At 59.1% G+C, this 45,150-nt stretch carries 38 protein-coding genes and 4 pseudogenes (1 of these 42 only partly in view); 33 read left to right on the top strand and 9 right to left on the bottom strand.

Going from position 1 to position 45,150, the window contains the following annotated elements; translation table 11 throughout:
- Nucleotides 1-150 precede the first annotated feature (150 nt).
- On the bottom strand, nt 151-1,113 hold the full coding sequence (locus ACFSQT_RS09750) for an NUDIX hydrolase (RefSeq protein WP_379018106.1): 963 nt from the start codon (nt 1,111-1,113) through the stop codon (nt 151-153).
- A 181-nt stretch (nt 1,114-1,294) separates the two neighbouring features.
- On the opposite strand from ACFSQT_RS09750, the pseudogene panB reads away from it, so the two are divergent.
- The 4 genes and pseudogenes from panB (at nt 1,295) to ACFSQT_RS09730 (ending at nt 4,388) form a co-directional block, all read left to right on the top strand.
- Nucleotides 1,295-2,139, top strand: a pseudogene (panB, locus tag ACFSQT_RS09745) (3-methyl-2-oxobutanoate hydroxymethyltransferase).
- Nucleotides 2,136-2,975, top strand: coding sequence for a pantoate--beta-alanine ligase (panC, locus tag ACFSQT_RS09740; protein WP_379018105.1), 840 nt, complete (start codon nt 2,136-2,138; stop codon nt 2,973-2,975). Before panB ends, panC begins: the two are co-directional and overlap by 4 nt.
- Before the next feature lie 535 nt (nt 2,976-3,510).
- Entirely contained in the window at nt 3,511-3,861 is a 351-nt protein-coding gene (locus ACFSQT_RS39805) for a helix-turn-helix domain-containing protein (protein ID WP_379018104.1), read from the top strand.
- A 93-nt stretch (nt 3,862-3,954) separates the two neighbouring features.
- Nucleotides 3,955-4,388: pseudogene (locus ACFSQT_RS09730) on the top strand (acyl-homoserine-lactone synthase).
- A gap of 128 nt (nt 4,389-4,516) precedes the next feature.
- Here ACFSQT_RS09730 and ACFSQT_RS09725 read toward each other — a convergent pair.
- Nucleotides 4,517-4,816: a S46 family peptidase gene (locus ACFSQT_RS09725; RefSeq protein WP_378976510.1), complete on the bottom strand. Its 300-nt coding sequence runs from the start codon at nt 4,814-4,816 to the stop codon at nt 4,517-4,519.
- 199 nt (nt 4,817-5,015) lie between these two features.
- Nucleotides 5,016-6,450 (bottom strand): annotated as a pseudogene (locus tag ACFSQT_RS09720) (IS701 family transposase).
- Nucleotides 6,451-6,999: 549 nt separating this feature from the next.
- On the opposite strand from ACFSQT_RS09720, the gene ACFSQT_RS09715 reads away from it, so the two are divergent.
- Nucleotides 7,000-8,013 carry a hypothetical protein gene (locus ACFSQT_RS09715; RefSeq protein WP_379018103.1) on the top strand — a complete coding sequence of 338 codons (1,014 nt, stop codon included), beginning with the start codon at nt 7,000-7,002 and terminating at the stop codon, nt 8,011-8,013.
- A 693-nt stretch (nt 8,014-8,706) separates the two neighbouring features.
- Nucleotides 8,707-9,197 (top strand): annotated as a pseudogene (locus tag ACFSQT_RS09710) (transposase); the annotation flags it as partial.
- Between the two features lies 1 nt (nt 9,198).
- Here ACFSQT_RS09710 and ACFSQT_RS09705 read toward each other — a convergent pair.
- Nucleotides 9,199-11,580 (bottom strand): DNA methyltransferase family protein, encoded by a 2,382-nt coding sequence (locus ACFSQT_RS09705; protein ID WP_378976516.1) that lies wholly within the window; start codon nt 11,578-11,580, stop codon nt 9,199-9,201.
- A complete protein-coding gene (locus ACFSQT_RS09700; protein ID WP_378976518.1) occupies nt 11,561-12,130 on the bottom strand; it encodes a hypothetical protein in 570 nt (189 codons plus the stop codon). The genes ACFSQT_RS09705 and ACFSQT_RS09700 overlap by 20 nt, the downstream gene beginning before the upstream one ends.
- 404 nt (nt 12,131-12,534) lie before the next feature.
- On the opposite strand from ACFSQT_RS09700, the gene ACFSQT_RS09695 reads away from it, so the two are divergent.
- Nucleotides 12,535-12,867, top strand: a complete 333-nt coding sequence (locus tag ACFSQT_RS09695) for a TroA family protein (protein ID WP_378976520.1) — start codon at nt 12,535-12,537, stop codon at nt 12,865-12,867.
- 227 nt (nt 12,868-13,094) lie between these two features.
- On the opposite strand, the gene ACFSQT_RS09690 is transcribed toward ACFSQT_RS09695, so the two are convergent.
- A complete protein-coding gene (locus ACFSQT_RS09690) occupies nt 13,095-13,346 on the bottom strand; it encodes a DUF6074 family protein (RefSeq protein ID WP_378976522.1) in 252 nt (83 codons plus the stop codon).
- Nucleotides 13,347-14,195: 849 nt separating this feature from the next.
- Between ACFSQT_RS09690 and queC the strand changes: the two genes are divergently transcribed.
- The 18 genes from queC to ACFSQT_RS09600 all read left to right on the top strand — a co-directional run bounded on the left by queC (nt 14,196) and on the right by ACFSQT_RS09600 (nt 34,624).
- Nucleotides 14,196-14,894 (top strand): 7-cyano-7-deazaguanine synthase QueC, encoded by a 699-nt coding sequence (queC, locus tag ACFSQT_RS09685; protein ID WP_095090499.1) that lies wholly within the window; start codon nt 14,196-14,198, stop codon nt 14,892-14,894.
- Nucleotides 14,894-15,250: a 6-carboxytetrahydropterin synthase QueD gene (gene queD, locus ACFSQT_RS09680; RefSeq protein ID WP_379018102.1), complete on the top strand. Its 357-nt coding sequence runs from the start codon at nt 14,894-14,896 to the stop codon at nt 15,248-15,250. The genes queC and queD overlap by 1 nt, the downstream gene beginning before the upstream one ends.
- Nucleotides 15,238-15,975 (top strand): 7-carboxy-7-deazaguanine synthase QueE, encoded by a 738-nt coding sequence (queE, locus tag ACFSQT_RS09675; protein ID WP_378924048.1) that lies wholly within the window; start codon nt 15,238-15,240, stop codon nt 15,973-15,975. Before queD ends, queE begins: the two co-directional genes overlap by 13 nt.
- A 483-nt stretch (nt 15,976-16,458) precedes the next feature.
- Nucleotides 16,459-16,581, top strand: coding sequence for a hypothetical protein (locus ACFSQT_RS09670; protein ID WP_379018101.1), 123 nt, complete (start codon nt 16,459-16,461; stop codon nt 16,579-16,581).
- A 494-nt stretch (nt 16,582-17,075) separates the two neighbouring features.
- A complete protein-coding gene (locus ACFSQT_RS09665; protein WP_379018100.1) occupies nt 17,076-18,569 on the top strand; it encodes an efflux transporter outer membrane subunit in 1,494 nt (497 codons plus the stop codon).
- Nucleotides 18,570-18,836: 267 nt separating this feature from the next.
- The gene (locus tag ACFSQT_RS09660) at nt 18,837-19,172 is read left to right on the top strand and encodes a hypothetical protein (protein WP_379018099.1); all 336 of its coding nucleotides are present in this window, start codon (nt 18,837-18,839) and stop codon (nt 19,170-19,172) included.
- 27 nt (nt 19,173-19,199) lie between these two features.
- Nucleotides 19,200-20,333 (top strand): M24 family metallopeptidase, encoded by a 1,134-nt coding sequence (locus tag ACFSQT_RS09655; RefSeq protein WP_379018098.1) that lies wholly within the window; start codon nt 19,200-19,202, stop codon nt 20,331-20,333.
- Nucleotides 20,334-21,634: 1,301 nt separating this feature from the next.
- Nucleotides 21,635-22,345: a DsbA family protein gene (locus tag ACFSQT_RS09650; RefSeq protein WP_379018097.1), complete on the top strand. Its 711-nt coding sequence runs from the start codon at nt 21,635-21,637 to the stop codon at nt 22,343-22,345.
- Nucleotides 22,346-22,451: 106 nt separating this feature from the next.
- Nucleotides 22,452-23,633: a 5-demethoxyubiquinol-8 5-hydroxylase UbiM gene (ubiM, locus tag ACFSQT_RS09645; RefSeq protein WP_379018096.1), complete on the top strand. Its 1,182-nt coding sequence runs from the start codon at nt 22,452-22,454 to the stop codon at nt 23,631-23,633.
- A gap of 1,111 nt (nt 23,634-24,744) precedes the next feature.
- Nucleotides 24,745-25,638 (top strand): nitrogenase iron protein, encoded by an 894-nt coding sequence (nifH, locus tag ACFSQT_RS09640; RefSeq protein ID WP_095090555.1) that lies wholly within the window; start codon nt 24,745-24,747, stop codon nt 25,636-25,638.
- Nucleotides 25,639-25,739: 101 nt separating this feature from the next.
- Nucleotides 25,740-27,242 (top strand): nitrogenase molybdenum-iron protein alpha chain, encoded by a 1,503-nt coding sequence (nifD, locus tag ACFSQT_RS09635; protein WP_379018095.1) that lies wholly within the window; start codon nt 25,740-25,742, stop codon nt 27,240-27,242.
- A gap of 132 nt (nt 27,243-27,374) precedes the next feature.
- Nucleotides 27,375-28,916 (top strand): nitrogenase molybdenum-iron protein subunit beta, encoded by a 1,542-nt coding sequence (gene nifK, locus ACFSQT_RS09630; protein WP_379018094.1) that lies wholly within the window; start codon nt 27,375-27,377, stop codon nt 28,914-28,916.
- A gap of 63 nt (nt 28,917-28,979) precedes the next feature.
- Nucleotides 28,980-30,470: a nitrogenase iron-molybdenum cofactor biosynthesis protein NifE gene (gene nifE, locus ACFSQT_RS09625; protein WP_379018093.1), complete on the top strand. Its 1,491-nt coding sequence runs from the start codon at nt 28,980-28,982 to the stop codon at nt 30,468-30,470.
- 9 nt (nt 30,471-30,479) lie between these two features.
- Nucleotides 30,480-31,862 (top strand): nitrogenase iron-molybdenum cofactor biosynthesis protein NifN, encoded by a 1,383-nt coding sequence (nifN, locus tag ACFSQT_RS09620; RefSeq protein WP_379018092.1) that lies wholly within the window; start codon nt 30,480-30,482, stop codon nt 31,860-31,862.
- Entirely contained in the window at nt 31,828-32,325 is a 498-nt protein-coding gene (gene nifX, locus ACFSQT_RS09615) for a nitrogen fixation protein NifX (protein ID WP_379018091.1), read from the top strand. The genes nifN and nifX overlap by 35 nt, the downstream gene beginning before the upstream one ends.
- 16 nt (nt 32,326-32,341) lie before the next feature.
- The gene (locus ACFSQT_RS09610) at nt 32,342-32,821 is read left to right on the top strand and encodes a NifX-associated nitrogen fixation protein (RefSeq protein WP_379018090.1); all 480 of its coding nucleotides are present in this window, start codon (nt 32,342-32,344) and stop codon (nt 32,819-32,821) included.
- A gap of 27 nt (nt 32,822-32,848) precedes the next feature.
- Nucleotides 32,849-33,634 (top strand): response regulator transcription factor, encoded by a 786-nt coding sequence (locus ACFSQT_RS09605; RefSeq protein WP_379018089.1) that lies wholly within the window; start codon nt 32,849-32,851, stop codon nt 33,632-33,634.
- Nucleotides 33,635-33,736: 102 nt separating this feature from the next.
- Nucleotides 33,737-34,624 carry a universal stress protein gene (locus ACFSQT_RS09600; RefSeq protein ID WP_379018088.1) on the top strand — a complete coding sequence of 296 codons (888 nt, stop codon included), beginning with the start codon at nt 33,737-33,739 and terminating at the stop codon, nt 34,622-34,624.
- 442 nt (nt 34,625-35,066) lie between these two features.
- On the opposite strand, the gene ACFSQT_RS09595 is transcribed toward ACFSQT_RS09600, so the two are convergent.
- Nucleotides 35,067-36,013 (bottom strand): IS630 family transposase gene (locus ACFSQT_RS09595; protein WP_417568608.1). Its coding sequence is split into 2 segments (ribosomal slippage): nt 35,067-35,669 and nt 35,672-36,013, totalling 945 coding nucleotides; the frame shifts between segments, so codons are not numbered across the junction.
- Nucleotides 36,014-36,370: 357 nt separating this feature from the next.
- Between ACFSQT_RS09595 and ACFSQT_RS09590 the strand changes: the two genes are divergently transcribed.
- From ACFSQT_RS09590 to ACFSQT_RS09560, 7 genes are all read left to right on the top strand, one after another.
- On the top strand, nt 36,371-36,832 hold the full coding sequence (locus tag ACFSQT_RS09590) for a phasin family protein (protein ID WP_379018087.1): 462 nt from the start codon (nt 36,371-36,373) through the stop codon (nt 36,830-36,832).
- A gap of 273 nt (nt 36,833-37,105) precedes the next feature.
- Nucleotides 37,106-37,309: a CCE_0567 family metalloprotein gene (locus ACFSQT_RS09585; RefSeq protein WP_095205207.1), complete on the top strand. Its 204-nt coding sequence runs from the start codon at nt 37,106-37,108 to the stop codon at nt 37,307-37,309.
- A gap of 35 nt (nt 37,310-37,344) precedes the next feature.
- Entirely contained in the window at nt 37,345-37,605 is a 261-nt protein-coding gene (gene fdxB, locus ACFSQT_RS09580) for a ferredoxin III, nif-specific (RefSeq protein WP_379018086.1), read from the top strand.
- Nucleotides 37,606-37,639: 34 nt separating this feature from the next.
- Nucleotides 37,640-37,831 carry an exopolysaccharide production repressor protein gene (locus ACFSQT_RS09575; protein WP_379018085.1) on the top strand — a complete coding sequence of 64 codons (192 nt, stop codon included), beginning with the start codon at nt 37,640-37,642 and terminating at the stop codon, nt 37,829-37,831.
- 473 nt (nt 37,832-38,304) lie between these two features.
- A complete protein-coding gene (locus tag ACFSQT_RS09570; RefSeq protein ID WP_379018084.1) occupies nt 38,305-39,318 on the top strand; it encodes a 1-aminocyclopropane-1-carboxylate deaminase in 1,014 nt (337 codons plus the stop codon).
- A 439-nt stretch (nt 39,319-39,757) separates the two neighbouring features.
- Nucleotides 39,758-41,014 (top strand): diaminobutyrate--2-oxoglutarate transaminase, encoded by a 1,257-nt coding sequence (ectB, locus tag ACFSQT_RS09565; RefSeq protein ID WP_379018083.1) that lies wholly within the window; start codon nt 39,758-39,760, stop codon nt 41,012-41,014.
- The gene (locus ACFSQT_RS09560) at nt 41,007-41,837 is read left to right on the top strand and encodes a 2OG-Fe(II)-dependent halogenase WelO5 family protein (RefSeq protein WP_379018082.1); all 831 of its coding nucleotides are present in this window, start codon (nt 41,007-41,009) and stop codon (nt 41,835-41,837) included. The genes ectB and ACFSQT_RS09560 overlap by 8 nt, the downstream gene beginning before the upstream one ends.
- Nucleotides 41,838-42,677: 840 nt before the next feature.
- Here the strand turns inward: ACFSQT_RS09560 and ACFSQT_RS09555 are convergent.
- Together ACFSQT_RS09555 and ACFSQT_RS09550 are read right to left on the bottom strand one after the other, a co-directional pair.
- On the bottom strand, nt 42,678-43,490 hold the full coding sequence (locus ACFSQT_RS09555) for a helix-turn-helix transcriptional regulator (protein WP_379018081.1): 813 nt from the start codon (nt 43,488-43,490) through the stop codon (nt 42,678-42,680).
- An 800-nt stretch (nt 43,491-44,290) separates the two neighbouring features.
- Nucleotides 44,291-44,596 (bottom strand): LexA family protein, encoded by a 306-nt coding sequence (locus tag ACFSQT_RS09550; RefSeq protein ID WP_245330990.1) that lies wholly within the window; start codon nt 44,594-44,596, stop codon nt 44,291-44,293.
- Nucleotides 44,597-44,641: 45 nt separating this feature from the next.
- Here ACFSQT_RS09550 and ACFSQT_RS09545 point away from each other — a divergent pair, with 45 nt between their 5' ends.
- A protein-coding gene (locus ACFSQT_RS09545; RefSeq protein WP_379016738.1) for an IS630 family transposase crosses the window boundary here: on the top strand, nt 44,642-45,150 show its 5' portion. The gene runs 616 nt beyond the window's last position; the window shows 509 of its 1,125 coding nt (coding positions 1-509); it begins with the start codon at nt 44,642-44,644; its stop codon lies off the right edge, out of view.

Here is a 45,150-nt window from a genome sequence, read left to right as displayed (position 1 = left end):
TCCGAAAAGCTCGGCCATTCGATCGGAGGAATAACGCGCCGAACGCGGTCGTACAGGGATGCGGCCGAAGGCAGGATGGTGCTCATCGAGCCTCCAATTATAATCTACATGATTATAAGACCTTTATATTCGTTATGACTATAAGCAATGTCAAGCCCGCGCGAGCGGCAATTTTGTCCCAGCCCCAGGCCTCTCGTCGATAATGGCGTGGCGGAAGCGGTAGAGTTGCGCCGGCCGGCCGCCGGTTTCGGCGGTCGCCTCGCCGGTCTTCTCAACCAGATCCTGCTGCTCTATAAGCCGGCGAAAGTTCGGCTTGTTAATGAGCCTGCCTGAGAGCGCCTCCACGGTTCGCTGCAACTGCAGAAGTGTGAAGAGCGGCGGCATCAGTTCGAACACGACGGGTCGGTATTTGATCTTTGAGCGCAGCCGCGCAATAGCCGTTGCCAGGATGCGGCGGTGATCGGCGACCATGGATGTGCCCGGCACGGGAGTGGGCGCGGCTGAATCCCCGCTGCGGGTCGCTTCCTCCACCAGCGCTGCCTCGTAGAGAAGCTCATAGCGCTGCAATACGAGCTCTTCGTTCCATGCTCGGTCGTCGAAGCCGAAGGTGACCGCCGCACGCCGCCGACGATCGAGCCGCACGGCGGTATCGTCAGCGGTGTCCGCCCATTCCCTCAATCGCGGTCGCAATTTTTCCAGCACAACCGCCGGCGTGCCGGAGCGATGATCCTCCCATGGAAAATAGTCGTACCAACTTGCCCAGCAGCGTTTGGCCGAGGCAGCCGGATCTTCGTCTCGCGTCAGTGCGAGGTAGCTGATCGAGATTACACGCTCCTCAGCGCCGACCCGATCGCGATCGGCGAAGGTGTAAAGCTGTTCGATATAGCCCAGCGGCTGGCCGGTCTGTTGTTCCACCCATCCTCTGAGACCCGACTGCAGGGAGCGGTGATCCTGCTCGAACGGACCCGACGGCAATGCGTTTGCCTGCCCGATGGTGAGAACGTAAGGGTCGCTGCTTTTCACGGCGACGACCACGGCGATAAGGTCCGCTTTGACGGCATTGGCCCTGCCTGCAGCTCTGCCTTTCCTGGTTAGCTTTGCCTGGTGCTCCATGATCTCTGAACTGGTTGGCAGAGCCCTGCCAAGAAAGCGGCTGAACCGATTTAAATTGGTTTTCTACGATAACTGTCCGCGCGTCAACATCGCGCACTGTCGCGATTTTGCTCTTCGCACGTGCACAAAAATATGCCAAACGCGACATTCGCGGTTGGTAACGCAAGGGAAGGAGTCCTCGTTGATTGCGGTTGCTAACACCAAGGCGATCACCTCGCCGGATATTCGTTCGCGAAAGGCTGGCACGCCGCTCGTCTGCCTACCGCCTACACACCGCCTACACGACCCCGGTTGCCCGGCTAGTGGATACCCATTGCGATGTCGTGCTGGTCGGCGACAGCGTCGGTATGGTTCTCCACGGCTTGCCGACCACGCTTGGGGGTACGCTCGACATGATGATCATGCATGGCCAAGCTGTCCGCCGCGGCCTTGAGCGGGCGCTGATGGTCGTGGATATGCCATTTGGCTCCTATGAGGAAAGTCGGGACCAGGCCTTTCGCAATGCCGCGCGCGTCATGGCCGAGACCGGTTGCTCAGCCGTCAAGCTCGAGGGTGGCGAGACAATGGCCTAGACAACCCGCTTCCTCGCCTGTCGCGGCATCCCGGTGATGGCCCAATGTCGGGCTGACCCCGCAGGCGGTCAACGCGATCGGCGGATATCTTGTCCAGGGCAGGGGCGAGAATAGCGAGCGCATTCGGCGCGACGCCCACGCAGTGGCCGAGGCGGGAGCATTCGCAGTCGTGCTCGAAAAGGTGCCCGAGGCGCTCGCCAGCCGGATCACAGCGGAAATCGCAATTCCAACGATCGGAATCGGCGCCTCGGCCGCCTGCGACGGGCAGATCTTGGTGGTCGACGACATGTTGGGCATGTTCACCGGTTTTCGCCCGAAATTCGTCAAGCGCTACGGCGAACTTGCTTCAGCGGCAGAAGCTGCCATTGCCAGATACGCGGCTGATGTTCGGGAAGGGCCCTTTCCGGCGGCCGAACATGTTTACGACCAGGCGAAGGACGGAGATGTGGCATGAACGTGCCGGTTGTCCATACCATTGCCGAACTTCGCTCCATCGCCACGGGATGGCGCCGTTCTGGCGCCACCATCGCAGTGGTGCCGACCATGGGGGCGTTGCACGAAGGGCATCTGAGCCTCGTGCGTGCGGCGCTTCACAGGGCCGATCGGGTTGTCGTGACGCTCTTCGTCAATCCGAAGCAGTTCAACAGTGCTGCCGACCTTGCCGCCTATCCCCGGACGGAAAAGGAAGATTCTGCAAAGCTCGCGTCTCTGGGCGCGCATCTGCTCTATGGGCCGGGCGTAGCGGAGGTGTATCCGGCAGGCTTTACCACGACCGTTTCAGTCTCCCGCATCGGCGAAGGCCTGTGCGGCGCGTTCCGGCCAGGTCATTTCGTTGGGGTGGCGACTGTCGTTGCCAAGCTCTTCCTGCAGACCGGCGCTGATGTCGCCATTTTCGGCGAAAAAGATTTCCAGCAGCTTCAGCTTGTCAGGCGTATGGTCCAGGATCTGGATATTCCAATCGCCATTTTGCCATGCGCGACCGTTCGCGAAGCCGATGGTCTCGCTCTATCATCACGCAACGTTCGACTGTCGCCCGCCGCGCCGAAACTTGCGTCGGTCCTGCAGGAGACGGCTCAGCGGCTAGCGAAGGGCCATCCCCTCCTGCCGACGCTTGGTCAAGCGCGCGCAGCTATTTTGTCCGCGGGCTATCGCGAGATCGAATACCTGGAGCTTCGCGACGAGGCAGATCTGCAACCGATGACAAGACTTGATCGACCGGCACGCTTGCTCGCCGCCGCTTGGCTCGGCGATACACGGCTCATCGACAACGTCAGAACATCACCGGCTTAAGATCAGCAATCTTGGCGGCGTTGAGTCAAACTCCGCAAAAGGGCTGTTCAAGCAGAAGTAGGAGGAAATGGGAGGGAAGATCGAGACGCGAACGGACTGGGTGCATCAGGGCCCGATCATCAACCGAGGTCTCTGTCTGGCTTCCAGCGATTAGCGGAGGTTACGCAAAGCGCAGATGCATCGCGTATTTGAAAACTTCGTCGAGCAACTCTGCGAAAGTGTTGATGCCATCGATCTGCGTGAGGCAATGGCATCCACGGCGGCCGGCTTCGACTTTCCGCTGTTCGCTCATTTTTGCTTGTCCGTCGGAATCCGGCGAAGCGCCACGATTAATCTCCAACTATCCTTCAACCTGGACTTGAGCTTATCTGCAAGGCCGGTACCACAGCCTTGATCCGGTGATCCTGCGCGGGCTGCGAGGCTGGGATACCTTTGATTGGGGCGTGGATCGCGGTCGGCAGTGTCTGCCTACGTCGCAGCAACAAATTCTGGAGAAAGCAGCTCAGTTTGGCATCCGCGGCGGATTAAGATGTCGATGCATGATCATCGCGGCCGGTTTTCTGCGCTGACCTTTGCTTCCGACGAATCCCATCCACCTCTTTTGCGCTCACTGACACGTTATGAAAAGGCACCAACTTTCATATCCATGTCCGGCGCCGGCTCGCCGACGATCGGGTGGTGGGATGGTGTAACGCTTACGCCGCGGGAGTTGGAATGCCTGAAATGGGCATCGCGCGGCAAGTCGGCTTGGGATATCAGCCAGCTTCTCGGCGTATCGAGGCGCACCGTCACCTTTCATCTGGAAAACGCCAAAGCAAAGCTTGGCGTGCGAACGATCAGCCAGGCCGTCGTACGGCTGGCAGCTTCCAGGCAGGCGAAATCCTGATTCTTCCGCCAAGATAGCTGCAAACGTCTACAGGCTGCATCACTGGCAGCTTTGCCGTTCCATGGCGGGAATACATCCTACGCGGACGCGACCATGATGCCGCTGATAACGCCGGACCTTCATGGCGAGTTCGCGCCCGAATTCAAAGAGATGCACGAGCTCAGGTGTCGGGTTTTCAAGGCAAGGCTCGATTGGGAAGTCCACACCGAAGACGAATTGGAGACCGATGCATTTGACGAGCTGATGCCTGTCTATTTGCTACCAAGGGCTCCGATTGGCGAATTCGCGGTTGCGTTCGGCTTTTGCCAAGCCCGGACCCACCATGTTGCGCCGATACGCGTATGGAACGGATCCTTCGACTCGCAACGTGGCCATTGTCGCGTATCGGACAGCCGAAGCCTCTCGGCAAGACGCAGGCGGTGGCCGGCGTTCTCGAGATTTCCCCTGCCAACCTTTTGCGCATCCGCTGGAGAGGACGTCTGAGCGGACCGGTACTCTGGCAACCGGTGCTTCGCCAGTCGGCATAGCATCGTTGCGGACACCCCCACTGTGAAGAATGCTCGTCCGCCCTACCATGCAACGGACGGGTCGCGCAGGCGGGCCGTCCGCGTCATGACGAAGTTTGCCGCTACACCAGTCGATTGCCGCGCATAGGCTAGGCCTGGGAATTCCTTCGGCCCAATTGGAACATGCAGTGATGATTGGTCGCGACCAGCCCTTCAGGACTAACGAAGGAGGCGGAGCATCCGCCCAGTGATACGATCGCGTTGAGCGGTTCAGCGTCCAGACGGCGCAGCTGGGCGGGATCGATCTGGAGCCCATCCGCACGCATGGCCGCACCCACTTCCGCAGTCTGGCTCGGCATCCACATACCTTCGTCGGCCGACGTGGCGTTGACCGTCCAGAAAAAGGCGATGGCAGCTGCTTGGGCCAAATATTTCAAATTCGAGTTCATGCTGATCTCGCTCCCATTCCTGTTCTCCGCTGACTGGATCGATGAGTATCGGGATGGCCGGCGTCCGCCAGCGCCTGCGCGGCTGCCACTCCGTGGACCGTTGACGCAAGCATCTGGATGGCGCTCACCTCTCCATTGTATCGGTTCCGTGCAACGTTTGCGGATCGTCCGCCTCACTAATCGTGCCAAAGGACTAGTCTTACTGCGTCATAAATTGGCCTGACGCGGACTTTCCATGGCCCTTGTGCAGCATGGACATCGTTGCAGGCGGTTGGCCAGGGCCACGGTCCGGCGTCGCCGGATGGTGGGGATCGAGGTCGGGACGTGCCGCTCTGGTCGGATCGGAGGATCCGCGGGGTCGATAACCGTCGGGAAGACCAGATGTTTGGCGGCTCTGGGCGCGAAGCCGGAGCTGAGGGGGGAATCGTCTCCCTCAGAGAGATCAGGAAGCCATAGGCGGCGATACAGAGACTGGCGTGGTGGTGGAAGCCCCGCCAACCTCGGCCTTCGTAGTGGCCCAGTCCCAGCTCCTGCTTGAGCTCCTGATAGTCTCGCTCGATCCGCCAACGCAGCTTGGCGGCGTCGACCAGCTGGGTGATTGTAGCGCCGGCCGGCAAGGTGGAGAGCCAATATTTGCTCGGCTCGACCTCGCCTTCAGGCCACTCGATCAGGAGCCACTCTTCGGCGTGAGCCTCGGGCCGATTGTAGTCCCTGGATGCCGGCCGCAAGCGCACGGCGGCGAAGCGGGACTTGAGCTCGGTGTTGGTTCCTTCACGCCAGGCGATCGTGCGCCAAGCCTCGGCGTCGAACTCCTCGGCCAGGGCCTTGGCCGAGACCGGCTTGTGATTGTCGGTTCGGCCGACCCGGGACGGCGGCCGGCCTCTTCCGCTCCAAGGCTTGGGCGGCAGGGGGCTCTCGCCTGGACGCCAGACGCTGAGCGTGGGCTGAACGCCCACCACATAGGTCAGATCGAGCTCGGACAGGCCGGCGCGGAAACCGCCGTCGGCGCCATATCCGGCGTCGGCCAGAACCACGCCGGGCGCGACGCCATCGGCCTTGGCCGTCTTGATCTGCTCGAGCGCGATCTGCGGCTTGGTCTGGAACGTGATCTCTGCCGGAATCTTGGCCTTCTTGCGTTGTTCCGGATTCTCCGCCCAGATGTGCGGGAGATATAATTGGTAGGCGATCGGAAGCGAGGCTGCATCATTGGCGATCGATAGGCTAACCGCAATCTGACAGTTGTCCTGCTTGCCCAACTGGCCGCAATACTGGCGCGCTACGCCCACCGAGTGCTTGCCCTTCTTGGGAAAGCCCGTGTCGTCGACGATCCACGCCCGGATCGGTCCGCGCTGCTCGATCTGTGGAAGAACCCAGTCGCGAACCCGTGCCAGCAAGGCCGCGTCCGACCACGGCGCCTGTCCCACGAAATGCAGCAGAGACTGATGCTTGGCCGCCACCCGCGACGGCGCCGTGACGGCCGCCAACGGCTCCACGCTCTTGCGTTCCATCGGCATCAGAAGTCCGAGGCAATAATCCTTCAGCGGCTCAGCCCGGTCGGCGTGGCCGATCACCCCGATCAAAGCATCGACATAGGCGTCAAATTCGGCTTCACTCTCGGCTGTCCAGTCGGGCATGGCGCGCTTCCCTGATCACGAATCAGCACGCTAACAAATCCGCGACCAGCGCGAATCCCCCGCATCCGCGACTTTCTGACTCAGTAAGACTAGAGCTTTCAGTTACAACGTGGTGAGCCACCCCATCGATGTCTGGTCTCCGACCTGCGTCGTAAACCCGACACTGTCGTCCTCACTAGGCATGAAGCGCCGCTACCAATGGTTGTCGCGTGGACATTTATTGTCAGATGGGCTGTCGTTTCGGTTAGAGACCGGCAAATTCTCTGGGTCAGGCGGCGCGAAGGGGACGCGGTTAGATAGAATATTGCATGGCACGTGGTTTGCGTGCCGCTCGGGTTTCCCTCCGCGGCCGTTTGCCTGCCATTTTGCATAGTTGGCTTATTCGAAACGCCTCAACGATCTGAATGCAGCTAATACGGTGCGAGGTTTTTGTGCATTGCACACGAGCTTGACGCGTGGTTAGCGTCCTTTCGGTGCGGGCATCGGGGTTTGGGTAATAATGACGAAGCGGTGAGAACCTCGCTTCGTTGAAAGTGCATGAGGACCCTGATGACCTTTACGAGCCCTGACAAATCCAGCCCTCCAAGCCTTGAGGCCGTCGCGCGAAACGGCAGCATGCTGCATCGCATTGCCGTGCGCATTCCGACTTATTTGTCGGATATTCGCGAGAATCCTGCATGGCTGCCGAGATTCCTACTCGCCCGCACCATGTGGGCGCGCAGAATGCACTGGCGTGGTGCAAAGCCCGTTCAAGAGTCACAGAAAGCCCTGGACACGATGTTCATGGGTGTCAATCGACAGGACGTCGTCAACGCGCTGCGGTCGCAGGGGCTCTTTTCCGGGCTTGTCCTGCCGCCATTTATCCACCAGGAGATCGCCGCCTTCGCCCGGTGCACGCCTTGCTTTGGCAATTTCGATCGCCGTCTCGAATTCATGCCGATGGCGCATGCGGAAGCTGAGGCCCGGTTCGGCCGTCCCTTGCTCAGCGGCCACTATTTCGAGCGCATTCTCGGTTGTAAGGCCGCACTCGCCATACAGAGCGATCCACTGCTCATGGATGTCGCTGCGCACTATCTCGGAGGTCAGGCGAAACTGATTACCACGCGCGTCTGGTGGAGCTTCCCCACCGAACAGGCCTCCGACGCCGACAAGAACCTCGCTTCGCTCGGCAAATACCACTTCGATCTCGATGACTGGCGGATGCTGAAGTTCTTCTTCTATCTGGTGCCAGTCGACGAAGGCACCGGCCCGCACGTCTATGTCCGCGGCAGCCATAACCGCCGGGCCTTCAAGCACCAGCTCACGCTTCTCGTCGGCCATCCGGCCAAAGAGGTTCTGGACGTCTACGGCCAGCAGAGCCCCATTACACTGACCGGTGAAGCCGGTCTCGGTTTCGTCGAGGATCCGTTCGGCTTCCATATGGGCACCGTGCCGGCGCGTAGGCCACGCTTGATGATGGAAGTCGGTTTCGGCGTGTCCCCGCCCTCGCGGCGACGCTTCCATGGCGAGCCGGTCATTCCTGATTTCGAAAATTCCCGAAACAACCTTTCCCAACTGAGATAAGGGCGATGGCGCCATCTCCGGATGATCGGCCCAAAGCGTTTTGTGCAGGTCGGTTTCGAGCTGTCGCAAGAGGCGCCGCCTGGCGACAGGCAAACGCCTCGATCGCGTGTGCGAGTCGGTTGCCGTGCCGCGCTTTCGGCAACACGGCCCGATAGGCCTCCCGCAGCTGTCAGATCGACATGGCTCGAGTGCTTTACTTCGAGCTCAGCCTGGTCCGTTACGGAAGCAATCTTTCATCTCAGCGGAAAACTTCGCATCATGGGAATTGACAGCGGCGCAGCACCGCGCCGCGCATCCGAGGGCCCTACTGCGAGGAAATCGCGTTAGACCCTCGCTGCTCGCCTGGACGAACTCAATGGACACGGGATGAAGAGGTTTGCCGATTTTCTTGTACCTCAAGCCGGTTAGGGGATTGTGCTCCAGAACACCCTTCACCTAGCCCTGGCTATTCATCCAGGCCGCAGCCGTCGGACGGATGTATCCGGCGAAATCCACAATGGCCGCATAGAGTTCTGTTATTCGCCCCGACTGTCGATGCGTTCAAATTCCGATCTCCAACGAATTTGAAGCATGGATCGTTCCTACAGGGGACGGCCTCTTCCATGCTCTTACCACGTCTATCCAAAGGGGGGTGGCGAACAATGACTCTGTTGGCGTTCTATTGCGGTCTTATGTAGCAAAGCACCAAGCTTAGGCGGTGTGGTACGCCCTGAGAACCGCGTAGAGGACCGCAAGGACCAGGAGAACCAGTCAGACCGCCGCCGCGTTGTCATCGCCCTGCGCGAGCGCGCTGGCCGCACCCTGACATTCATCCGCCATCGCGAAGCCGAATGCGTCGAAATCGCCCGCGCTCGTATGCTGGCCGGCTCAAAGCTGTTCGCTGACGAGGCGAGCCATTGGGATGCGCTTGAAGCCGATTACGCCTCGACCCGTATCAACCATTCGGAAAGCTACAGCGACGGCCACGGCAAGCATATGAACATGGTGGAAAGCTACTTCAGCCGCCTGCGCCGCATGGTCGTCGGCCAGCACCACCATGTCTCGCACAAACCAGTACGCGAACCACGCCGCTTGAGGATCACCGCCGCCGCTCAAACGGCGGCAATGCCTTCGCCATCCTTGGTGGCGCACTCAACCACCCCGTAAGCCGTGTATTGGCAGCGGGCCGTACGATAAGAGACTAGTTCAGATCAACTCGAATTGCATTTGATCGTCGGGCTCGGGGGTGACTTCTCGCTGCTCTTGGCAATAGCGCAACTTGATAATCGGTTCCTCGGCCAACTCCGCTCTCAGTCCTTCAACAGACGGTATATCAAGCACTTGGCAAAAAAGGTCATCAATGGCGATCCTCGTAGGGTCGATTGCCATATTTACAATTGTGCTCAACTCCCTGCCGGCGATCTTGTCATAAGCGCTGGCAATTGTGCGCAATTGATTGGCCGACAACGCAAGCACATCAAGGACCGGCATATTCTGGATGGTCGGTTTCTTAAATTGAATCCATGCGCCCCGCGTAGGCACCCGGTGTGCCAGCGATGTCAGTAGACCAAGTGTAGAGTTAAGCCACAAAACGAGCGCCTTTTCGGCAGCCTCGTTTTCCACCCTCAACCGCAATGGCCACCAGACATTCGACAAAGCAGGCTTTGTAAGGCGAATAGCTAAAGTTCTTTGGGTGTTAAGCCAAGACCGCTCAGCTATCATAACCGTCCCCGCGCGCTGCCATAGCACCGCAACATCTCGCAATGAACGCCCCTTGGCTGCGACTGGTCTCGGCGACAGCCATCTGTTCGGCGCCGCTCCGATCCTGCGAACCTCGTCGGCCGAATGCCCCCAAAATACAGGATACGGCGTGCGAGAGCTCGACAGCGTAAAACCATCGGCAATATCTCGCCGGTCGGGGCCAAGAATTCCTATTTCTTCAATCGTGCCGATCCGAAGCGAGATTGTCGCCTTGCGGCCTTGCATATAAAGCTGTCCTTGCCGCAACAGCCAAGCCGTGCGAACCAAGTTTGTCTGCGCAAAAGCGGAACCTATCCAAGGCGATGATCGCACCTCGCCCCACGGGATTTCGATAGCCTCACCGTATTTTTGTGATCCCACGACAATCTCGGAAACACCGTGTCGCGGTGAATCCGCCGTTCCGATAGGTGCGGGGGCGCCGCGGGAGATTTTCTCCCCGACAGCAAGGGCGTGTGCGCTGGTGACCGGGTTTCGCCAAAGGTTGATGAATTGCGTTGGCTCATCAGCAACAGAGTCCAGGGTCTCAATTCGCCGATCGCGTTTTCTCGCGATGACCATCACTTCGCTAAGTTCGGTATTCTCCGAGAAATTCCATCGCTCCGGGTCATGGCTTGCTATGACCGTTTCCAAAATGTACCCGCGATTGATTAGCTCCCGCGTCCTTCCCCACGCTATGCCGGTCGTAAGGGCTGCCGGAAGAACTAAAGCAAGGCGCCCGCCATCCTTAATATGGCGGTCGCCGACGGCAGCAAACACACTTCCGAGCCCGGCTGTAGAAGACGCTGCCAAGTTCGTCGCTTTAAGGCGCTGGGCCAGCTCTGCCTGCATATGCCCGCGTTGATCAGGTACCGATCCGAAAAGAAGATTCCCGCCGACACTTCTTACGAACGGCGGATTCATGACGCACAAATCCAATGACGGAAGTGGCGCAACGGAGGGTACGTGTTCATCGGCAGCGGTTATCGCACTGCCGATTCCTGGGCTCATGAGATCCAACTGGGTCTCGATGGTACTGGCGGAAACGTAATCGATACTACCTAGGTAAACCTGCCCCGATTTCATTCGGCCCATCGGCAGAGAGTAGAGGTGCATTTTATGAAAGCACGTTTCCGGCGCCAGAAGCGCTAAAGTTGACGCCGTAAGATGAACGGCCGATGGAAGGACATCATAGCCGTAAAGCATTTCCTCGATTATTAGCTTATGCAATTCTGTTAGTGAGTCACTATCGATTGTCTCGCTTCGACTTGCTCTAAATTTTATGAAATTATCTGTCAAAGCTTGGCTCGCGGCCATAAGCAGCGTACCCGTACCGCAGGCCAAATCCGCTATCTTGAATTCGTTTAACGAAACCGGATTAGCCCAATCAACTTGGGGCCATCTGTCAATATCTAAAGTCAGCTTTAGTAATAAAGTTGCTGCTGGAACAGACGTGTAATAGGTACCTAGATATTTCGCTTCAAGCAAGAGGAGATGATAAATCCTACCCATTAGGTCGTGCCGTAGGGCAGCCTTCTTCGATACTATCTCTAGCGCTCGCTCGGCAAGATGCCGAACTGCAGAGTCGGTATCAGAATGCGACGGCAGCGACAGAATAATGTCACGTGCCACCTTGAAAATTGGCACGTAATTGATCTCATTTATTATCATGTTCCAGTGGGCAGCAGTCTTCCCAACAAAGTCCCGCTCTACGAGTAACGATCGTATCGGCTTTACCTTTTCTTCAAGGCCAGACAATTGCTCTTGGAAAATGAACGCGTTCGCCAGCATTAAGGCGGCGAGTTTCGCCGTGGTCTCGCGACGGCGTTGTTCAAACGGAAGCGTCGGCACTTGTCTTCCCCCCCACTCCCAAAACCTGAATGAGACGATCGCAAGCTCCGCGGTTGTTCATTAGCGCGCTTGCAACCTCCGAAAGGCCAACATTAAGCGTGTCAACTGCCTGCTGAAGAACATCGTCACGTACCAGAATGTCGTGCGCTCTCCGAAGTTCGGCCAAAATGTCATTCATCGAGCCGCTATGCCAGGCACCGTCGCCGGCTTCCGTTAGGACGGCGAATTCTAGACTCGTTGAACTCAGGGCCTCACTTAGCTTGACGAACTCGACAGTTCGTATCTTGGCCGGGTAGACGACAGCGATTGCCAAATGGGCAATCCCCCGCTCAATCCTGCCGCGCGCATCCGAAAGCACGAGAAGACCAGCTTGCGGAGTATCAGCCACTTTGCCTTCGATTGCGCAGCGAAGCCCGCGATAGGACGCGATAACATCTGGTCGTGACCGGCCGCTATTCAGTATCGTCTCAGGATCGGCTTCTACGCCGCGCCTCCCAAGGCAGGTCGCAAGGACTGTATTTAGAACTTCTTCACGATGACGTTCGCCCATAAATATTGTGCCCCCGCAATTCAGGTATTAACGCGCCATTTACTGTTAAGGCTAGGTTAAAGATTGTTAAGTTATTGATTTATAACCGAAATTTTGGCGGATTTGTACGGCGACTGTGCCAGTCATTTCACAGTCGGCCACATCCAAGCCGCCTTGCCCGCCATCCCTTGGCTGTCTTGATGCAGTCCATGAGCGGCTTTACAAGCGCGGCATCCCATCCCTTCGGCTGCACGATACGCGTTGCGGTTTCGCTTTGATGCGCTGCCGTCCGCTTCGTACTTCAGTATCAGCCGGTAAAGCTCGCCCTTGCGGAACCGGTTCGGCTTCCGTCGCAGCGGCACGTTGTGGAGAAAGACCGTGCCCCACATTCATGCCCAGACGGCTTTCCGCACAGGCGTCGTGCGGTGACGGCGGCGCTTGAGCCTCACCGGGTTGACCGTCTCCGCGGCCGGATCACCCGGCGTGGCGCGCTGGGACTTTTCGCTCTGCCCTTCACCGCAATGGCATCGCCATCGGCCGCGGCGAAACCACTGCGCATCGTCTGCCTGGATGACGGGTTGGCCGAGACCTTGCTCATGCTCGGTGTCAGCCCGATCGCCATTGCCGACCGTGACGTCTGGGAGACCTGGGTGGTCGAGCCATCGCTGCCCCCTGACGTCGTCGATGTCGGCACGCTGCTCGAGCCCAATCTCGAATTGCTGCAGGAGCTTGCGATTTGGGACGGGTCGCCCTTGTAGCCAAGGATCAGCAGCACCGCGTCTATGTGCTGGAGATCATGCGCCAGGTCCGCACCCTTGAACCGGATCATGCCTGATATCTCGGCACGCTTGGCGACAAGGGTGTTGATGGAGTGCTCGTATCGGGCGGAGCGGACAGTCGGCGCTACTCTTAGCATCCCGGATTTTATGGGAACCCACCCTTTAGGTCGCGCGGGAAGTTGGTGCGTTTGCTACATAAGACCGTTCTATTGGGCAAACTTCGCAGCATTCCGGGTCGCTATATCGCCTATGACGGCATGAAGAAGCGTTCGAACCTCTTGTTCGGCGAGCCTGGGTGCAATTCCCGATTCGGACAGTTGAACGAGAATTGTCGTGACGGTGCTGCGCCAGAACGCATTCGCATCCTTCCCGTTTTTGGATTCCAAGACCCTGGCGATCCCTTCGACCAATTTCCGCCGACGATGCAGCGGGAACACGCTTATGTTTGAATCACACATCGATCACCTCACCCCTTTCAGTTTGGCGAATAAGAATTGGCGCGTTGAAAAATTTGGTTAACAGCGCTTTCTTTTATGGGGGTGGCCCTGCAATAAATTGACCAGGGCTTGGTTGGGTGTCCCCGCGATGGATGCGGCGGCTTTCGCGAGTTCGACTTCCGTCCAGGAAGTCCATCAGTGATGATGAGCAGCAGGGAATAGGACAGGAAGCGCTATCGGCGAGCAGGCTCTTGGACTTGATCAGAACCCAGGTGAACCGCCATATTCCATCCTGGCTGCCGCGGTAAGCTGGGCCAGTCGGTGGACGAGGCCGATCCGGCCGAAATCGAGCCGTTCAATTTAATTTGTTGGGAGCGCCAGGTCGCGAGGAAATCTCCCAATTGCATCACGCGTCCCTGTTTTGTTGGAGAAGTCTATGAAGGTGCCGCTCATTGCCGAAAACGTCGGCAATCTGAGCTGCGCGATGATCTCGGAATCACGACCTTCGGCGGCGGTTTGCCGACCTTCAGACTTCAATAGATGGATCTCTTGGCCGCATTGAGGGCAAATTTTCACCAATAGAGTCGATGCTCTCGAACGCAAGCTGTAGGCGCTGAAAAGTCTCAATCGCCTCCTCAGATAAGGTGGCGGCCTTTGCCCTGCCAGTAGTCGCAGAGATGGCGCGAGGTCGGCCGTTTGATCAAAAAACGATCCGCGCCTTCTTGCAGGTTCAGCTCCGCCCGATGGCGCACAGCGACACGTCGGCGCATGCAACTCGTCGCCTCATTCACAAAATGGAATCCCTGGAGTACTGGGGACCCACATAAAACTCCGGTCGCAGCCTACCCGGTCAAAACAAGGAACCCAACGATGAAGACTCTCGTCATCTGCTCCGGCGGATTGGATTCCGTTTCGCTTGCTCACAAGGTGGCAGCGGAGCACCAACTCGCCAGCCTGCTATCTTTCGATTATGGCCAACGGCACAGGAAGGAATTGGGCTTCGCCGCCCTTTGCGCGGAGCGACTAAACGTGCTGCATCGGATCATCGATATCCGCGAAATCGGCCGCGGCCTTTCCGGCTCCGCCCTAACCGATAGTGTGGACGTGCCGGACGGGCACTACGCCGAAGACAGGATGAAGGTCACGGTGGTGCCGAACCGGAACGCCATCATGTTAGCTACCGCCTTTGGATTCGCGGCCGCGCAGGGGGCCGAAGCGGTGGCGACGGCCGTGCATGGAGGGGATCATTTCATCTATCCAGACTGCCGTCCGGCCTTCATTGATGCCTTCCAGATGATGCAAGACCGCGCCCTCGACGGCTACGCGAACATTCGCCTTCATGCGCCTTACGTGAATCTCACCAAGGCGGACATCGTTGAGGATGGAGCACGATACGGCACGCAATTTGCGGAGACCTGGTCTTGCTACAAGGGCGGTGAGCGTCACTGCGGGCGGTGCGGGACCTGCGTCGAGCGACGCGAAGCGTTCCATCTCGCGCAGCACCCTGACCCTACCAACTACGAGGATGCCGACTTCTGGCTCGAGGCGCTGCATAGGAGGAACGTGTAATGTTCCGCATCACCAAGGAATTCCACTTCTCAGCCTCGCATCAGCTGACCTCCTTGGCTCCCGACCACCAGTGCGCGCGCCTGCACGGACATAATTACATCGTCGAAGTAGAGCTTTCGGCGAAGGAACTGAACGAGCACGGGTTCGTACGCGACTATCACGATTTGGCATCGCTCAAACGCTATATCGACCAGAGTTTCGACCACCGACATCTCAACGATGCGCTGGGACATGAGCAAGTCACGGCGGAATACCTGGCAAGACATTTTTATGAATGGTGCAAGGCACGCCTGCCGGAGACTTCGGCCGTGCGGGTGAGCGAAACACCGAAAACATGGGCGGAATGGCGGCCATGACGCATCCCGCAATCCGCGTCAGTGAGATTTTCGGGCCGACGATCCAGGGCGAAGGCGTGCTCATCGGTTTGCCTACGGTCTTCGTCAGAACCGGCGGGTGTGACTATCGCTGTTCCTGGTGCGACAGCCTGCATGCGGTGGACAATCAATACCGCCATGAATGGGAAATGATGTCCGTTGACGCGGTCTGGCAAAGCGTGGTTGGGCTTTCCGGTGGCCGCCCGGTTATGGTGTCGCTGTCGGGCGGCAATCCGGCCATCCAGCCGCTCGGTGCGCTTATCGAACGGGGCCACCGGGAAGGATACCGTTTTGCGCTGGAAACCCAAGGTTCGGTGGTCAGGGACTGGTTTGCCGAGCTTGACGTACTGGTTCTGAGCCCAAAGCCGCCGTCAAGCGAAATGACGACCGATTGGGCCGCTATCGAGGCATGCGTCCAGGCGGCAAACGAGAAGCCGCAAGTCGTGCTCAAGCTCGTTGTGTTCGACGAAAGCGACTACGCCTACGCGAAGGACGCCGCCGCGAGATTTCCACGATTGCCGATCTATCTGCAACCCGGCAATCACACGCCGCCGCGCCCCGGAAATGCAGACTCCGCTGTCGACCTTGACGGAATAACGAAACGCATGGAGTGGTTGGTTGAAAGCGTGACCCGCGACAGGTGGTTCGAAGCCCGCGTGCTGCCGCAGTTGCACGTTATGCTCTGGGGTAACAAGAGAGGCGTCTAGCCTGCCCGCCTTTCACTGGAACTGCGCCTGCGGGTCTTAGGTTCGCGTTGGCCCACATTTGACGGCGCTGTTGTTTCTGGTATCAGCGCCAAGGGCTGACCACGCCGCAACGATGACCTTTCCCCGATTCGGATTGCTGGCGATATCGACGAGTGTCGGCCTTGTTGGTCGGTAAGCGCTCACCCGATTCCGTCCTGCCCAGCCTGGGCTGATCATGCGAAGAAGCCTCCGCTTTGGAGGGAGGTGTCTGCATGGAGACCGACGGCAAAATGGACGTCCATTTGGACCCTGTTCAGCCGCGGCCGAGCGAAGGCGTCTAACAGTGGAAGCCCACCACAGGGGCGCTCAAGGCTTGCGGCTGCGCCTCGGACGTATTGAGGCTGACGCGGCAGCGGTGCCCATTTGCTTTGAGGCTCCTTAAGGATTGCGGCTGTTGAGGGTTGTGTGCGTCAAGTTCTGCAAAAAAAGGGGGCGGACGTGGCAATGTTCAACGTCACCGAACGCCACCATGCTCATGACCGCAAGCATGAACGCAGCGCCGCCGTCGAAAACATTCTGCTATCGAACCTGGAAAGACTGCATGTTGGTTGGCGCCCGATGGCGTGAGCGCCGCAATTGTCTCGCCATCCGCAATTGACAGAACTCGAGACGGCCCTGCGCCCCACCAAAAGGTTGACGCAACACAATTATTTGAACGTGTGCGATCCGTCGACGCCTCCTGCAGCTGGCGCGCTTCTTGCGGGCTTTCATCGCACGGCCCCAGGAAGTGCCCTGTCGACGATACCGAGTTTGAAATTGCTCGACGAAAACCAAAGAAGGAGGTGGCATGAGACAGGTCGCGCCCGCCGGAGGAAGGACCAATTGCCGAGCTGATGATGGTCACAGGACCGTCACATCTTCTGTCTTCCAGCGGCATTATTTTGATTGGAAGAACCCAATAAGGAAAGACAAAACCCACCATGTGATTATCACCTGTCAGGGTGGGCGAGATCGCAGTGTGCCGCTGTTCGGGTGCGGCGCAACTTTTCAATGGCAAGGCGGCCAGACAGGAACACGGGCAAGACGCCAGCGACAGTCAATGAGCAATAAGGGCTTTTTATATGCAAGGTTTCGAACGCGGCTCGATTGCCGCGGGGCGGCTCATCGTGCCTATTTCCACCGTTGTCCTGCTGGCGGGATGTATCGTCGGCCCGGATTATCGGACGCCAATTTTGCCCACGCCGGCACACTGGAGCGGCCAAAACCCAACAAAGACCGCCTTACCGGCTCAATTGTCGAAATGGTGGCAGCGGCTGCGCGACCCCGAGCTGAACGCGCTTGTCGAGGAAGCGGTTGCCGGCAATCTCGAGGTCGCCTCCGCCAGAGCCAAGATACGCGAGGCTCACGCGAGTTATCGCCAGAGCGCAGCGACCTTGTTCCCGTCCGCCGACGGCTCCCTATCGGCCAACCGCGGCACGACTGCCGCGATCACGTCGGGATCTGGCGGCGATTCCTCTGGCGCGTTCCGGTCCGGTTTCGACGCCACATGGGAGCTGGATCTGTTCGGCGCCAACCACCGGAGCGTCGAGGCGGCCCGCTATGGACTGGACGCCGCCGAGGAAGAACTACGCTCCAGGCTGCTGACCCTGATCGGCGATGTCGCCGCCAACTACGCTCAGGCGCGCGGCTATCAGGCGCGCATTCAACTCGCGCGCCGCTCAGTCGCCTCCCAAGAGCAGACCGTCGCCATCACCCGCACAAGGGCCAAGGCCGGCCTGGTGACAGCGGCCGACGTGGCAAAAGCCAAGGCACAGGCAAGCAGCACGGAGGCCGAGGTGCCGACGCTGGAGGCTAGCTATGCGGAGACGGTGCACCGTCTTGCCGTGGTCACCGGACGGTCGCCGGACGCGCTGAACGACAGGCTGAAGCGCGGCGCGCCCATCCCGGCACCACACCTGCCGGTGCCGACCGGCATTCCCGCCGACATCCTGCTCGCCCGCCCCGACATACGCATGGCGGAGCGGCAATATGCTCAGTACACCGCCAGGATCGGCCAGGCCGAGGCAGCGCGCTATCCAAGCGTCAGCCTGACTGGAAATATCGACACGTCGGCCCTCGAGCTTGGCGACCTCGGCAAGAACTCCACCATCGGCTTCTCTTTTGGGCCGAAGCTCAGCGTGCCGCTGTTCAACGCCGGAAAGATGCAGGCCGCCGTCGACGCCGCCAAGGCCGAGCGCGACCAACATTTCATCGCCTACAAGGCATCCGTGCTGACGGCGCTCCAAGATGTGGAAAACGCCAGCGTCTCGCTGACACAGGAGCGCATCAGGAACGGCAAGCTTTCCTCGTCGGCGAAATCGGCCCGCGATGCCGCACGCCAGGTGCGGATACTCTACCAATCCGGTGCGGCGAGCCTGCTCGACGTGCTGGACGCGGAGCGCTCGCTCGATACGGCCGAGGACACTCTCCTGCAAAGTCGCGTCTCGATCGCCATCGACTACATCGCGCTCAACAAGGCGCTCGGCGGCGGCTGGGACGGGGCCATCGACAGCGCCAAGCCGGAGGGCGTCGACGCCAAAACCAGGCCACAGCCGGCGTCGAAGGTAACCCAATGACAAACGCGCAAGCCGAACTTCACATGTTCCGTTTCGCAGGGTCTCAAGGCAATGAGATCTTCCCACATCGTCGACCTTGCATCGGATTCGGTCCGGCGCTTCTACGAAAAGCGCATCGACGCGCCGGCCGTCCTGGATCCTGCGATCGACCTTCCAACGCGGTCGCAGTCACCGCCGCCCCGGCAATTATCCGCGACGACGCGGTTTCGGTGCAGCTCAGCAGGTGGCGCGCTTCCACCACATCATGCCGCAAAAGGGAACGTTTCCATGTCCGCCAGCTGCTGTTCACGTCCGGTTGTGCACTATGATGAAGACGGGATCGCAGCGGCGTTCGACCGTTACCCGGAGCAGACCGTGCCGCCGGTTGACTTGTTCGGCAAGGCGGGACGTCAACAGCTGGCCAGCCTCCGCGTCTCTGACATGGATCGCCTCAAGATCGACAGGGACTGGCGTTCATCGGCGACAGCCGCAGGTCGTAACCGCGCCAACTGTGCTCACTTCACTCCGTTCGTGACTGTGCAACGACTTAGTGCCTCGGCTTTTTCGAAATGTGCTGCCGCGAGTTCGATGAATTTCGATGTCGTGTTCGGCGGGGCCGATTAACCTGGAACAACAAGGAGACGGCTTGTCATGGAGACAGGAATACTGGACGAATACGAACTGCGGCTTAATAAAATAAGACGCTTGATCGAGCACAAGGAGCTGGATGCTGCGCTGATAACCTCTACAGACAGCATCTTTTATCTGACCGGCTTCCGCTATCAGCCATTCGAGCGCCCGTTTTTCCTCGTCGTACGCCCCGAGGGCGATCTCGTCTTTGTGACACCGCGGCTGGAGGCCGAGAACGTCGCGGCGATCCCGCTGCAGCATCGCATCTTGGAATACACCGAGTACCCGGCGCCCAAAGGCGAAACATTTCTCGACGCGCTTGCCCAGGTGATCGGGGAGCATGATGTGATCGCAGTGGAGCCGTCCATGCCTGCCGAACTCATGCAAGCACTCGAGCACTTTTTCCCGATGGTGGAGCCACTGGTGGAGCGCTTGCGACTGGTCAAGTCGCCCTACGAGATCAGTCGGATCGAACGGGCCGCGCGCTTTTGTGACCTCGGCCTGCGGATGGTGATGGATGCAGCGCGTATCGGCACCTCCATCCAAGGCGGGTATGACCGCATCCCGGAGCTTCGCAATGCCATCGTCGAGGGCGAGGGAAAATTCGACCAGCACACCAGCTCGATCTGGCTCGGTGTCTGGGCTGCACCCTTCAGCGCCCAGCCGCATCGCTTTCCCGAACCGACGGACATATTCGGCGAAGGTCCCAATGTCGGCTTGTCGTTTCTTCGGGTGAACGGCTATTCGGCGGAGACCGAGCGCACCTTCTTCCTGCACCGCACCTCGGGCGATCAAGCCGCGGTCTTCGCGACGATGCTCGCCGCCCGCAACATCGCCTATGACATGCTTCGGCCCGGTGTCAGCGGCCACGAAGTCGATCATAAGGTCAAGTCGTTCCTGCGTTCTGAAGGATTCGGCGGAAATCTACTGCACCGGACCGGTCACGGTATCGGCATGGCCGGACACGAAGGACCGTGGCTTGCCGAGGGGAGCGACGACATCCTGCAGGAGAACATGTTGATCAGTGTCGAACCGGGCATCTACTGGCACGGCCAAGGTGGCTACCGCCATTCCGATACCGTTCTGATCACTGCGGACGGCTATCGGAAGCTGACCGATTTCCCATCTGACCTGGACTCGATGACTCTTGTCTGAGCGGACCCGTTGTCAGCCGGACGGCGACAAATGTCACCTGATGGGTTCGCTGCAGCACGACACTGGGCGCAGCGTGGTTATGTTCAACTTGTCAACGGGCAAGCCGCCAACCCCATCCACAGTATTGCTGATGCTCGCCTTGCCCCAACCGTCAAGGCATTGAACGGCGGCGAGGTTTGAGACTTGTAGCCATCGGGCGATGCGTCTGAGGTCAAGGCCGCACCCGGTCGATCGCAGGATCGCCTCGCTGTTCATTCCGAAGTCCGCACCGGCACCGACTGCGCATCCGACGTAGCCGTCCGGGCGGTGTGGCCAGTGCAACGATTGCGCGGCAGGTGCGCACTTGGGCTATGTCGTAACGCGGTGGTCGAACCCGCCACCTGCTCAGCACCCGACCATAGGGTGGCTGCAGAGACAATCGGTGCTAACCGCGGCGTTTGATATTCGATCACCCGGTATGATCAGACCGCCGGGCTACGGGCCCGGGGCATAGCCGTACCACGATATCGACCACGCCGATCGCAGCCCCTAAGGCAAAGACGTCGCGTCGACGGCCTTCCAGCCGCTCCGCGAAGTTCAATTCCCGCAGTCGGCCTTTCGGTGCAGGGCACGCGCCAGCGGCGAGTGCACAAATGTGCCCAGGATCGGTATGAGAGATCCCGCGCGTTTCGCGCGGCCGCTAGTCGGCACGAAGCTTGCAGCGTCGTTGGTGTGGCGTTCGACCGGAACGCCGTGATGGGAGAAGCCCCCAAAGGGAGGAACCCACCTCGATCCGCGCAGGGAGACAACTATCTTGAATCCTGCCAATTCGCAGCCCGCGTGCCGCGTCCCGCAAGCCTTGCTACGCCCGGCTTTACGCGCAGGTGCTTGCCGCCATCGCCCTTGGCGTCACCCTTGTTTGCTTCTATCCGCAGGTCGGCGAGAGCATGAAGTTGCTGGACGATGCCTTCGTCAAGTTCGTCAAGTTCGTCAAGTTCGTCAAGATGGTCATCGCGCCTGTCACCTTTCTGACAATTCGGCCGGCATCGCCGCTATGAACGATCTCCAGAAGGTCGGCCGGCGTGGCGAACGGCACTTGCGTCTGGCCAGCTCGCGCGAACGCTTTCTAGATATTGGGGTCGGCTCGTTGGCACGAAGTCGTCATGGACGCACCGCCAGATGGCACCGGCTCGATGGCTACGGGTTCCAGTAGCTTCCCGTGCTGCGCGACCCGCTCGGCAACCGATCCAAAGCGATGACCGCTTTGCGCCAAAAGGCCAGCCGTTGCTGCCCGACCGTTCACCGCTGATTGGAGCCGCCTCATGTTTAAGCAAAGTACCACCCTCGTCGCCGCGATCGCTATTCTGGTCGCGCTGCTTCTTTCGGCGCTGGCGGCGCTAAAGCAATATCCAGATGACCTGAGCCTGCTGGGAGACCATCGCCAGCTCGCAGCGGAGCTGCGCATCCTCATTCTCAAGCGGCGCGACGCACTCCTCAACGACCTCGCTTCGCCAATCGCCGGCAATCGCGAAGCCGATGTCGCTCTGGTCTCTTTCTTCGACTACAACTGTCTGCCTTGCCGGGCGGCAGGCCTCAATATCCAGCAAGCCATCAGGGACGATGCCAATGTGAAGCTTGTGTTCAAGGAGTTCCCGATCCTGGGATCGAATTCCGAATTCGCCGCGGTGGCGGCGCTCGCCTCCCGCCAACAGCGAAAATATGAGGCGTTCCACCTCGCCCTTATGAATTTTCCCGGCGTGGTCAACAAAAGAACCACCTTGACCATCGCAGGCCGTGTGGGCCTAGACGTTGAGCAGCTCAAGCGGGACATGGAGGATCCGGCGATCGCAGACGCCATCGCGCGCAATCGCGCGCTCGCCAGCGGTCTGCATATCACCGGCACGCCGGCGTTGGTGGTCGGCGACGAAGTGATCCCCGGGGTGGTCGACCTTGTCAGACTGCAACGCGCCATTGCAGATACGCGCGCGACGGCCAAGGCTCAGCCTACCACATCCGCAGACTTGGCATTTTGACCAAATGGCTGGGGCGGGCATTGGAAAAGCAGCTCAATCGAGCCGCGCTTGCGGCTCTCCCCAGGCAGCATCTCGCCGGGACGGCCGACGCGATGGCGGCATGCTGATGGCTGGCTCCCACGAGACATTTGACATCGTTGTCATCGGAGCCGGGCCGGTCGGACTTTCCTTCGCCGCATCGCTTGCCCGGAGCCAACTCAAGGTGGCCGTCGTCGAACAGCAGCCCCTGGAAAGGCTGGCCAATCCGGCTTTCGACGGTCGCGAGATCGCGCTGACCAACGCTTCGATTGCAATCCTTCGCGAGCTCGGCGCCTGGGATGCCATCCCCGCTTCGGCCAAATCACCCCTTCAAGGCGCGCGGGTGCTCAATGGTTCGAGCCCCTTCACGCTGCGCTTCGATTCGCCCAGCCGATCTCGCGAGCCGCTCGGGATTCTGGTGCCAAATTGTCGGATCCGCGACGCCCTGTTCAAGATCATTCGCTTGCAGGATCATGCCCAGCTGCTGTGCGGCCACGCGGTCGTCCATGCAACAAACAGCCACGAAGGTGCGGTCATAACGCTCTCTGACGGCAGGCAATTGGCCGCTCGGCTTCTCGTTGCCGCGGATTCGCGTTTGTCCGCCACGCGCGACCTGCTCGGCATCGGCGCCGATATCAACCAGCTCGGCAAATCGATGCTGATTTGCCGGGTGAGGCACGAGCGCCTCCATCACCAGATCGCAGTCGAATGGTTCGATCACCATCAGACGATAGCGATGTTGCCGCTCACCCAAGGCGTGTCGTCGCTGCTTCTCACCTTGCCCTCAAACCAGGCCGACAAACTGATTGCTTTCGACGACGATTTGTTCCTGAAGGAATTGACGGACCGGTGTCGAGGGCGCCTCGGAAAAATGAGCCTGGCAAGCACCCGCCACAGCTATGCGCTGGTCACGACGTGGGCGCACAAGTTCTGCGCTCCAAGCGCCGCACTTGTTGGCGATGCCGCAATCGGCATGCACCCGGTGACCGCGCATGGCTTCAACATCGGCATCAGCGGGCAGAAGCAACTCTCAAATGGAATCCTGACGGCATGTCGCGACCGTCGCGACATTGGTGATCCCGATTTGCTTCACAAATACGAAAGCTGCCTGCGCCTATCGGCGGCACCGCTCTATCATGCCACGAATATCCTTATCGGACTATACTCAGGCGAGCACCCAGCGGCACGGGTTGCAAGACATGTCGGGCTTCGCTTTGCCCAATATCTCCCCTTCGTCCGCCATGGCATTTCCGCCATGCTCACGCGGTAAGATCACACCGAAATTCGTAAAGCGTTCGCAACTGCCGGTGATGGCTGCCAGTGAGCGCTCATTTTTGGGCAGACCCTTGGTACCCCCGTTCGCGGTTACGAGGGTCGTTTCGCTGGCCAAACCACGACCAAGAAGGGATGAAGGCTCGACAGTCCCGTTCTGCCGGATAAACGGCGGAAATCTCTGACAATCCTGACCACAGACAAGTAGCGTCGTCACTTATGGAGTTGGCCCGGCTCGTTCTCGTCTATAGCGTGCCCGCCGCAATCGTTGCGGTTGCGCTTTCACAACAAATCTATTTCCCAATGGCGGCAGCGGAGGCGGCGGAAGTCTATCCGCCATCGGTCAGATCGTCGCGACTGTCGGCACCGTATTGGCGGTAGGCGTAGCCATTTCCATTTTCGAACCCGCCGCTGGTAACCTATCGCGGTCAAGATCTGTGAAACCGGTACGGCAGCGTTTTCCTCTTGGCGCCCACATAATTTGAGGGTTCAGGCCGCTCATCGAGATCGGCGCGCCAAGGATGGCGGCTACCCGTTATAGGCGAGGATGTGGTTTTGATGTTGATAGCTGGCAAGTGAGCAGACGACATAGCTCCATCCAGTCCTCGCCGAAGGCATGCTCGCCCTTCTGTCGCCGCACCGGCACGACGTCGGGCATGCCCGTTGGACATCGTAAAATTAACAGAGGGCTGACGAATTTGTACGATGAAGCGTGCATATACAGGATGGCCCCAATCCGCTTATCGCCGCTACCGTTCCCCGCCTCCTCGCCCTGGCCACAGCGTCAGATTGCTCACCTCGCTGCTGCCTGAATTCGCGACCCATTGTCATCAATATGCCCGACGCGCGACGATTTACGATCTCGTCTCTTTTTACGCCATCTGCCACCTTCTGTCGCTTTTGTCGGGTCCACGACACAGGCGTGTTTGGCCAATATGTTGTTTTGTCCTTAGGCTAAATAGCTGAAAAGATAACACGAAATTCTTCTTCGACCCTATCAGGCAAGTTGGCACGAGTCTTGAAACCTTGAGTACGAGGCGGCGAGAGCTGCCGACCGGCATTCATGTCGCGGGCAGCCGCGATGGGTGAAAAGAAGGAAGGAACGCTACATGTCAGGTCTGCGTCAGATCGCATTCTACGGCAAAGGGGGGATCGGCAAATCCACCACCTCCCAGAATACACTCGCCGCACTTGTCGACCTCGGGCAGAAGATCCTTATCGTCGGCTGTGACCCCAAAGCCGACTCCACCCGCCTGATCCTGAACGCAAAGGCGCAGGATACGGTCCTACATCTCGCGGCGCAGGAAGGCTCGGTGGAAGACCTCGAACTCGAGGATGTGCTCAAGGTCGGCTACAAAGGCATCAAGTGCGTGGAGTCCGGCGGCCCCGAGCCGGGTGTCGGCTGTGCCGGCCGCGGCGTCATCACCTCGATCAACTTCCTTGAGGAGAACGGCGCCTATGACGGTATGGACTATGTATCCTACGACGTGCTCGGCGATGTCGTGTGCGGCGGCTTCGCGATGCCGATCCGCGAGAACAAGGCGCAGGAAATCTACATCGTCATGTCCGGCGAGATGATGGCGCTTTATGCCGCCAACAACATCGCCAAGGGCATCCTGAAATATGCCCATTCGGGCGGCGTGCGGCTCGGCGGCCTGATCTGCAACGAACGCCAAACCGACCGCGAGCTCGACCTTGCCGAAGCACTGGCCGCCAGGCTCAATTCCAAGCTCATCCATTTTGTGCCGCGCGACAACATCGTTCAGCACGCTGAGCTCAGGAAGATGTCAGTCATCCAGTATGCGCCGAACTCCAAGCAGGCGGGGGAATACCGCGCGCTGGCCGAGAAGATTCATGGCAATTCCGGCCAGGGCACCGTCCCGACCCCGATCACCATGGAGGAGCTCGAGGACATGCTGCTCGACTTCGGCATCATGAAGACCGACGAGCAGATGCTTGCCGAGCTTCAGGCCAAGGAAACCGTCAAGGCGGTCGCCCAATAACCGCTCCTGCCGCCGCGAGGCGCGGACCTGGAGCTGGCGCGCCTTTTCAAAGAACGGCGCCTCCTCAATGAGGCGTCACCCGAACCATTAAAAGGGATCCCATGAGCCTGGAATACGAGAATGACGGCGCTCTCCATGCGAAGCTTGTCGAGGAGGTGCTGTCGCAATATCCCGACAAGGCGGCCAAGCGCCGCAAAAAGCACCTTAGCGTTGCTAAGAGCGGAGAAGAGGCTGGCGAGGAAGGCGAGGTCGTCTCCGAATGCGACGTCAAGTCGAACATCAAGTCCATTCCGGGCGTGATGACGGTTCGCGGCTGCGCCTATGCCGGCTCTAAAGGCGTGGTGTGGGGTCCAGTCAAGGATATGGTCCATATCTCGCACGGACCGGTCGGCTGCGGGCAATACTCCTGGTCGCAGCGCCGCAACTACTATGTCGGTACGACGGGCATCGACACGTTCGGGACAATGCAGTTCACCTCCGACTTCCAGGAGAAGGACATTGTTTTCGGCGGCGACAAGAAGCTGGAACAGATCATCGACGAGATCGAGGAACTGTTTCCCCTCAACAACGGCATGACCGTGCAATCGGAATGCCCGATCGGCCTGATTGGCGACGACACCGAAGCTGTGTCCCGAAACAAGGCCAAGCAGCTCGAAAAGACGATCGTGCCGGTACGCTGCGAGGGCTTCCGCGGCGTCTCGCAATCGCTTGGCCACCACATCGCCAACGATTCGATCCGCGATTGGGTCTTCGAGAAGAAGGAAGTCGAATTCGAAGCCGGTCCTTATGACGTCAACGTCATCGGCGACTACAATATCGGTGGCGACGCCTGGGCCTCTCGCATCCTGCTTGAGGAGATAGGGCTGCGCGTGGTCGGCAACTGGTCGGGCGATGCTACGCTCGCCGAAATCGAGCGCGCGCCGAAGGCCAAGCTCAATCTCATCCATTGCTACCGGTCGATGAACTATATCTGCCGGCACATGGAGGAAAAATACGGCATCCCCTGGATGGAATACAATTTCTTCGGCCCCTCTCAGATCGAATCCTCTCTGCGCAAGATAGCCAAGCATTTTGGGCCTGAAATCGAGGAGAAGGCCGAGAAGGTCATCGCCAAGTACAGGCCGCTTGTCGATGCGGTCATTGCCAAGTACCGGCCGCGCCTCGAAGGCAATACCGTCATGCTCTATGTCGGCGGCCTGCGACCCCGTCACGTCATCACGGCCTACGAAGATCTCGGCATGGTGATCGTCGGCACGGGCTATGAGTTCGCCCACAATGACGACTATCAGCGCACCAGCCATTACGTGAAGAACGGCACGCTGATCTATGACGACGTGACCGGTTACGAGTTGGAGAAGTTCATCGAGGGGGTTCGGCCTAATCTGGTCGGCTCGGGCATCAAGGAAAAGTACCCGGTGCAGAAGATGGGCATACCGTTCCGGCAAATGCACTCCTGGGATTATTCAGGACCATATCACGGCTATGACGGCTTTGCCATTTTCGCCCGCGACGTGGATCTTGCCATCAACAACCCGGTCTGGGACCTATTCCAGGCTCCCTGGAAAAAGAGCCCGAGCCGTGGGCAAGCGTTGGCTGCCGAATAACCACCTGTACTCAGCTTAATCTCCCCAAGGGAGACGATGAACGCCTGCGCCCGCGATCCGCGGGAGACCTGAAACGCTCGACGTCCCTGAGCCGCCATATGGCGAGGCCAGATGAAAAAGAGGTAACCACCAATGCCGCAGTCGGCTGAAAAAATTCTCGACCACGCTCCTCTGTTCCGCGAGCCGGAATATAGGCAGATGCTCGCCGAGAAGAAGCTGAATTTCGAATGTCCGCACCCCGATCAGATCGTCACCGATCAATGTGAATTCACCAAGACCTGGGAATACCGCGAAAGGAATCTCGCCCGCGAAGCGCTTGTGGTGAACCCCGCCAAGGCCTGCCAGCCGCTCGGCGCGGTGTTCGCGGCCGCGGGCTTCGAGCGAACGATGTCCTTCGTCCATGGCAGCCAGGGCTGCGTGGCCTACTATCGCTCGCACCTGTCGCGCCATTTCAAGGAGCCTGCTTCGGCGGTTTCCTCCTCGATGACTGAAGATGCGGCGGTTTTCGGCGGCCTGAAGAACATGGTCGATGGGCTAGCCAACACCTACCAACTCTATGACCCGAAGATGATCGCCGTCTCCACGACCTGTATGGCCGAGGTCATTGGCGACGACCTGCACAGCTTCATCGAGAATGCCAAGGACGAAAACTCCGTCCCGCGCGATTTCGACGTGCCCTTTGCCCACACGCCGGCTTTCGTCGGCAGCCATGTCGATGGCTATGACGGCATGGTCAAGGGCATTCTGGAGCACTTCTGGAAAGGACAGGAACGCAGTCAAGTCAAGGGAACCATCAACATAATCCCGGGCTTTGACGGCTTCTGCGTCGGCAACAACCGTGAACTCAAGCGCCTGCTCGATCTGATGGGCGTGTCCTACACCTTCATCCAGGACGCCTCTGACCAGTTCGACACGCCGTCGGACGGCGAATACCGCATGTACGACGGCGGCACGAAGATTGAAGACGTGAAGAAGGCACTTAACGCCGAGGCGACAGTTTCACTACAGCGTTACAACACCCGAAAAACGCTTGAGTATTGCGAGGAAGTCGGGCAGGCGACGGCCCCGTTCCATTATCCGCTCGGCGTCCAGGCGACCGATGAATTGCTGATGAAGGTCTCGGCGATTTCCGGCAAGGAGATCCCCGAGACAATCCGCCTGGAGCGCGGCCGACTGATTGATGCCATGGCGGACAGCCAGTCCTGGCTGCACGGCAAGAAATACGCGATCTACGGCGATCCGGACTTCGTCTACGCCATGGCCCGCTTTGTCATGGAAACCGGCGGCGAGCCGACACATTGCCTCGCCACCAACGGCACATCGGCATGGCAAGCCGAGTTGAAGGAACTGCTTGCTTCCTCACCGTACGGCAAGGATGCTCAAGTGTGGGCAGGCAAGGACCTGTGGGCGATGCGCTCACTGCTCTTCACCGAGCCGGTGGACCTGCTGATAGGCAATTCCCACGGCAAGTATCTGGAGCGCGATACAGGCACGCCGCTGATCCGGCTGACGTTTCCGATCTTCGACCGGCACCATCACCATCGCTTTGCACTCATGGGCTACCAGGGCGGGCTACGCGTGCTGACGGCGATCCTCGACAAGATCTTCGACAAGCTCGATCGCGAGACGAGCCAGACGGGCGTGACGGACTATTCCTATGATCTCACCCGCTGAGCGCTACGACCGGCTTTTCGTCGAAGCCGGCCACCTTCCACGGGCCTTTTGGAGACCGATCAAATGTCCTCGCTCAGCGCCAAGATTCAGGATGTCTTCAACGAGCCCGCCTGCGATAAGAACCGTGGCAAGGATGCCAAGGCGCGCAAACAGGGCTGCGCAAAGCCGCTGACGCCGGGAGCGGCAGCCGGCGGCTGCGCCTTCGATGGCGCCAAGATCGTGCTGCAGCCGATCACCGACGTTGCGCACCTGGTCCATGGGCCGCTCGCATGCGAGGGCAATTCCTGGGACAACCGCGGCTCGGCTTCGTCCGGGCCAACGCTGTGGCGCACTAGCTTCACCACCGATCTCGCCGCACTCGACATCGTGATGGGGCAGGGCGAGCGTAAACTTTTCAAAGCGATCCGCCAGATCAAGCAGGCACATGCGCCGCCAGCAATCTTCGTCTACTCGACTTGCGTAACGGCGCTGATCGGCGACGACATCGAGGCCGTCTGCAAGCGCGCGGGGGAAAAATTCGGCTTGGCCGTGGTGCCGGTCAATGCGCCGGGCCTGGCCGGGTCGAAGAACCTCGGCAACAAGCTCGCCGGCGAGGCTTTGCTCGAACACGTCATCGGCACCGTGGAACCCGACGACGCGGGGCCCCACGACATCAACATCCTTGGCGAATTCAACCTATCGGGTGAGTTCTGGCTGGTGAAGCCGCTGCTTGATCGGCTTGGCATCCGGGTGCGCGCCTGCATTCCGGGGGACGCGCGATACATCGACGTTGCGTCGGCTCACCGCGCCCGGGCGGCTATGGTGGTGTGCTCGACCGCACTTATCAACCTAGCCCGCAAGATGGAGGAGCGCTGGGACATCCCGTTCTTCGAGGGCTCCTTCTACGGCATCACCGATACCTCCGAAGCACTTCGCAACATTGCTGAACTGCTGGTGAGGAAAGGCGCCGATCGACAGATCCTCGATCGCACAGAGACGCTGATTGCACAGGAGGAGGCGATTGCGTGGAAGAAGCTCGAGGCTTTCCGGCCGCGGCTGCAAGGCAAGCGCGTGTTGCTCAACACAGGTGGTGTCAAGTCATGGTCAGTCGTCCACGCGCTGACGGAGATCGGCATCGAGATCGTCGGCACTTCGGTAAAAAAATCCACGCTCGAAGACAAGGAGCGCATCAAACAGATCCTCAAGGACGACAACCACATGTTCGAGCAGATGCCAGCGCGCGACCTTTACGCCATGCTCTCAGAACAGAAGGCCGATATCATGCTTTCGGGCGGGCGCACGCAATTCATTGCGCTCAAGGCCAAGACGCCCTGGCTCGATATCAACCAGGAGCGCCAGCATCCTTATGCCGGCTATGACGGCATGGTGGAACTCGTACGCCAGATCGATCTCGCCATTCATAACCCGATATGGCACCAGGTGCGCGAACCGGCCCCGTGGGATTGCCAGGCTGATGTGAAGGACGAACTGCAAGGTACCGAGAGCGAGGCCGCGACCTTGCACGCTGCCGAAGAATTCGCCGGCCCGACGGCCGGCGATTTCGGCGAGTTTTGAGGAAAGCCGATGTCCCGCATCCTTTCCCAGACCAAATCAGCCACGGTCAATCCGCTGAAGTCGTCACAGCCGCTCGGTGCCGCCTTGGCCTTTCTTGGGGTCGAAGGCGCGATGCCGCTGTTCCACGGCAGCCAGGGCTGCACCAGCTTCGCGCTCGTGCTCTTGGTACGGCATTTCAAGGAAGCCATTCCGCTGCAGACCACCGCGATGGACGAGGTGACGACGATCCTCGGCGGGGCGGATAATCTTGAAGAGGCGATCCTCAACATCAAGGCTCGCACGAAGCCGAAGCTGATCGGGGTCTGCACGACGGCGCTGGTCGAAACCCGTGGCGAAGATACAGCAGGAGACGTCGCCGACATCAGGCTGAAACGCGCGCAAGACCTCCCAGGCACCGAGATCGTGCTGGCCAATACGCCGGATTTCGAAGGCGCAATCGAGGAGGGCTGGGCCAAGGCAGTCAGCGCGATGATCGAACGGCTTACACGCCCTGGCGAGCAGGTGCGGCAGTCAAAGAAGATCGCGATCCTCCCCGGCTGGAACCTCACCGTGGCTGACATCGAGCATTTGCGTGACATGATTGAAAACTTCGGACTCGAGCCGGTGATCCTGCCGGACGTCTCCGGCTCGCTCGACGGCACCGTGCCTGAGCGCTGGGTCGCGACCACCTATGGCGGCACCAGCGTGGAGGGTATCCGCGAACTTGGCACGGCCCAGTACTGCATCGCCATCGGCGAGCACATGCGTCGCTCGGCGGAGGTGCTGCGGAAGGTGACGGGCGTCCCTTACGTGCTGTTTCAGTCGCTGACCGGATTGAAGAGCACCGACCGGTTCGCGTCGCTCTTGTCCGCGATCTCGGGTGAGCCTGTGCCGGCAGGTGTGCGCCGCCGCCGGGCACAATTGCAGGATGCGTTGCTCGACGGACATTTCCATTTCGGAGGCAAGAAAATTGCGATCGCAGCTGAACCAGACCAACTCTACCAACTCGCAACTTTCTTCATCGGAATGGGCTGCGAAATCGCCGCGGCGGTCACCACGACCGATATGTCGAAAATTCTGGAAAAAGTACCGGCGCAGTCGGTTCAGATCGGTGATCTCGGCGATTTGGAAACTCTTGGCGCCAATGCCGATCTCCTCGTCACCCATTCGCACGGACGCCAGGCGGCAGAGCGCCTCGGCATCCCGCTCATGCGCGTCGGCTTCCCCGTCTTCGACCGGCTCGGCAGCCAGCACAAGCCCACAATCCTCTATCAGGGCACCCGCGACCTGGTTTTCGAGGTTGCCAACATTTTCCAGGCTAATCGGCAGGCGCCGACGCGTGAGGAACTCTATCCACTCGGTAAGCGAGAAACGCCAGATGGGCCCCGTCCGCCGCCTCTCACTCGTCCCTGACGAAGTCCACGGTCCCGTGCGTGAACGACCAGCAGGCGCATTGCGCGTGGCAATCGCTACGCAAGACATGAAGGATCTCAATGCGCATTTCGGGTCCGCCAGGCGCTTTGCCATCTACGACGTGACGCGCGAGGAATGGAGCCTCGTGGAAGCCGTGGCCTTCGACGACGTTTCCGACCAGAGCGGGAAGCATCAGGCCGAGGGCGATGGTCGTATCACGCCGAAGGTGGAGGCCTTGAAGGGATGTCATCTCCTGTTTTGCCTGGCGATCGGCGGGCCTTCGGCAGCGAAGCTTGTTTCGGCGAAAATCCATCCGATCAAGGTGCCTCAGCCGGAAAGCATTCAGGAGGTGCTGTTGCGCACGCAGGTGATGCTCAGGACGTGTCCTCCCCCCTGGCTGCGGAAGGTGCTGGCGGAGGCAGGCGCCACCAACAAGAAGCCGTCCTTCGAGGACGAGGACTGAGATGAGGAGAAGCGAAATGTCTGATGCCGCAGTTGGCCCTGCGATCGCCGACGACGAGGCGGCCCTTGCCACCCCATTCGTCAAATGCCTTGTGCGGCTGATCCGTGCGCAGGATTCCTACGGGTCCTGGGAAGGCAAACCGGATGCCGAGTTGCTGGGAGACTTTATCCTCACCAAGGAACAGCGCCGTGCGATCCCAATCGTCGGCGATCCGGATCCGGACGTGCTGTGGAGGCTCGATAAGTTCTACGCCGCCGTCGGGCTTGCGATCGAGGAGCGGTCCGGGCTGATGGCATCTCCGGTGATGGAGATGAGTCATGAAGGCTTTGGGCGCGTCATTTTCACGGCCGGGCGGCTGGTCGTTCTGTCGAAGACCCTGCGCGACGTCCACCGGTTCGGCTTCGAGACGCTGTGGAAGCTCGCAGCGGCCGGCACGAAACTGGCCGGCGATGCGATCGCAACCATCGAGGCCTATCCCGAGGTGGCACGGGCGTGAGGAAACCGGTTGTCGAGCAGGGGGTTCATGTCGGGACTTGAGCAGCCGCGATGGCCAGCCCATGCAGCCGAAGCGGTCCAGGCCGATGCGGTTGTTGGGGTAGCGCTGATGAAGCCACTCGTCCTGATCTGTTCGCAAGATGCCGAGTTCTATCTGTTCCTCAGCCACATATTGGAGGTGGATGGCTTTACCAGTGAGCCGGCAGGCGGCGCGAAGGAAGCACTTGCAAGGGCCGACGAACGGGAATTCCAGGCCGTGGTGCTGGACTGCGGGCCAGCGAGCATAACCGGGTCCGCAATCTGCGCCCGGCTCAAGCGGGAGCCTCGGACCGGCAGTCTGCCCATTATTGCCTTGATTGCCCCCGGGGCCGAAAACCAGCACCTCGATCTCCTGAAGGCAGGCATTGACGAGAGCTTTGTGCGGCCGATCGCCCCAGCCAAGCTGCTCGACTGTCTACGCGCGAAGCTGGCGTTGACGAAGCGGGGTTCGAACGGGTTTGAAAACGGCGGCTGGCTCTCCTGTGGCAAGCTTGAGATGAAGCTCGACGCCCACCGGGTTCGTGGCAATGGCCACGAGATCCATCTCGGGCCGATCGAGTTCAACCTGCTGCGGCTTTTGCTTGAGGCACCAGGCAAGGTCTTCACTCGGGACGAACTGATCGGCGCGGCCTGGCCGGCCAACATCCATGTCGGTGTACGCACCGTCGATGTCCATATGAGCCGGCTCAGAAAGGCGCTGAAGGAGGCCTCGCCTGGCATCGCCATCCGTACCGTCAGATCGGCCGGCTACTCACTCGAGGAGCTGGACGGCTGAATGGATAACTGCTGCTGCCATTCCCCCATCTCCATCGTGCCTAGGGCAAGTTTCGCGGCTTTGAAACGCGCCTAAAGGACATGTTCAGAAAGAAGCAGTCAAATGGCTTTCAGAAGCGTACTCAATGTGACGGGGTCAGACCATGGCGATCAGGACGTCAGAATAGCTGCCACCTTGTGTGCCGAAGTTGGGGCGTATCTTTCGGTTCTGGTGATGTCGCCTCCGCCGCTCGTTATGGCGTCTCCGCTGCTCGGTGATGGCATCCCCGAGTGGCCTGGACAACGCGCACAGGCTATCGCCAGACTGGAAAAACGGTATAGGCAGATCGAGAGATTCTCACAGGACATGGCCACACTGGAAAAAACAGCCAGGGAAATTCAGACGCTGCTAAGAGCAATGTGGCTTTGCTTTGACGTCGATACCGACTACTGCGATCAGGCCAGCGTCGGTGACGCGGTGCGACAGCGGGCGCTCTGCGCCGACCTCACGATCGTCGGACCCGCACTTCTCAACGATGATCATCTTGGACCTTCTGTCGTCAACGGCAGCTTGTTCGATACGGGAAAGCCGGTGCTTGTTGTGCCGAAGGGCGCTGAGGCGACACTGTCGCCACGGCGCGTGGTGGTCTGCTGGGATTCGCGAGCAGAGGCGTCCCGCGCGGTTAGGGAAGCGCTGGATATCTTGTCCCGGGCTGAGGAAGTTCGTGTCACACTCGTCGATCCGGAGCCAACCTGCAACGCAAACGGCGCGGAGCCCGGAGCCGACATTGCAGCCTATCTCACCCGGCACGGTGCTCGGGTGGCGGTCGACCGGCTGCCGAGCGCCGGCAAACCTGCGACCGCGGTGCTTGCGCAGCACGCAATCGACACGTCTGCCGACATGATCGTCATGGGCGCTTACGGAAGCCGCCGGCTGCGCGAGCGGCTCTTTGGCGGCGTCACGAGATGGATCGTTGGGAAGCCGGCCTTGCCGCTGTTTCTGGCTCGCTGACCGGGTTCGGACTGCTCATCGGGACCGTTCCTTGTGCGCCTGATGCCGCAGGTCCGTTTGAAGAAGCCAGTGAGGCTTTTTGGCCGGGAGGAGCAGTGTGAAGCGGCATGGCCGGGCAACGTGAGTGTGCTGCAATTCGCGAGGCTTGGTGCGCACACGTTCGCCGCGACTTTCTCCGAGGTGTCATCAGGGCAGGCCACCAGGGAGATCAACTCCATGTCGGCGGCTCGGAGATGCGTTGAAACCAGCCTTGCGCCTTGCCGTCTTTACATCAGGACATTCGCTCTAAGCCGAACTGAATGTGCGGGATACTTCCCTTCTCTGGTGCTGAGGCTGGCCAAAGGTTTGTCTGCAACTGGGCGTATCGCTCTCTCCGTAATAAACACGCGACCATTAACATGATACATCAAATGGATTTAGAGCAGTTTCTGGATAATCACGGTTAGGCATCGTAGCCGGCGTGGGCGAACAGGTTTTCGCATTCTTTGGGGTGGAAACGATCGATGGCGACGGCCACGGCGTCCCATAATTCCGGGATGGACCGGGCTGCTGCCTTTCGCAGTAAAGCCTTCAGCTTGGCGAAGGCCATCTCAATGGGGTTAAAGTCCGGGGAGTAGGGCGGAAGATAGCGAAGGGAAGCCCCCGCAGCCTCGATGATTTCGCGGACACCGACCACTTTATGAGCAGGCAGGTTGTCCATCACGACGACATCGTCGGGTTGAAGCGTCGGCACGAGGACGCGGCGCAAGTAGACCAGGAATGCTTCGCCATCCATGGCGCCGTCCAGGAGCCAGGGCGCGACGATCCCGTCGAGGCGCAGGCCGGCCGTGAAGGTCGTGGATTTCCAGTGCCCATGAGGAACAGCCGCCCGGCAACGCTGTCCACGCGCAGAGCGGCCTCGTAGCCGGGCCATCTTGGTATTGAGGCCACTTTCGTCGATGAAGATCAGGCGGCTCGGATCGAGATCGAGTTGGCCTTCGAACCACTCTTCCCGGGCTGCCAAAACATCCGGTCGCTGCTGTTCGGCCGCGTGCGCTGTCTTTTTTTGTACGTGATGCCACGCTTTGCGAAGAACGCATGGACCGTCGTCAGGCTGGCTTTGACCCCGCGCTCTGCCGCAAGGCGATCGACGATCTCGGCAAGCGTGATGTCCCGCTCATCGGTCTCGACCAAGGCGAGAATGAAAGTCTCGTGCGCGTCCAGCTTCGATACCTTCGGCTTGCCCTGCCGCCCAGGTTCCAGATTGCCGCTCGAACGCCAGGCCCGATACCATGCACCAGACGTCGATATCCCGATGGCAAACCGCCGTGCCGCTTCTCGGGTCGACAGGCCTGCCTCTATCGCCTCGATAACACGCGTCCGCAAATCCAGGCTGTAAGCTCGTGCCATGCCGCTGCTCCTTCCGCAAATCACTTCGATCAGGGAATCAGAACAAGCCGTTCACTGCAAACAAACGACTCCGATTAAGGGAAAACCGCTCTAGCTAGAGTATTAAAGAACGATTAAAGTATTGCGTCGATAATTTAACAAAACAATTCAGCATATCGCTTGTCTTCTGTGATATGGTGCAAATGCATCGCGTGCGTAAGACTGATTTTTGGGGCTGCCTCATCGCGTGAGACGAAAAAATCAACAGTGCGCGGACATACGAAAGGTCGGCTCCCGCCAGTTCAGTTGAATGGAGCACTTGGGGCTAAGCAAAGAGCTTGGCCACGGGGGCAATGGTCGGGCGGAAGGAAAAGCGAAATGGCCAGGATCGACGACAAAGCTGACGAAAAGAATCGAACTGCCTGCGTCCTCGCAATGAACCTCAAAACCTCGGGTCATCTCGATGCAGCAGCCGAAGAAAAGAGCGGGCAGTCGACAGGAGCTCTTGTCGAATTTGCGTCGGATGCAGAGGACGCCGGCAGAATGCTCAGAACCATATTCCAAAGCGCAGGAGCCGTCGGCAACGAACTGTCGCTGGAGACGGTCGCTCTATTGCGGACCAATACCGAGACCGCCTTCTCGCATCTGCAGGCGTTGGGTGGCGCGAAGGCTCCGTCGGAGGCTATCGAGCTGCAGTCGAACTTCTTGCGCCAGAGTGCGGAGATGTGTGTGGAGCAGGCCAGGCAGTTCCAAGCGCTCACCATCATGGCGGCAGCGGACCTCGCCAGGCCGATCAACGACGGCTTGGAGAAAGCTTTGACTGATTTCGAGGCGACGTGATGCTGGCGACACTCAAAGGTCACCTTCTTCGACTCCGTAGCGCCGGCTCTGATGGCGCCGCCGATGATGGAGATGAGCCGTGGATGCAATCGGGCGCATGTTTCTTGATGGTCGGCGGTTGGCCGTTCGGTTGAAACCCTTCGCCAGGTGCCCGTTGGTCCGCCATGTCGAGGCCTCGGAGCGCGCCGGAGGCCGGCACGAAACTGGTCCTATGCGACTGCTGCCGTCCCCGCCCGGCCTTAGGGCGATGAGTGATTTTCGAGGAATGGGATCATGTCAGGGTTTGATGAGCTGCAGAGAAAAGTCCGCAAACTGCAATCGCGCGCGGGAAATGCGAAGATGGAATTGCACGACCTTGCTGAAGACCTCCCGGTAAACTGGACCGAGATCAAGGCGGTCGCCGAAAAAACGTTCGACGTGTTTGCCGAGTTGGATGCTGCCAAGAGAGATCTCGCCGTGTTTGAGAGTTCACGATGAGCGGCACTTTCGTCACTCGCGATGGTTCCTAGTGGATGACGCAGTATCTGACCGCTATCGACGGCACGACCTGCATCGGCTGCGGCCGCTGTTTCAAGGTCTGCTCGCGCGAGCACCTTTACGGCGTCGAAGATGCCGGTGAAATCCTCGGCGCCCGCAACGGTGAGGACGATGACTTCGATGGCGAGCTCAATCGCATGATCATAGTGGTCGACCATGCCGGCCGCTGCATTGGCTGCGGAGCCTGCGTTCGCGTCTGCCCGAAGAAATGTCAGACCCATGTCGCGGCCGACTAGGTTGCGGCATGACATGACGAGACAAACGAGGAGAATGGCGTTGCCTTTTAGAACCTTTTTTCGTGTGCTGGTGCTGGTTCTCTGCAGCAACGCTGTGACTGTCTACCTCGCCTCGCATTCTGTCCGACTGGCAATCGTCACGACGCTGGCCTGCTCGCTGCTGCTTCAGATGGTCTATTTTGCAAGCGTGCTCTTTCTGGTCTGGCGATCCAGCCGCGCTTTGTAGAGCGGGTGAATGAAAGGGCTGAGCATTTCGACAGGGGAGGAAGTTGGAAACCAGCCGTCAGACCATGACGAGATGAGGGATGACCCTTCGAATGTGCGTCAGCTCGTTTTCGATGGGGGGCACATCGCTGCTCTGTGGCGCAGTGACAAGGTCAGACGTCAATCTCACGCCACTTTGGGTCAACTAGGGATGTTAAGCTGGTCGTTCAAAATAGGTGCGCTTGAAATGGCAGATGTGACCGCATCCTGGGCCGTCCACTGGCGGGAGATGCAGCTGTCTGGTACCGCGGACACACAATAGCCGTCGCAGAACGCCGGCATGCGACTTGCTTCGTCTCGATCATGACGCGGCGCGGTGGAAACTATGATGAGCTTTTCTGCAACGTCCGAGAGCCCGGCCGGCCTCAATAAAACGGCGCCTTCGAATGACCGATCGGAGCTGATCTCAGCTCGATCACCGTTGCAGGAGAAAACATGCTGGAAAAGTTCGAACGCTACCCGCTCACCTTTGGACCCACGCCCATCGAGAAGCTCGAACGCCTCGGCAGGCATCTTGGCGGCAAGGTGGAAATCTACGCCAAACGCGAGGACTGCAACTCCGGTCTCGCATTCGGCGGAAACAAGCTGCGCAAGCTCGAATACATCGTCCCCGACGCGATCGCGTCGGATGCCGACACGCTCGTCACCATCGGCGGCGTGCAATCCAACCATACCCGCATGGTCGCCGCGGTTGCCGCCAAGATCGGCATGAAATGCCTCCTGGTTCAGGAGAGCTGGGTTCCCCATGAGGATGCCGTCTATGACCGGGTCGGCAATATTCTCTTGAGCCGCATCATGGGAGCAGAGGTGCGCCTGGTCGACGCGGGCTTTGACATCGGCATCCGCCACAGTTGGGAAAAAGCGCTCTATGAGGTCAAGGCGAGGGGTGGCAGACCGTATGCGATACCCGCCGGCGCCTCTGTCCACCCGAATGGTGGTCTGGGCTATGTGGGCTTCGCAGAAGAGGTGCGCGCCCAGGAGAAACAGCTTGGATTTGCTGTCGACTACATTGTTGTTTGCACCGTCACCGGTTCAACGCACGCCGGCATGCTCGTCGGGTTCGCAGAAGATAACCGACAACGCAAAGTGATCGGTATCGATGCCTCTGCCACTCCCGAAAAGACCAAGGCGCAAGTGCTCAGTATTGCCCAACACACTGCAACGCTCGTCGAGCTCGGAACGGACCCTGTCGAGGATGACGTGGTATTGCTGGAGGACTACGCGTACCCGTGTTATGGCATTCCGTCCCAGGAAACCAAGGAGGCGATCCGCCTGTGTGCGCGGCTCGAGGGCATGATTACCGATCCCGTTTATGAAGGCAAATCGATGCAAGGGATGATCGACCTCGTCCAGAAAGGCTTCTTTCCGGAAGGGTCGAGGATCCTTTACGCGCATCTCGGCGGCGCACCGGCTATCAACGGGTATGGCTACACCTTCCGCGACGGCTGACGCTCGACAGATTGCGATTACGCCGCCCCGCCATGCCGGCGATACCGACACATGCTTGCTGTATGGCAGAAGCGCCATGACCCGCCGCTGACGCTAAACTTGTGGTCTGATTGCCTGATCTGATTGGCAGGCAAGCGGGTGGGCCACAAGCAAGTGCGTCAACTACCAGATGCCGTAGTATCAACGTGTGCCCGAAAAATCTAGATATTGGAACGCAGAGCAACGGTGAGCTGCCGCGCAAGCCCTATCTCCATTGTGTGGCGAATACCTTTTGCCCGAGCAAGTCGGCATTACAAACCAGATTGTCGGAAATCACCGACCGTCCTGATCCCGTCCGGACTGATCCAATCTTCTAGGAAATGAAAGAACAACCGACCCCAACCAAACACTCTAGTCACCTCTCGTTAAATGCGACGCCTAAATTCAAGGGAACCCTAACATGAATACCGACATCTTCATGGCTCATGAGTCCAACGTTCGTCGCTATGGGCGGTCGTTTCCCGCAGTCTTTACGAAGGCGCTTGGGGCGACAATCTGGGACGAGTCCGGCAAGCCGTTTATCGATTTTCTTGTAGGGTCCGGCGCGCTCAACTACGGACACAACAATCCGACCATTATTGCGCCAGCAATCGAATATCTCGTCGGCGGGAACATTCTATTGTCCCTTGACATGTATACTGCGGCAAAGCGTGACTTCATTGAGGCGTTTGTCGAGTCGATTCTCAAACCCAGAGGCCTTTTGTATAAGATACAGTTTCCTGGGCCGACCGGCACAAATGCCAACGAAGCGGCGCTGGCGCTGGCGCGAAAATACACCGGCCGCTCGAGCGTCATGGCCTTCACAAATGCGTTCCACGGCATGTCACTCGGCTCTCTGGCGGTGTCGGGTTCAGCATCAACCAGGGAGTTAGGCGGCGTTGCTCGCCACGATGTGATACGTGTTCCGTATGATGGCTATTCGAACAACGCTTTCGATTCAGCGAGTTACATCGACTGCGTGCTGGGCGATCTGGGGAGCGGCATAGAAAAGCCCGCCGCGATCATTCTGGAGACTATCCAGGCAGAAGGCGGCATGCACGCCGCATCCGCAGCTTGGCTCACAGAAATTCAGCGCATTTGCCGTAAGTACGGCGTGGTTTTGATCGTCGACGACATTCAAGCAGGTGCGGGTCGCACGGGCGTTTTTTTCTCATTCGAGTTCGCGAAAATTGAACCCGACATAGTGTGCCTTTCCAAGTCACTGAGCGGTTCAGGTAGTCCATTCTCCATTGTTCTTATTCGCCCCGATATGGACATATGGAATCCTGGAGAACATAGCGGGACCTTCAGAGGCAACAATTTCGCCTTCGTGACGGCAGGGGCTATGTGCAAAATGTGGTCAGATACACAATTTACCGCAGGCGTCGAGCGGACAGCCGTCAAGCTGCAGACGCACCTCGACAGCCTTATTGCGAAATTTCCCAAATGCATTGAACAGAAGCGCGGCCGCGGTCTGATGGCCGGCCTCAAGTGCCGTTCATCGGCCGCTGTGAGCCGTGTGCACGATATCGCGTTCGAAAATGGCTTGCTGATCGAATCTTCAGGGCCAAATCGCGACGTTATCAAAGTTCTGCCGCCGATAACGATCACCGATGTTGAACTCGATCGCGCCATAGCCATCCTTGATCACGCACTACAGGAGCAAAACAATGACTAATCATCAAGCGCCAGCCATCTCGCCTGTTTCGATTAGAGAACGAACCGGGTCGATCAGCGCTGCGGAAATCATCTCGGTCCTGAAAGGCGAGATCACCGCTCTGCACATCAAGCAAGCATTCAGCTCGCAAGTAGCCGAGGAGATCACCGCCAACTTTATTCGCAATCCTGGCCGCAAGGAGCGCAAAGATGGCGTCCCAGGAGAATATGTCGGCGCATCTCACTACAGGAAGGATGCATCCACCTATTTCGCAGAGGCAAAAGATGCTCGACTGCATGTCGAAGCGCTTTTTGGCAATTTGGTTGATCCGGTCCGTGGTTTGTTCAACGCGTTGAAGCGCGAACTGCACGACCAGGGCATTGAATTGCGACTGGCACGGTCGGAGGATGGAGAGGCCAATATTTGTCGCGCTCTTAGCTGGTCTGGCGGGGGCACGTATTCCCTGGAGCCTCACGACGATGTCGCTCAAGTGCTAAATGCCGGGAACGACGAGCTTCCTGCGGTGGCGAACAACATCGTAGCAGCGCTCAACTTCTATCCCAGCATGGCCGAAGAGGGTGGAAATTTGCGGCTTTGGAGCTACAAGCCGACCGTCACCGACCGAAAGTCGCTGGGTGTGGAGGCTACAGGTTATCCCTATTCGGCGGCTTATCTTGAAACCGTTCCTTTTCGCGACCTCCAGCTTAAGGCCGGGGACATTGGCCTTATCGACGGCGGATTCGTTCACGGAGTTACAGGTCAATCAGGCATCGGAAAGCGTCGTCTTGTGCTGAATAGCTTTTTCGGGTTTGCGCGGCGGGATCTTATTCTCTGGTGGACCTGACATTGGATGTCGCAGCCACGTATCATATCCCTCGAAAAAGGGGAACTTTAGTTATTTCAGCCTGTGATGTTCCCTGTCAAGGTGAAGAGGAGATCGGCTGTTTGGCAGGTTGTGCAAAGCGCTCGGATCGGCTGAAGCTGCAGGCAGGGGTGGAGCTAAAAGACGACGGTTGATCAGACGCTCATCCGCGGGTCGCTACCGCCTTCCGTGTTCGTCTCGGGTTTCCTCGGTCAAGAGGGCGGGCGTGGTGCGCATAGGCTCGGGCCACATAACTAGCCGGGAGTCCCCTGCTGTGGCATCCCCGGCACTGTGTAGCGGGTTGGGTGGAGACCGGCTATGACGGTGCGACCTCCTGCCGATGGCCCACAAGAAGGCGGCCACTTCGCGTGCGGTCGCAGCCCCGATTACCGGCGGCTTCTTGCCGGCGTCGCTGTGGCTACGATAGCGTCGCAAAAGCCGGAACAGCCCCCTTCCAGGAGTATCGCGGACAGCCTTGGGCAGCCCGTCGAGCCGGGCTGCCCGCTGACCCTGGCGGGATAGCGGTAAGTCCACGCTGCTTCGATCGGGGCGCGGCGGCGCGTTGATTGCCGGCGAGCGTAAGGCTCGTCCTGTGGACCGGGTCGCCGGTCGAGCGCTCTCTCGGGACGAGGCCGAGAAAAGCCATCAACTGCGGCGGCGAGTCTGAGGGTCTTCGGTGCTGATCGCAGCCGGAAAACTCCAACCTCCGGCGCTCCAAACTTCGGTCTCAGAGCAAAAGGCAGGGAAACTCTATCTCCCCCGTGGTCCAGAGAAGGGAACCGGGGCAGCAACCGCCGATACTCTTCGCGATCAGATGAAATATCAGGAGCTGCCAGCTACGTCTTGCGCACCAATAATTCCAAAGTTCAGCGCTTTTATCGCCGCGGCCGTTCTGTTGCCAGAATCCAGCTTACGCATTACGTTCTTTATATGGAAATTAACAGTATTAACGGATATCTCAAGAATCTTTCCTATTTCCCACGAGGATTTCCCCCGTGCCGTCCACAGTATACATTCTTTCTCTCTTGCGGACATTTCAGGGTATTCATTAACAGAGCGTGAATCGGTGAGACGGGCCACCCTCAAATCGAAATGGATTGCAGCAAGCTCCAAGTATGTGATTGATCTATCTTCGAATCCGTAGTCACTGGGTCGAGCAAAGCTCATGAACGCAAAGCGGCCTTTGGGGCCATGCAATGGAACGCTGATGCCCGACCTTAAGCCAAACGTCGCAGCCTCATCGAAAACACGCCGTTCGTCTTCAGTCGTGTTCGCGTCGTTGTACACATCGCTCCATCGAAAGGGGATCGTTCGCCGTCGGCTTGTCTTGATGATGGGATCTATCCTGTCATAACCCATTTCGAAATAGCGCTCTCGCCATTCATTGGGATAGTTCAGCATGATCGTCGGTTCGGGTCGTGCCGGCTTTAAAGATTTTAAATCGGGTGCAAGAGAGCCGTAGGCGATCCAGGGGCAATCAAGATTCAGGGCAAAGGCAGATAAGAGGTCGAACAACTGCTCGGACTGAGCAGCGGCGTCCGCCTGATCGAGATACCGGCCGAGTTCCACCGTAAAGACCTCTTTGGCGGCCTTGGGGAAATGCATCGATGGGAACAAAGAAGGCTGGTCGGGCATTCTTGTTGCCAGCCCTCGAAGTTGACAGACCGCAGCTATCGGCGGGCGTTCCATTATCTCTGCTCCGTAGCCATTTGCCCCGGATATCGTCACTGGCGCACAAACTGCCGGCAGTATGTCGGCTCTGCACGTCGTCCTTGTTAGGCCTGCATCGTCAAAATTCTACCATCGCGGTGAGGCTAGAAGGGTTTACTTAACTTAAAATTTTTTGTTATATGTATGAAGACTGTTAGGTTTGTAGCACAAAAAACACACATTTCTGTCGCATGTGATCTGATATGGAATGACAGATATACTAGTTAACAGTATTGAATTTGAGTGCTGATGTTGTGCAATACGTGACCCAAGCAATATTAAAACGCAACATTGAGAAATAATGATAGACTCTGATTGTGCTTTGAGCTAATCTATTGAACAATCGTGGCAGCCCGGTTGAGATGCGACGGAGCTCCCGCGCCGCCCGCCGATACCCCCGCGTTTTATGGAGTTCCATAGGTAAAGCAACAACGTCAGTTCCTGGGTAGTGCGACCCTAATTGTTTGAACCGGCGTCATACCGGGATCACGTGTACGTCCCGCGGGACAGCTTCTTGGAGCGAGGCCTCCGAGAAGGTATATGCCGAGTTCTGTCGACGACAACATTCGGAGCTCATCCGTCGGCGAAAATACGCCAGTTGGCCCGATTGAAGATGCAGCTTTTAAGCCATGTCCAGCAGGCAAAGCTGCAGAAGGTGCCGCAACAATATTGCTGACCAGCCCCAACTCTGGTTGCAGTCAAACACTGCTGCGTAGGACCAACAGCTAGTACCTCTGCACAGAGGTTATGACGGGTTGAACCGGCTGAAGTTTGGGTAGGATGTCGTGGTCGACGAGCAGTTGGATGCTGCGCGCGACACCTGGTTGCCTGCGGATGAGGCCGGAGCGTTCGAGGGTTAGCACCATCTGGTGGACGGACGGCGGGGTGACGCCGAAATAGCGTTGCATGTCGCGTTCGGCCGGCGGCTGGCGGTTGATCTGCATATAAGCCCAGATGAAGGCGAGGTACTGGCCCTGTTTTTCGGTGAAGCTGGGACCCGCAGGCGTTTGCCCGTCAAGTAATTGATTCAATTTTCGATTCATCCGGAACCCTTGGCAACCGAGGAGGCTTTCTGGATGAATCTACGCTATCGTGTCGATCTCGACCAACCCGAACGCGATGAACTCACAGCGATGCTGGCAGGCGGCAAGCAGCCGGCTCGCAAGCTCAAGCGGGCGCAGATCCTGCTCGCCGTCGACGCGGGCTTGGGTGACGAGGCCATTGCCGCGACGGTGGTGGTCGGCGGCTCCACTGTCTATCGCACCAAGCGCCGCTTCGTGGAGATGGGTCTGGAGGCGGCGCTCAGCGAAGAGCCACGCGCAGGCGCGCAACGCAAGCTGACGGGCAAGGAAGAAGCCCTGCTGGTGGCCACCGCCTGTTCCAGTCCGCCGCCGGGCCGCGCCCGCTGGACCCTGGAACTGCTGGCCGGTGAGTTCGTCAAGCTGACCGATCACCAGGAACTGTCGCGCGAGACGGTGCGCCGACGCTTGGCAGACAACGATCTCAAGCCCTGGCGCAAGGACATGTGGTGCATCCCCAAGGTCGACGCCGAGTATGTCGCGCGCATGGAGGACGTGCTCGACCT

The organism is Mesorhizobium calcicola (assembly GCF_042682105.1).
Lineage (GTDB): Bacteria > Pseudomonadota > Alphaproteobacteria > Rhizobiales > Rhizobiaceae > Mesorhizobium > Mesorhizobium calcicola.
This window is presented reverse-complemented; position numbering and strand designations above follow the sequence as displayed.

Coding starts and splice junctions, on each gene's coding strand:
- ACFSQT_RS09750 (WP_379018106.1), bottom strand. CDS start 1,113: ATGGAGCACCAGGCAAAGCTAACCAGGAAAGGCAGAGCTGCAGGCAGG.
- panC (WP_379018105.1), top strand. CDS start 2,136: ATGAACGTGCCGGTTGTCCATACCATTGCCGAACTTCGCTCCATCGCC.
- ACFSQT_RS39805 (WP_379018104.1), top strand. CDS start 3,511: ATGCATGATCATCGCGGCCGGTTTTCTGCGCTGACCTTTGCTTCCGAC.
- ACFSQT_RS09725 (WP_378976510.1), bottom strand. CDS start 4,816: ATGAACTCGAATTTGAAATATTTGGCCCAAGCAGCTGCCATCGCCTTT.
- ACFSQT_RS09715 (WP_379018103.1), top strand. CDS start 7,000: ATGACCTTTACGAGCCCTGACAAATCCAGCCCTCCAAGCCTTGAGGCC.
- ACFSQT_RS09700 (WP_378976518.1), bottom strand. CDS start 12,130: ATGGGCGAACGTCATCGTGAAGAAGTTCTAAATACAGTCCTTGCGACC.
- ACFSQT_RS09690 (WP_378976522.1), bottom strand. CDS start 13,346: ATGTGTGATTCAAACATAAGCGTGTTCCCGCTGCATCGTCGGCGGAAA.
- queC (WP_095090499.1), top strand. CDS start 14,196: ATGAAGACTCTCGTCATCTGCTCCGGCGGATTGGATTCCGTTTCGCTT.
- queD (WP_379018102.1), top strand. CDS start 14,894: ATGTTCCGCATCACCAAGGAATTCCACTTCTCAGCCTCGCATCAGCTG.
- queE (WP_378924048.1), top strand. CDS start 15,238: ATGGCGGCCATGACGCATCCCGCAATCCGCGTCAGTGAGATTTTCGGG.
- ACFSQT_RS09670 (WP_379018101.1), top strand. CDS start 16,459: ATGTTCAACGTCACCGAACGCCACCATGCTCATGACCGCAAGCATGAA.
- ACFSQT_RS09665 (WP_379018100.1), top strand. CDS start 17,076: ATGCAAGGTTTCGAACGCGGCTCGATTGCCGCGGGGCGGCTCATCGTG.
- ACFSQT_RS09660 (WP_379018099.1), top strand. CDS start 18,837: ATGTCCGCCAGCTGCTGTTCACGTCCGGTTGTGCACTATGATGAAGAC.
- ACFSQT_RS09655 (WP_379018098.1), top strand. CDS start 19,200: ATGGAGACAGGAATACTGGACGAATACGAACTGCGGCTTAATAAAATA.
- ACFSQT_RS09650 (WP_379018097.1), top strand. CDS start 21,635: ATGTTTAAGCAAAGTACCACCCTCGTCGCCGCGATCGCTATTCTGGTC.
- ubiM (WP_379018096.1), top strand. CDS start 22,452: ATGGCTGGCTCCCACGAGACATTTGACATCGTTGTCATCGGAGCCGGG.
- nifH (WP_095090555.1), top strand. CDS start 24,745: ATGTCAGGTCTGCGTCAGATCGCATTCTACGGCAAAGGGGGGATCGGC.
- nifD (WP_379018095.1), top strand. CDS start 25,740: ATGAGCCTGGAATACGAGAATGACGGCGCTCTCCATGCGAAGCTTGTC.
- nifK (WP_379018094.1), top strand. CDS start 27,375: ATGCCGCAGTCGGCTGAAAAAATTCTCGACCACGCTCCTCTGTTCCGC.
- nifE (WP_379018093.1), top strand. CDS start 28,980: ATGTCCTCGCTCAGCGCCAAGATTCAGGATGTCTTCAACGAGCCCGCC.
- nifN (WP_379018092.1), top strand. CDS start 30,480: ATGTCCCGCATCCTTTCCCAGACCAAATCAGCCACGGTCAATCCGCTG.
- nifX (WP_379018091.1), top strand. CDS start 31,828: ATGGGCCCCGTCCGCCGCCTCTCACTCGTCCCTGACGAAGTCCACGGT.
- ACFSQT_RS09610 (WP_379018090.1), top strand. CDS start 32,342: ATGTCTGATGCCGCAGTTGGCCCTGCGATCGCCGACGACGAGGCGGCC.
- ACFSQT_RS09605 (WP_379018089.1), top strand. CDS start 32,849: ATGTCGGGACTTGAGCAGCCGCGATGGCCAGCCCATGCAGCCGAAGCG.
- ACFSQT_RS09600 (WP_379018088.1), top strand. CDS start 33,737: ATGGCTTTCAGAAGCGTACTCAATGTGACGGGGTCAGACCATGGCGAT.
- ACFSQT_RS09590 (WP_379018087.1), top strand. CDS start 36,371: ATGGCCAGGATCGACGACAAAGCTGACGAAAAGAATCGAACTGCCTGC.
- ACFSQT_RS09585 (WP_095205207.1), top strand. CDS start 37,106: ATGTCAGGGTTTGATGAGCTGCAGAGAAAAGTCCGCAAACTGCAATCG.
- fdxB (WP_379018086.1), top strand. CDS start 37,345: ATGACGCAGTATCTGACCGCTATCGACGGCACGACCTGCATCGGCTGC.
- ACFSQT_RS09575 (WP_379018085.1), top strand. CDS start 37,640: ATGGCGTTGCCTTTTAGAACCTTTTTTCGTGTGCTGGTGCTGGTTCTC.
- ACFSQT_RS09570 (WP_379018084.1), top strand. CDS start 38,305: ATGCTGGAAAAGTTCGAACGCTACCCGCTCACCTTTGGACCCACGCCC.
- ectB (WP_379018083.1), top strand. CDS start 39,758: ATGAATACCGACATCTTCATGGCTCATGAGTCCAACGTTCGTCGCTAT.
- ACFSQT_RS09560 (WP_379018082.1), top strand. CDS start 41,007: ATGACTAATCATCAAGCGCCAGCCATCTCGCCTGTTTCGATTAGAGAA.
- ACFSQT_RS09555 (WP_379018081.1), bottom strand. CDS start 43,490: ATGCCCGACCAGCCTTCTTTGTTCCCATCGATGCATTTCCCCAAGGCC.